Source organism: Arthrobacter flavus (assembly GCF_039526005.1).
Taxonomy (GTDB): Bacteria; Actinomycetota; Actinomycetes; order Actinomycetales; family Micrococcaceae; genus Arthrobacter_D; species Arthrobacter_D flavus.
The window spans coordinates 1-56247 of sequence record NZ_BAAAIJ010000009.1 but is presented as its reverse complement, the minus strand read 5'-3'; the positions used below and the strand labels follow the sequence as shown (position 1 = coordinate 56247).

52 protein-coding genes and 1 pseudogene are annotated in these 56247 nt (G+C 63.5%); 30 read left to right on the top strand and 23 right to left on the bottom strand.

Going from position 1 to position 56247, the window contains the following annotated elements:
- Positions 1–127 precede the first annotated feature (127 nt).
- The 5 genes and pseudogenes from ABD059_RS04160 to ABD059_RS04140 all read left to right on the top strand — a co-directional run bounded on the left by ABD059_RS04160 (position 128) and on the right by ABD059_RS04140 (position 6055).
- Positions 128–1543, top strand: a complete 1416-nt coding sequence (locus ABD059_RS04160; protein ID WP_377959530.1) for a Gfo/Idh/MocA family oxidoreductase — start codon at positions 128–130, stop codon at positions 1541–1543.
- Positions 1540–2571, top strand: coding sequence for an NAD-dependent epimerase/dehydratase family protein (locus tag ABD059_RS04155; protein ID WP_343877997.1), 1032 nt, complete (start codon positions 1540–1542; stop codon positions 2569–2571). The genes ABD059_RS04160 and ABD059_RS04155 overlap by 4 nt, the downstream gene beginning before the upstream one ends.
- Complete coding sequence (locus tag ABD059_RS04150; RefSeq protein WP_343877996.1) at positions 2568–3479, top strand: 5-dehydro-4-deoxyglucarate dehydratase; 912 nt, start codon at positions 2568–2570, stop codon at positions 3477–3479. The genes ABD059_RS04155 and ABD059_RS04150 overlap by 4 nt, the downstream gene beginning before the upstream one ends.
- Positions 3476–4544, top strand: a pseudogene (locus tag ABD059_RS04145) (mandelate racemase/muconate lactonizing enzyme family protein). The gene ABD059_RS04150 and the pseudogene ABD059_RS04145 overlap by 4 nt, the downstream one beginning before the upstream one ends.
- 56 nt (positions 4545–4600) lie before the next feature.
- Positions 4601–6055, top strand: coding sequence for an aldehyde dehydrogenase (NADP(+)) (locus tag ABD059_RS04140; protein WP_343878150.1), 1455 nt, complete (start codon positions 4601–4603; stop codon positions 6053–6055).
- 24 nt (positions 6056–6079) lie between these two features.
- On the opposite strand, the gene ABD059_RS04135 is transcribed toward ABD059_RS04140, so the two are convergent.
- The 7 genes from ABD059_RS04135 to ABD059_RS04105 all read right to left on the bottom strand — a co-directional run bounded on the left by ABD059_RS04135 (position 6080) and on the right by ABD059_RS04105 (position 15280).
- The gene (locus ABD059_RS04135) at positions 6080–7213 is read right to left on the bottom strand and encodes a M24 family metallopeptidase (protein WP_377959529.1); all 1134 of its coding nucleotides are present in this window, start codon (positions 7211–7213) and stop codon (positions 6080–6082) included.
- Positions 7210–9231, bottom strand: a complete 2022-nt coding sequence (locus ABD059_RS04130; protein ID WP_343877995.1) for a DUF6807 family protein — start codon at positions 9229–9231, stop codon at positions 7210–7212. The genes ABD059_RS04135 and ABD059_RS04130 overlap by 4 nt, the downstream gene beginning before the upstream one ends.
- 82 nt (positions 9232–9313) lie before the next feature.
- The gene (locus tag ABD059_RS04125; RefSeq protein ID WP_343877993.1) at positions 9314–10627 is read right to left on the bottom strand and encodes an ABC transporter substrate-binding protein; all 1314 of its coding nucleotides are present in this window, start codon (positions 10625–10627) and stop codon (positions 9314–9316) included.
- Between the two features lie 56 nt (positions 10628–10683).
- A complete protein-coding gene (locus tag ABD059_RS04120) occupies positions 10684–11982 on the bottom strand; it encodes an ABC transporter substrate-binding protein (protein ID WP_343877991.1) in 1299 nt (432 codons plus the stop codon).
- 41 nt (positions 11983–12023) lie between these two features.
- Positions 12024–12959 (bottom strand): carbohydrate ABC transporter permease, encoded by a 936-nt coding sequence (locus tag ABD059_RS04115; RefSeq protein WP_343877990.1) that lies wholly within the window; start codon positions 12957–12959, stop codon positions 12024–12026.
- On the bottom strand, positions 12949–13893 hold the full coding sequence (locus ABD059_RS04110; protein WP_343877989.1) for a carbohydrate ABC transporter permease: 945 nt from the start codon (positions 13891–13893) through the stop codon (positions 12949–12951). Before ABD059_RS04110 ends, ABD059_RS04115 begins: the two co-directional genes overlap by 11 nt.
- A gap of 220 nt (positions 13894–14113) precedes the next feature.
- The gene (locus ABD059_RS04105; protein ID WP_343877988.1) at positions 14114–15280 is read right to left on the bottom strand and encodes a mandelate racemase/muconate lactonizing enzyme family protein; all 1167 of its coding nucleotides are present in this window, start codon (positions 15278–15280) and stop codon (positions 14114–14116) included.
- 96 nt (positions 15281–15376) lie between these two features.
- On the opposite strand from ABD059_RS04105, the gene ABD059_RS04100 reads away from it, so the two are divergent.
- From ABD059_RS04100 to ABD059_RS04085, 4 genes are all read left to right on the top strand, one after another.
- Positions 15377–16045, top strand: coding sequence for a GntR family transcriptional regulator (locus tag ABD059_RS04100; RefSeq protein ID WP_343877986.1), 669 nt, complete (start codon positions 15377–15379; stop codon positions 16043–16045).
- Positions 16046–16135: 90 nt separating this feature from the next.
- A complete protein-coding gene (locus tag ABD059_RS04095) occupies positions 16136–17317 on the top strand; it encodes an L-talarate/galactarate dehydratase (protein ID WP_343877985.1) in 1182 nt (393 codons plus the stop codon).
- Positions 17314–18009 carry a FadR/GntR family transcriptional regulator gene (locus tag ABD059_RS04090; protein WP_343877983.1) on the top strand — a complete coding sequence of 232 codons (696 nt, stop codon included), beginning with the start codon at positions 17314–17316 and terminating at the stop codon, positions 18007–18009. Before ABD059_RS04095 ends, ABD059_RS04090 begins: the two co-directional genes overlap by 4 nt.
- A gap of 2 nt (positions 18010–18011) precedes the next feature.
- Complete coding sequence (locus ABD059_RS04085) at positions 18012–19133, top strand: acetylesterase (protein ID WP_343877982.1); 1122 nt, start codon at positions 18012–18014, stop codon at positions 19131–19133.
- A gap of 33 nt (positions 19134–19166) precedes the next feature.
- On the opposite strand, the gene ABD059_RS04080 is transcribed toward ABD059_RS04085, so the two are convergent.
- Positions 19167–19763, bottom strand: coding sequence for a hypothetical protein (locus ABD059_RS04080; protein WP_343877981.1), 597 nt, complete (start codon positions 19761–19763; stop codon positions 19167–19169).
- Positions 19764–20026: 263 nt separating this feature from the next.
- Between ABD059_RS04080 and ABD059_RS04075 the strand changes: the two genes are divergently transcribed.
- Complete coding sequence (locus ABD059_RS04075; RefSeq protein WP_343877980.1) at positions 20027–21085, top strand: LacI family DNA-binding transcriptional regulator; 1059 nt, start codon at positions 20027–20029, stop codon at positions 21083–21085.
- 90 nt (positions 21086–21175) lie between these two features.
- On the opposite strand, the gene ABD059_RS04070 is transcribed toward ABD059_RS04075, so the two are convergent.
- The 7 genes from ABD059_RS04070 to ABD059_RS04040 form a co-directional block, all read right to left on the bottom strand.
- Entirely contained in the window at positions 21176–21508 is a 333-nt protein-coding gene (locus tag ABD059_RS04070) for an L-rhamnose mutarotase (protein WP_343877978.1), read from the bottom strand.
- A 56-nt stretch (positions 21509–21564) separates the two neighbouring features.
- The gene (locus ABD059_RS04065; RefSeq protein ID WP_343877976.1) at positions 21565–23040 is read right to left on the bottom strand and encodes an L-fucose/L-arabinose isomerase family protein; all 1476 of its coding nucleotides are present in this window, start codon (positions 23038–23040) and stop codon (positions 21565–21567) included.
- Positions 23041–23142: 102 nt separating this feature from the next.
- Positions 23143–24207, bottom strand: coding sequence for a rhamnose ABC transporter substrate-binding protein (gene rhaS / locus ABD059_RS04060; protein WP_343877974.1), 1065 nt, complete (start codon positions 24205–24207; stop codon positions 23143–23145).
- A gap of 63 nt (positions 24208–24270) precedes the next feature.
- The gene (locus ABD059_RS04055; RefSeq protein WP_343877972.1) at positions 24271–25332 is read right to left on the bottom strand and encodes an ABC transporter permease; all 1062 of its coding nucleotides are present in this window, start codon (positions 25330–25332) and stop codon (positions 24271–24273) included.
- Entirely contained in the window at positions 25325–26374 is a 1050-nt protein-coding gene (locus ABD059_RS04050) for an ABC transporter permease (RefSeq protein ID WP_343877970.1), read from the bottom strand. Before ABD059_RS04050 ends, ABD059_RS04055 begins: the two co-directional genes overlap by 8 nt.
- Positions 26371–27930, bottom strand: coding sequence for a sugar ABC transporter ATP-binding protein (locus tag ABD059_RS04045; protein ID WP_343877968.1), 1560 nt, complete (start codon positions 27928–27930; stop codon positions 26371–26373). The genes ABD059_RS04050 and ABD059_RS04045 overlap by 4 nt, the downstream gene beginning before the upstream one ends.
- Before the next feature lie 158 nt (positions 27931–28088).
- Positions 28089–29120 (bottom strand): LacI family DNA-binding transcriptional regulator, encoded by a 1032-nt coding sequence (locus ABD059_RS04040; RefSeq protein ID WP_343877966.1) that lies wholly within the window; start codon positions 29118–29120, stop codon positions 28089–28091.
- Positions 29121–29302: 182 nt separating this feature from the next.
- On the opposite strand from ABD059_RS04040, the gene rhaI reads away from it, so the two are divergent.
- From rhaI to ABD059_RS04015, 5 genes are all read left to right on the top strand, one after another.
- Complete coding sequence (gene rhaI, locus ABD059_RS04035; RefSeq protein ID WP_343877964.1) at positions 29303–30469, top strand: L-rhamnose isomerase; 1167 nt, start codon at positions 29303–29305, stop codon at positions 30467–30469.
- The gene (locus tag ABD059_RS04030) at positions 30469–32505 is read left to right on the top strand and encodes a bifunctional aldolase/short-chain dehydrogenase (RefSeq protein ID WP_343877963.1); all 2037 of its coding nucleotides are present in this window, start codon (positions 30469–30471) and stop codon (positions 32503–32505) included. The genes rhaI and ABD059_RS04030 overlap by 1 nt, the downstream gene beginning before the upstream one ends.
- Positions 32502–33986, top strand: a complete 1485-nt coding sequence (locus ABD059_RS04025) for a rhamnulokinase (RefSeq protein ID WP_343877962.1) — start codon at positions 32502–32504, stop codon at positions 33984–33986. The genes ABD059_RS04030 and ABD059_RS04025 overlap by 4 nt, the downstream gene beginning before the upstream one ends.
- Before the next feature lie 81 nt (positions 33987–34067).
- Positions 34068–35066: an acetamidase/formamidase family protein gene (locus ABD059_RS04020; RefSeq protein WP_343877961.1), complete on the top strand. Its 999-nt coding sequence runs from the start codon at positions 34068–34070 to the stop codon at positions 35064–35066.
- An 8-nt stretch (positions 35067–35074) separates the two neighbouring features.
- Positions 35075–35836, top strand: coding sequence for an SDR family NAD(P)-dependent oxidoreductase (locus tag ABD059_RS04015; protein ID WP_343877959.1), 762 nt, complete (start codon positions 35075–35077; stop codon positions 35834–35836).
- A gap of 15 nt (positions 35837–35851) precedes the next feature.
- Here ABD059_RS04015 and ABD059_RS04010 read toward each other — a convergent pair whose 3' ends face one another.
- Both ABD059_RS04010 and ABD059_RS04005 read right to left on the bottom strand, forming a co-directional pair.
- Positions 35852–36679, bottom strand: a complete 828-nt coding sequence (locus tag ABD059_RS04010) for a DUF1206 domain-containing protein (protein WP_343877958.1) — start codon at positions 36677–36679, stop codon at positions 35852–35854.
- Between the two features lie 102 nt (positions 36680–36781).
- Positions 36782–37537: a MerR family transcriptional regulator gene (locus tag ABD059_RS04005; RefSeq protein ID WP_343877957.1), complete on the bottom strand. Its 756-nt coding sequence runs from the start codon at positions 37535–37537 to the stop codon at positions 36782–36784.
- Positions 37538–37693: 156 nt separating this feature from the next.
- Between ABD059_RS04005 and ABD059_RS04000 the strand changes: the two genes are divergently transcribed.
- On the top strand, positions 37694–38185 hold the full coding sequence (locus tag ABD059_RS04000) for a nucleoside deaminase (protein ID WP_343877956.1): 492 nt from the start codon (positions 37694–37696) through the stop codon (positions 38183–38185).
- On the opposite strand, the gene ABD059_RS03995 is transcribed toward ABD059_RS04000, so the two are convergent.
- The 3 genes from ABD059_RS03995 to ABD059_RS03985 all read right to left on the bottom strand — a co-directional run bounded on the left by ABD059_RS03995 (position 38179) and on the right by ABD059_RS03985 (position 40110).
- Positions 38179–39366: a hypothetical protein gene (locus ABD059_RS03995; RefSeq protein WP_343877955.1), complete on the bottom strand. Its 1188-nt coding sequence runs from the start codon at positions 39364–39366 to the stop codon at positions 38179–38181. The two genes, ABD059_RS04000 and ABD059_RS03995, sit on opposite strands and share 7 nt — an antisense overlap.
- Positions 39367–39379: 13 nt before the next feature.
- On the bottom strand, positions 39380–39568 hold the full coding sequence (locus ABD059_RS03990; RefSeq protein ID WP_343877954.1) for an SHOCT domain-containing protein: 189 nt from the start codon (positions 39566–39568) through the stop codon (positions 39380–39382).
- A 113-nt stretch (positions 39569–39681) separates the two neighbouring features.
- Positions 39682–40110: a DUF6325 family protein gene (locus ABD059_RS03985; RefSeq protein WP_343877953.1), complete on the bottom strand. Its 429-nt coding sequence runs from the start codon at positions 40108–40110 to the stop codon at positions 39682–39684.
- Positions 40111–40562: 452 nt separating this feature from the next.
- Between ABD059_RS03985 and ABD059_RS03980 the strand changes: the two genes are divergently transcribed.
- The 4 genes from ABD059_RS03980 to ABD059_RS03965 all read left to right on the top strand — a co-directional run bounded on the left by ABD059_RS03980 (position 40563) and on the right by ABD059_RS03965 (position 45166).
- Positions 40563–43139 carry a LuxR C-terminal-related transcriptional regulator gene (locus tag ABD059_RS03980; RefSeq protein ID WP_343877952.1) on the top strand — a complete coding sequence of 859 codons (2577 nt, stop codon included), beginning with the start codon at positions 40563–40565 and terminating at the stop codon, positions 43137–43139.
- A gap of 28 nt (positions 43140–43167) precedes the next feature.
- Positions 43168–43596 carry an SHOCT domain-containing protein gene (locus tag ABD059_RS03975; RefSeq protein ID WP_343877951.1) on the top strand — a complete coding sequence of 143 codons (429 nt, stop codon included), beginning with the start codon at positions 43168–43170 and terminating at the stop codon, positions 43594–43596.
- Positions 43597–43682: 86 nt separating this feature from the next.
- Positions 43683–44162, top strand: a complete 480-nt coding sequence (locus ABD059_RS03970; protein WP_343877950.1) for an ion channel — start codon at positions 43683–43685, stop codon at positions 44160–44162.
- A gap of 125 nt (positions 44163–44287) precedes the next feature.
- Positions 44288–45166 (top strand): hypothetical protein, encoded by an 879-nt coding sequence (locus tag ABD059_RS03965; protein ID WP_343877949.1) that lies wholly within the window; start codon positions 44288–44290, stop codon positions 45164–45166.
- Here ABD059_RS03965 and ABD059_RS03960 read toward each other — a convergent pair.
- The gene (locus ABD059_RS03960) at positions 45163–45999 is read right to left on the bottom strand and encodes an MBL fold metallo-hydrolase (protein WP_343877948.1); all 837 of its coding nucleotides are present in this window, start codon (positions 45997–45999) and stop codon (positions 45163–45165) included. The two genes, ABD059_RS03965 and ABD059_RS03960, sit on opposite strands and share 4 nt — an antisense overlap.
- A 59-nt stretch (positions 46000–46058) precedes the next feature.
- Between ABD059_RS03960 and ABD059_RS03955 the strand changes: the two genes are divergently transcribed.
- The 3 genes from ABD059_RS03955 to ABD059_RS03945 all read left to right on the top strand — a co-directional run bounded on the left by ABD059_RS03955 (position 46059) and on the right by ABD059_RS03945 (position 47631).
- The gene (locus ABD059_RS03955) at positions 46059–46718 is read left to right on the top strand and encodes an NUDIX hydrolase (protein ID WP_343877947.1); all 660 of its coding nucleotides are present in this window, start codon (positions 46059–46061) and stop codon (positions 46716–46718) included.
- A gap of 107 nt (positions 46719–46825) precedes the next feature.
- Positions 46826–47092, top strand: a complete 267-nt coding sequence (locus ABD059_RS03950; protein WP_343877946.1) for a hypothetical protein — start codon at positions 46826–46828, stop codon at positions 47090–47092.
- Positions 47089–47631 carry a hypothetical protein gene (locus ABD059_RS03945; protein WP_343877945.1) on the top strand — a complete coding sequence of 181 codons (543 nt, stop codon included), beginning with the start codon at positions 47089–47091 and terminating at the stop codon, positions 47629–47631. The genes ABD059_RS03950 and ABD059_RS03945 overlap by 4 nt, the downstream gene beginning before the upstream one ends.
- Before the next feature lie 33 nt (positions 47632–47664).
- Here the strand turns inward: ABD059_RS03945 and ABD059_RS03940 are convergent, their stop codons facing one another.
- Positions 47665–48426 carry an anti-sigma factor gene (locus tag ABD059_RS03940; RefSeq protein ID WP_343877944.1) on the bottom strand — a complete coding sequence of 254 codons (762 nt, stop codon included), beginning with the start codon at positions 48424–48426 and terminating at the stop codon, positions 47665–47667.
- The gene (locus tag ABD059_RS03935; protein ID WP_343877942.1) at positions 48423–48947 is read right to left on the bottom strand and encodes a sigma-70 family RNA polymerase sigma factor; all 525 of its coding nucleotides are present in this window, start codon (positions 48945–48947) and stop codon (positions 48423–48425) included. Before ABD059_RS03935 ends, ABD059_RS03940 begins: the two co-directional genes overlap by 4 nt.
- Before the next feature lie 194 nt (positions 48948–49141).
- On the opposite strand from ABD059_RS03935, the gene ABD059_RS03930 reads away from it, so the two are divergent.
- From ABD059_RS03930 to ABD059_RS03900, 7 genes are all read left to right on the top strand, one after another.
- Complete coding sequence (locus ABD059_RS03930; RefSeq protein ID WP_343877941.1) at positions 49142–49852, top strand: CHRD domain-containing protein; 711 nt, start codon at positions 49142–49144, stop codon at positions 49850–49852.
- 206 nt (positions 49853–50058) lie between these two features.
- Positions 50059–51198, top strand: coding sequence for a LolA family protein (locus tag ABD059_RS03925; RefSeq protein WP_343877940.1), 1140 nt, complete (start codon positions 50059–50061; stop codon positions 51196–51198).
- A 17-nt stretch (positions 51199–51215) separates the two neighbouring features.
- Complete coding sequence (locus ABD059_RS03920) at positions 51216–52175, top strand: ABC transporter ATP-binding protein (RefSeq protein WP_343878147.1); 960 nt, start codon at positions 51216–51218, stop codon at positions 52173–52175.
- A gap of 49 nt (positions 52176–52224) precedes the next feature.
- Positions 52225–53022 carry an ABC transporter permease gene (locus ABD059_RS03915; protein WP_343878146.1) on the top strand — a complete coding sequence of 266 codons (798 nt, stop codon included), beginning with the start codon at positions 52225–52227 and terminating at the stop codon, positions 53020–53022.
- 120 nt (positions 53023–53142) lie between these two features.
- A complete protein-coding gene (locus tag ABD059_RS03910; protein WP_343877938.1) occupies positions 53143–53904 on the top strand; it encodes an IclR family transcriptional regulator in 762 nt (253 codons plus the stop codon).
- A 46-nt stretch (positions 53905–53950) separates the two neighbouring features.
- Positions 53951–54967 carry a PHP domain-containing protein gene (locus ABD059_RS03905; protein WP_343877937.1) on the top strand — a complete coding sequence of 339 codons (1017 nt, stop codon included), beginning with the start codon at positions 53951–53953 and terminating at the stop codon, positions 54965–54967.
- Positions 54968–55027: 60 nt separating this feature from the next.
- A complete protein-coding gene (locus tag ABD059_RS03900; RefSeq protein ID WP_343877936.1) occupies positions 55028–55786 on the top strand; it encodes an SDR family oxidoreductase in 759 nt (252 codons plus the stop codon).
- Positions 55787–56247 lie beyond the last annotated feature (461 nt).

The window sequence follows — 56247 nt, the reverse complement described above, 5'->3', positions numbered from 1 at the left end:
ACGCCCTGTTGACGGATGCACCCTTACTTGATACAAACTATATAACGCTTTCAGAAAACGTTTTCTCGCAAAGTAGTTCGTGGGATCCAGTGGGATCCCAAACCCCGTTCTTCGAAAGGGATATCCTGTGACCAACGTTGACACAGTGGAATTTTCACCCGACTATGCCTCGGCGAACGCCGACTCATCCTCCGAGACCCGGACCCGCTTCGCACTGATTGGCACCGGCGGCCGTTCCGAAATGTACATTGACGCCATCTTCGGGCCCCACGCAGATGTGGCGGCCCTCGTTGGCCTCAGCGACACCAACCCGGGTCGGGTGGAGCACTATCAGGCCCGGATTCGGCAGCTGACCAAGTCGCCCAACTCGTCGGTTCCCACCTTCCAGCCGGCGGACCTCACCGGCTTCATCCGTGACCACGGCGTCCAGCGGCTCATCGTCACCACACCTGATTACACCCACGCCGACTACATCGTGGAGGCCCTCGAAGCCGGCGCCGACGTCGTCGTCGAAAAGCCACTGACCATTGACGCCGAAGGCTGCCAACGGATTACGGCCGCGGTCGAGCAGACCGGGCGCAACGTTGTCGTCACCTTCAACTACCGGTACTCGCCCCGCAACAGCGCGCTCAAGGAAGTCATCCAAAGCGGCACCCTCGGGACAATCACGTCGGTGGACTTCAGCTGGATGCTCGACACCGTCCACGGTGCCGACTACTTCCGTCGCTGGCACCGGGAAAAGGATAAATCGGGCGGCCTGCTCATCCACAAGGCGTCCCACCACTTCGACCTCGTCAACTGGTGGATCGACGACGTCCCCGAGCGCGTCTACGCCTCTGGCGCCCTCCGCTTCTACGGTGCCGAAAACGCTGCAACCCGCGGTCTCGGCGAGCGGAACGAACGCGGAACCCACGATGGAGCGGACGCGGATCCTTTCGCCCTTGACCTCAGGGAAGACGCCCGTCTGGAGGCGCTCTACCTCAAGAACGAGCACCACGACGGCTACCGCCGCGACCAGGACGTCTTCGCCGAAGGCATCACCATCGAGGACAATCTCGCCCTCGTCGTCGACTACCAGCGGGGCTCCACCCTCGCCTACTCGCTCAACGCCCACAGCCCGTGGGAGGGCTACCGGGTTTCGGTCAACGGCACCGAAGGCCGGGCCGAACTCGAGGTGGTTGAGCGCGCCGCAGTATCTGGCAGCGCCGATAAGAAGAACGTTGTAGACCCCAGTGCCACCCCCATCAGCGAAGACGACCAGGTCCGCCGTAACGGCGAACGCCTCATCGTCCAGCGCCACTGGGAAACCGCAACAGAGGTCACCATCCATAACGGCGAGGGAGCTCATGGTGGCGGCGACCGGCTGCTCCTCTCCGACCTATTCAACGGCCCCGGTGCCGACCCCTTGGGGCGCCCCTCCGGCTACAGTGACGGGCTGAGCGCCGTCGCCGTCGGGATTGCGGGTAACGAATCCCTGGTCAACGGCATGCCCGTCCGGATCCCCGAGCTGGACCTCGGCATGGCCCTGCGGCGGACGCCATGACCGGCGCGACGTCGCTAGACCACACCCCCGCCGCTCGGGGAACCGTCCTCGTGACGGGCGGCGGAGGACGGCTGGGTCGCAGCGTCGTGACAGGTCTCGCGGAGGCCGGCTACGAGGTCGTCTCCGTGGACCGTGACCGGGCGCCCGAGGGCGTTTTCCCCGCCGACGTGATCCAGGAAGCCGCCGATCTGCTCACCGACGGGGAGCCTTTCCGAATCATTCAGGCCCACAGACCGGACGCGGTGATTCACCTGGCGGCCATTGCCGTGCCCTTCAGCGCACCCGAAGAGGTCATCTTCAACACCAATAGCCGCCTGGCGTTCACTGTGCTCCAGGCTGCCACCGAGTTGGGCGTCGGCAAGATCATCACGGCCAGCAGCCCCACGGTGCTCGGCTACGGCGCCCCATCCGGGTGGCTTCCCCCAGCTTTTCCCCTGACCGAGACCACGCCGCCGCGGCCATGGAACGCCTACGCCCTGTCCAAGTACCTGGCTGAACAGATCATGGAAATGTTCACCATCTCGCATGGGGAGCGCAGCCGCTACGCGGCGTTCCGCCCATGCTTTGTGATCTCTCCGGAAGAGTGGCTTGGGGCGCCGACGCAGCAGGGTCACACGGTCGAAGAGCGGCTCGCCGATCCGTCGCTCGCCGCGCCAGCACTGTTCAACTACGTTGACGCCCGTGACGTGTCCGACTTCCTTGACGTCCTGCTCCAGAAAATGGGCTCGATCCCCAATGGTCAGACCTTCTTCGTTGGCGCTGGTGACTCGCTGGCCACCGAACCGCTGGCGGACCTGCTGCCCAGGTTCATCGCCAATAGCGGCCCCCTCACCGAATCGTTGACCGGCACCCGCCCGGCCTTCTCCGTCGACAAGGCCCACCGCCTCCTCGGCTGGGCACCCCGCCGCAGCTGGCGTTCAGAGTTGCAACCCTCCGGGCCCGATTCCCTCTCCTTCGCAACACCGTCCACCCTCGATATTGCAGCCGAGCTGGCAACAGCCTCGCGCGGAAACCAGGTAAACCCATGAAATTCGACGGCGTCCTCTTCTTCCCCGTAACCCCGTTCTCCCCGGATAACACAGTGGACCTCGACGCGCTGAAGGAACACGTGGGCGCGCGGATGGAGCACCAGCCCGGCGGGGTCTTCCCGGCCTGCGGCACCGGTGAATTCCATGCGCTCAGCATCGAGGAGGTCAGCGACGTGGTGCGCGCAACGGTCGAGGTAGTAGCGGGGGCCGTGCCGGTAGTCGCGGGCACCGGCGGCCCGCTCGGTCATGCCCTCGCCACCGCGCGGGCCGCTGAGCAGGCTGGCGCCGATGCGCTGCTGGTCCTGCCGCCGTACCTGGTCAACGGCCCCATCGGCGGGCTGATCGCCTACATCGAAACAATCGCGGCGGCCACCAGCCTCCCGGTCATCGTCTACCACCGGGGCAGCGCGCGTTTCACTGCCGCAGCGATGACCCACCTTGCGGCCAATCCCCAGGTCATTGGTTTCAAGGACGGCGTCGGCGACGTCGGCCTCGCCCAGGAAATTGTGTCGGCCATCAAAGCCTCGGGACGCAGCGACTTCCTGTTCTTCAACGGGCTGCTCACCGCGGAGCTCACTCAGGGCGCCTACCGCGGGCTGGGGATCCCGCTGTATTCCTCGGCGGCCTTCGCGATGGCACCGGACATTGCGAAGGCCTATTACCGTGCCTATATCGACCAGGACGAGGACCGCCGTCAAGCACTGTTGACCGGCTTCTACGAGCCGCTGGTGCGCCTGCGTGACCAGACCCCCGGCTTTGGCGTGTCGCTGATCAAGGCGGGGCTCAGCCTGGAGGGACACTCGTACGGATCTGTGCGCCCCCCACTGGTCGACCCCACCGAGGACCAGCTGCTGGAGCTCAAGCGCATCCTTGAAGCCGGCCACACCCTGGCATCCGCCCACGCATGAGCGCCTGCATCACCGGGCTGACCACCCGGTTGCAGACCATCACGCTGTCACGGCCGTGGGGTCCTGACGTTCCGGAAATTCATGTGGTCGGCACCGAGGTGACCACTGACGACGGCCGCACCGGCCTGGGCTTCTCCTGGACGCCGACCATCGGCGCCCAGGCGGTCCAGGCACTGTTGGAGCACGACATTGCGCCGTTCATTGTCGGCCTTGACGCCAACCCGGAGACTGTCTGGGATCAGCTGTGGAAGTGGCTGCACGAGGCTGGCGGTGGGGGGCTCACCACCATCGCGATGGCCGGCGTGGACCTTGCCCTGTGGGATCTGGCCGCGAAGGACCGCAACACGTCGCTGGTCGGTCTGCTGGGGCAGCGTCAGGACACCGTGAACGTCTACGGGTCTGGCGTGAACCTGCACTACACCCAGGACGAGCTGGTCGCACAGGTGGGCCGGTGGGTCTCGGAAGGTAAATCGGCCGTCAAGATCAAGGTGGGCAAGCCAGACATCCGGGAGGATGTGGAACGCGTCGCCGCCGTCCGTACCACCCTTGGACCGCACCGGAAACTCATGATTGACGCCAATCAGCGATGGGACCTGCCAACCGCGTTGCGTGCCATTGATGCCCTGGAGGAGTTCGATCTGGAGTGGCTGGAGGAACCATTGCGCGCCGATGACCTCTGGGCCTACACCCGGTTGCGGAAGCACTCCCGGGTGCCGATCGCCCTCGGCGAGAACGTCCACACCGTCTACCGGTTCCGGGATTTCATCGCCGCCGAGGCCGTGGACATCATCCAGCCCAACATTGTCCGGGTGGGGGGGCATTACCCCCTTCCGTCGAATCGTCGAACTGGCCCGCGCCCACAGCATCAAGATCACCCCGCATCTGTTGCCCGAACTCTCAGGGCAGTTGGCGCTGACCCTCGCCGAACCGACCTGGGTGGAGGATGTCGAGGACGCCTCGTTCGAAGGTCTGGGAGTACTGGCCGGCCCCAGCCCAATCTCCATTATGAACGGGCAACTCACCAGCACCGGGCAGACTGGTCTCGGCCTCCGCTTCGCCCCCTAAATCCACCCGGCCAGCATCAGCACCGACCGTTGGCCCACCTATTGGAAGAGGAACACATCGTGACCACCACGTCAGAGCTCAATGAGCTCACCAAAGCCGCTACTGCCGCGGCGGCCATCGCCGCCGCGGCCACCGACGCTGAGCGTGCCACCTGGCTGATCGCCGCCGCCGACGCACTTGATGCGAATGTCGAGGAACTGGTAGCCCTTGCCGATAATGAAACGCGGTTGGGGCCGGTCCGTCTGAAGGGCGAGGTCGCCCGAACCAGCGGCCAGCTGCGCCTTTTCGCCCAGGTCATCACTGAGGGCTCCTATCTGGAAGCGATCATCGATCACGCCGATTCGTCGTCGACCCCACCAAAACCGGATCTGCGGAGAGTCCTCCGCCCGCTGGGACCGGTCGGTGTCTTCTCCGCGTCGAACTTCCCGTTCGCCTTTTCCGTCGCGGGCGGCGATACCGCCTCAGCCCTCGCCGTCGGCTGCTCAGTCATTGTGAAGGCTCACTCGGGGCACTTGAAACTGTCTGAGCGCACCGCTGAAATCGTGACCGACGCTCTGGACGCGGCTGGCGCCCCCCGCGGTATTTTCGCCCTGATCAGCGGGCGCAGCGCGGGCACCGAGCTGGTGCAGCATCCGGCCATCAAGGCAGTCGGTTTCACCGGCTCCATCCCTGGCGGACGTGCCCTGTTCGATCTGGCCGTGTCACGGCCTGACCCCATTCCGTTCTATGGCGAACTGGGTAGCCTGAACCCGGTCGTCGTGACCGCAGCGGCCGTTACAGCGCGCAGCAGTGAACTTGCCGAAGGACTGGCGGGTTCGTTCACCATGGGCACAGGACAGTTCTGCACCAAGCCTGGGCTGGTGTTCATCCCGGCGGGGACCGGCTTCCCGGAGCAGGTTGCAGCGGCCGCTGGGGCCAGGGGGGAAGCGCCAATGCTCACCACCCGCATTGCCGAGGCGTATCCAGACGGCCTCCGCCACCTGGCCGATCAGCCCGGCGTCGAGGTCATCAGCGGCGACGTTGCGCAGCAGTCGAGCAACGGTGAGGCGGCCCCCGTGGTCTTCGCCACCAGCGCGTCAGCTGTCCTGGCCAACGCCGAAGCCATCCTGGAGGAGTGCTTCGGCCCGACCACGGTTCTTATTGAATACGCCGATCAGGATGAACTCGCCGCCGTGCTGGACAAGGTGCCCGGCAGCCTGACGGGAACAATTCACGCTGAGGCGGGCGAGGATGTCACAGCACTGGTGACGCAGTTGTCCGGTCTCGCTGGCAGGGTGCTGTTCAACGGCTGGCCCACTGGTGTCGCGGTGAACTGGGCCCAGCAGCACGGCGGCCCATGGCCCGCCACGACTTCCCTCTTCACCTCGGTCGGAGCGACGGCCGTCCGCCGGTTCCTGCGTCCAGTCGCCTATCAGGACGCACCAGAAACAGCACTTCACCCGGCACTGCAGGAAGCCAATCCGCTCGGCATCCCCCGTCGGGTAGACGGTCAGCTCATCGTTTCCAGCTAGTCACCGCGAACTACCGAAACCGCCCTACAACTGAAGAGTTGCGGGGCGGTTTCGGTTGCCTACCTTGCTGGTGGGCCAGCGTGGGTCAACGCTCAACACGTCAATTCCGGTGTCGTCGACCAGGACCGTGTCCTCGATTTTCACGCCCGGCGCCGAGGGATTCCAGGTGAACGCCTGGTTCGACAGCACCTCGTCGTCGGTGACGGGCGTAGCCCGCGGGTCCCTCCCCGCATAGCCGGCCGGACCACCCTGATGGTGGAGCCGCCACTGGTCGGCGCCAAACCCGTGCTGCTCGTACGATGCCTGGAGCCTGGCAAAGATTTCATTCAGCCGCGCACCGGGCACCGTTGCGTCGAAGACGTCCTGCTCCACCAACGCGATCCGCCGTTCAGCGTCGAGCGCCGATTCACTTGCGGTATCAAACCGGACCCATCGGGTGACGTTGGCGACCATGCCAAAGCGCCGGGCACAGACCACCACCATGGCCCCCGTGCCCAGCGGTGAACTGGTGGGCAGCGGATGCCGGAACGCCGAACGGCTGCTGCCGTTGCACAGCAAAACGAGGGGCTCAGCGCCAGCGGCAGTCACCCGTTCAGCCAGTGCGGCCGCTACCTCCCGTTCGGTGCTCTGTGGTGTCAGCGTTGCCAACACCTCGGTCATGATTGCCGCGACCTCACGGTTCAGCGACCGGTACTTGCCCAGTTCGACGGGCAGAAGACTGCGGCGGGCGTCCCGCAGTTCACGGCTCAGCTCCGCCTCGGCAGCCGCGGACACACCGGTTCCGAACCAGCCAGCGACGTCGTGCAACGGCTGATGCCACGGTACCTGGTGGAGCACCACCTCGGGCGGAAGCTCCTCGGCCGTGAGCCGATCGATCTCATTGTTGAAGGTCACCAGGTGATCGCCGTCGCGGGTCACCAACACGGCAGCCACGGGGTCGCCAGCGAGGCTGATATGCACACGACTGCCGCCCAGATACCAGGTCAGGACCGTGTTGGTAGTCAACAGGACGGCTTCGTCGCCCCTCCGATCAAGCGCCGCCAGAACCCGGCCCCGTTTGATCCGCCGTTCAGCTGCCTGTTCCGCAGCGGTAGGCTGATCGCCCGGATCTCCGGGGGTGGGGAGCGCAGGGTCTCCGACCAGCAGGCCGCCGCTCACTGCTGGCTCCCGGCCTGTGCGACGAGGGCTTCAATGCTCGGAGGATCGAGTCTGCCGTCAGCGACCAGCACCCTGACGGTTCTGGTCAGGGAGGATCCCGGTCGGAGGACCACCGGGTGTTCCCACGCCAGCGACAGACCGACCCCGGGGTATCCCGCCAGCCTGACGAACCAGGGGTCGGGTGCTTCCGGGGCGGCCAGGAACACCAGGGTGGCGTCGCTCCCGCCGAACTGTGCGTCTACGGCCAGCCACGGTGACGTGGTTCCATGCACGCCCTCTTCGCCAACGGCGTCGGCCGTGTGGAGGTTCGCCCCGCTGACCGGGGGGAGCCGCCAGAAGAACCCGCCATAGCCGCCTTCCGCCCGCCCGTTGGACCCGGGGCTGCCGAGCTCGACCACGGTCTCGCGTGCGGTGAGGGTGAAGCTCAGGGTGAGCAGCCAGGTGGAGGGGATCATTGCTGCCCAGGACCAGCGTCGTGTTTCGTCCAGCAAAACTGATGTGTCGGGCCCGGCCCAGGCCAGCGTTTCGGTGAGCGTTGCGCCAGTCCGCTCCGACCCGGTGACGTCGATCCGCCCGTGGTCGTCCCGCCAGACGTAGCCGGCTGCCTCTCTGCGGTAGGTGCGCCCGCCCCAGCAATTCACCCCGTTGACGTCCTGGATGGCGAGTCCCGCTCCCAGGTGCCAGACATGGTCCAGAGGCAGGTGGTCGGTGACCACAGTGCCACCGAGGGTGCGCACCGGATGCAGGTACGGCCGGGGTGCCAGCGGCGGGGCGATGGTGCTGCCGTCGCGGTAGTCGGCGACGGTTTTGCCGTCCAGGGTGAAGCTCTTGACCGAAGGGACCGCACCGGTCCACTCGGGGACCAGCTCGCTGAAGAGGGCCTGCGCCCGTTGTGCGCGACGGACCAGGGATTCGACGTCGTGCACCACCGGATGGGCGTCATCCCCCTCGCCCTGCCAGGTCACGAATCTGGCCGGAATCGCCCGGGGGGGCTCCGCGGTCCGGATGGCCTCCATGACCATCATGAACGCGCCCGCGGATTTGAGCGGGCTGAGGAGGGGGACACCTTCGGAGCGATGGGCCAGCAGGTTCTCAAGCAAATCGGTCCGGCCGAAGTGTTCAGTTGCGTCGCCGTCGGCGGTGGTAACAGCGAGTTCGTCTTCGGTGTAGTAGAAGACGATCCGCCCGGTGGTGCCTTCCACGGTGACGCTGGGGCGGTCCTGGATCGACGCGGCCAGGGTCAGCGCGCAGAGCACGGTCTGTCCGGAAGCGGTCCGGATGCGCAGCGCAGTGGTGTCATCGCTTTCGATCTCGTGTGCGCGGAACAGGTCGGTTTCGACCGACAGGATGTCGGCGCAGGTGCGGGCGCCGGCGACCCGGAGCGCAGTGGCCACGGCGTGGGCCAGGGGGTTGGTGGCGACGCCGTCCACCACATCGACGCCGTCAAGGGTTCGTTTGCCGGCCCAGCGGGACCGTTTGAAGTAGCCGCGGCTCCGGACCCAGCGCCCCTCGGCGCTGATCCCGCGCACCGCGCCAATCTTTCCGGTGGCAACCAGTTCATCGATGCGGTCCAGGGCCAGGGAGCCAAGGCTCTGAAACCCGGTTTGGACGACGACGTCCGCGTCAGCCGCGGCGGCGAGGAGGTCCTCGAACTGCGCCATTGACGCGACGGGAGGCTTTTCCAGGTAAACGTCGCTCCCGAGGGTGAAGGCGGTCTGGGCGAGCGGGGCATGCGACTGGATGGGAGTCGCAATGATGACGATGTCCGGCGTAGCCCCTGAAGCGGCGAGCGCGCCGAGATCGTGGTGCACCTCCACTGAGGTGTCCAGGGTGCCGGGCTGCGGTGGCGTGGGATCCGCGACGGCGACCAGGCGAGTGCGTCCCTCGGCCTCTAGCCGGGTCAGGTTGGCCAGGTGGCGTGCTCCATACCCGTGAACCCCAACCAGGGCTACGGTTGGCGTGGAGTTGGGGCTGCCCGCAGGCCGGGAAGCTGCTGCGTGAACATCGGAGAGGGCCATCGGTCGATCCTTTGTGTTGGGGTGGTGGCCTGAACAGGTGGGAGGGGGCAGCACGACGCCGCCCCCTCCCACCAGCGATTGCCTAGCCTGCGCTGATCAAGCCTTCGATCTCGCTGGTCATCTGCTCGGTTGCCTGCTCGGGTGTGAGTGTCTCAAAGAGCACCTCGGACACGTAGCGGCCCACCACATCCTGGACGCCACCGGTGCCTACGGGCGACGGCAACGGGGCTTCGGCCATGTCCGGACGGATGTCATCCAGGAAGGACACAACAGACTGGTCTGCCTCGCCCAGCTCAGGGGTGATTGCTTCAGCCATGTCGGGGTTCACCGGAACGCCGCGGTCAACCAGCATGACCTTCGCTGCTTCCGCGTCGTTGGCCAGGAAGTTCACAAACTCAGCTGCCGCCTCCTTATTCTCTGACTGCTCCGAGATGGACCAGTACATCGACGCCTTGTAGTACATGCCGTTGTCGGCCGCTTCACCCGACGCCGATGGCACGCGGAGCATCGAAATGTTGCTGTCCGATGCTGTGCGCAGGGCCGCTAACTGGTTGGACCAGTACCAGCCCATCCCTGCACGGTTGGTGGGAAACTCTCCGGCCTCAAAGGTTCCCGAGGAATTCTCGGTGAACTCCGACGCGGTGGGCCCGCCGCCGTCGTCGCGCACGGTCAGGAGGTGCTCAAACCAGGAGGTGACGTTCTCGGGGCTATAACCGACTCCACCATCTTCCTCGTTGTAGAGGGACTCACCCTGCTGGCGTAGCCAGATCCGCAGGTCAACGTCCTGCGCGCCAAACTCGCTACCGCGGCTATCCCCGCCGAGCTTCTCTTCCAGTTCAGCCGAGATATCGTAATAGTCATCCCAGGTCCAGGTGGAATCATCCGGCAACTCCACGCCGGCTTCCTCGAACAGGTCCTCATTCACCATCACCACGTAGGCGTTCTGACCGGTGCTCAGCCCGTAGAGCCCGTCCTGGTATTCGCCCAGGCTCAGGGATGACTCATCGAACTTCTCGAGGTCGAGTCCCGGGAGTTCGCTCAGGTTGGCGAGAGCCCCTCGACCGGCGTACTCCTGCAGGTACTTCTCATCCATGGTGATGACATCCGGGGCGTCGCCACCGGCGGTTGTGGTGGCCAGGCGATCCCAGTAGCCGCCGAAGTCGCCATATTCACCCGAGATGGAGATGCCCTCGTTGCCCTCCTCGAACATGGTGATCATCTGCTCGTTGGCTTCGTGCCGGGGGTCGGATCCCCACCAGGAGAAGCGCAGGTTACCGTCGCCGGCAGCCTCGCTGCCGCTGTCGCTGCCCCCGCCACAGGCGGTCAGTCCCAGCCCTAGCGCCATGGCCATGGCCACTGCGCTACGGGTCTTAGTGGTGCGCGAGAATTTCGTCATTGATTTCCTCTTCTGTGATTGTTCGACTGCAGTTGGAGTGTGGTGGCCTAAGTGGGCTAGCTCTGGATGAGGCTTTCAATCTCGGCGGTCATCTGTTCGGCCGCCTCGGCCGGGGTGAGGTTGCCGAACAGGACTTCCGAGTCGTAGCGAAGGATGACGTCCTGGACGCCGCCAGCACCCACCGGTGACGGTGCTGGGCTGGTGGCGACGCTGGATTCGATTTCCTCAAGGAAGTCGACTACTGCCTGGTCTGCCTCGCCGAGTTCCGGACGAACGGCCGCGGCCATATCTGGGTTGACCGGCACGCCGCGGTCGACCAGCATCTTCTTGGCTGGCTCTTCGTTGTTCGCGAGGTAGTTGACGAAGTCCGCTGCGGCTTCCTGGTTCTCCGACTGGCTGGAGACCGACCAGTACATGGAGGCCTTGTAGTACATACCGTTATCGGCTTCGTTTCCTGTTGCTGAGGGTGCCCGCAGCATCTGGATGTCGCTGCCCGACGCGGTCCGGAGGACACCCAACTGGTTGGACCAGTACCAGCTCATCGCTGTTTTGTTGGTCGGGAAGCTTTGGCCTTCAAAGGTTCCAGCCTGGGCTTCAGTCCATTCGGAGGGAGACGTTCCGCCGGCTTCGTCGCGAACCTTCAGCAGGTGCTCGAACCAGGACTCTGCTCCCTCAGCGGTGTAGCCCACCCCATCATTGGTGTCGTTGTAAAGGGACTCGCCTTGTTGACGCAGCCAGACCCGCAGACTGCCGTCCGGTGAGTTTCCGTAGTCGGAGCCACTTACCCCGTCGAGGTTCTCGGAGAGCTCTTTGGAGATCTGGTAATAGTCATCCCAGGTCCAGCTGGTGTCGTCAGGGATTTCCATCCCCGCTTCCTCGAAGAGGTCGGCGTTGACTACAACGGTGAGCGCGTTGCGTCCGGTGCTCAGACCGTACAACCCGTCCTCGAACCGGCCCAGGTCCAGTGTTGCTTCATCGAACTTGGACAGATCGAGGTTCGGCAGTTCGGAGAGGTCGGCCAGGGCCCCGCGGCCGGCGTATTCCTGCAGGTACTTCTCGTCCATCGTGATGACATCCGGCGCGTCACGGCCCGCTGTGGTGGTGGCGAGACGGTCCCAGTAGCCGGAGAAATCAGAGAACTCCCCCTCAATGGTCACACCCTCGTTGGCGGCCACGTAGTCCTCAATGATTGCCTCGTTGACTGCGTGGCGCGGGTCGGACCCCCACCAAGAGAACCTGAGACTGCCGTCGCCCTCGGCGGCGGCCCCGCCACCGCAGGCGGCGAGTGAGAGGCTGAGCCCAGCAACCATTGTGACTGCGGTGGCCGCCTTGAGGCGGGTGGAGAGATTCTTCATTGAACGCTTCTTTCATTGCGTGCCGGGTGATGCCGTAGTACTTACTTACCGCCGGTGGTGGCGATGCCCTTGACGAGATACTTCTGGCCGAACAGGAAGACCAGGAAGATCGGAAGGAGGGAGACGATCGACATGGCGAACAAGGAACCCCATGAGGAGGTGGCAGTCGAATCGACGAAGGAACGCAGGGCGACAGGCACCGTGTACATCTCGGGGTCCGTCAGGTAGATGAGCTGGCTAAAGAAGTCATTCCAGGTCCAGATGAACGTGAAGATCGTTGTGGTGGCCAGGGCTGGGAGCATCAGCGGGAGGATGATCTTGCTGAAGATCTTGAAGTGACCGCAACCGTCAATGCGTGCGGCCTCGTCCAGTTCCCGCGGCAGACCGCGAATGAACTGGATCATCAGGAAGACGAAGAAGGCATCAGTGGCCAACAGCTTCGGAAGAATCAGCGGGACGAACGTGTTCACCAACCCGAGTTCCGAGAAGATGATGTACTGCGGCACGATCACCACGTGAATGGGGAGCATGATCGTCATCAGCATGATCGCGAACAGGACGCTGCGCTTCCGGAACCGCAGTCGGGCGAAGGCGTACGCCGCGAGGGAACAGGACACCAGGTTGCCGACAATGGACCCCAGGACGACGATCATCGAGTTGATCATGTAGTGACCAAACGGTGAGCGAAGGGCGTTCCAGCCTTCAACGTAGTTGCTGACCTCGAAGGTGGTGAGGAACAGGCCCGTCAGGCGGAAAATTTCATCGTTGGGACGAAGCGAGCTGACGAGCATCCACAACAGCGGGTACAGCATGATCACGCCGAAGACGATCAGGATGGCGTGTTTGATCAACCTGTTCCTGCGGCCCTTGTCCTTGGGCTTGAAGGTGGTATCCGTGGTTGGTGGAGGATCTGACTTTTCTGGTCGTTCGGGGACTGGCGGAAGCTGTCCAGCGTTGGCCTGCATGTTAGTCGTCATAGAACACCCAATATTTCGATGCGATGAAGTTCAGGAAAGTAAAGATGGCGATGATGATCAGGAGCAGCCAGGCCATGGCTGAGGCGTAGCCCATGTTGAAGTTGCCGAAGCCCTGTTGGTACAGATACAGGGTGAAGAACATGGTTGAGTCACTCGGACCGCCGGTGCCGCCGGAGACCACGAAGGCCTGCGTGAACGATTGGAAGGCGCCGATGATCTGCAGCACCAGGTTGAAGAAGATAATCGGGGTTAGCAGCGGGATGGTGATGGTGGCGAACTGCCGTACCTTCGAGGCGCCGTCCACGGACGCCGCCTCGTAGTACATGGTGGGAATCTGCCGGAGGCCGGCGAGGAAGATGATCATCGGCGCACCGAAGGTCCAGACGTTGAGGATCATCAGCGTGCCCAGAGCCGTGGACGGGTCGGAGATCCACCCTTTGCCCTCAATCCCCACCAGGGCGAGAACCTGGTTGATCAGGCCGGCGTTGCCGAAGATCTGGCGCCACAGGACCGCGATCGCTACCGAACCGCCCAGCAGGGACGGGAGGTAATAGATGGAGCGATAAAATCCGAGGCCCTTCATCCCACGGTCCAGCACCAGTGCCAGCGCTAGGGCCGCGACGAGCTGGAGTGGTACCGAGATGAAGACGTAAAGGAAGGTGACCTTCAGCGAGTTCAGGAGCCGGGAATCCTGCATCATCCTGATGTAGTTGTCCAGGCTGATCCATTCGGGGGCCTGCAGGAGGTTGTAATTCGTAAACGAAAGATACAACGACGCCGCCATCGGGCCGATCGTGATCAGTGCGAGCCCGAGAATCCACGGCGCCAGGAAGAGGTAGGAAGCGCGTTCTTCCTTTTTCTCAGCGTCAGTAAGTTTGCGCTTAGGACCCTTCGGGCCCCGCTTCATCTGGGAAAGTTCACCTAAGGCTGACATAACCCGTCCTTACCGGCCGCTGGGGAAAGTGCGCGGGCGTATCAGTTGGGAAGTTATCTGGCACCGTACCCATTCCGCCTCCTATCGAATCGTCATTGGTCCTGGTAGTTCTTTAGCGAACTGAGAAAACGGTTTCTCAGGCGGCCTTAGTAGACAATAACGTGTGACGTGGCGCACGTCAAGGAAAGCGGTTTCCGAGATTGCTGACGCGTCACAAACTTCAGATGTGGAGTGCGCGCAGATGCTTGTAGAAGGCCGCCTTGGGTTCAAATCCGATACCGGGCGCGTTCGTCGGGCTGGTCCGGCCCCCCTGCACCACAGCCCCGTCGGCAAATCCGCCGGTCGGGAAGAACTCACCAGGATACGACTCGTTGCCTCCCAATTTGAGAGCCGCAGCGATATGCAGCGCAAACTGATGCCCCCCATGTGGAATGCAGGACCGGGGAGACCAGCCGTAGTCCGGCAGGATCTCCTGAATCCGCAGGTACTCGACCAGTCCGTAACCCAGCACCGGATCAAACTGAAGAATGTCCAGTTCGGGCCTCATGCCGCCGTACCGCAGGAGGTTGCGGGCGTCAGGCAGCGAAAAGAGGTTCTCCCCGGTCGCCATGCGATGGGGGTAGCGTTCGCCGAGGCTGGCTTGCAGCTGATAGTCGAGGGGATCCCCCACCTCTTCGTACCAGAAGAGGTCGTAGGGCGAGATCGCCTCGGCGTAGGCCAGGGCAGTGTCCAGGTCGAACCGCCCATTGACGTCGACAGCGAGATTCTGTCCGCCACCAACAACCTCCATGGCGGCTTCGATTCGCCGCAGATCCTCCGCGAGACTGGCTCCACCAATCTTCATTTTGGCGACCGTATAGCCCAGATCCAGGAACTTTTTCATCTCGTCCTGGAGTTCAACCAAACCTTTGCCGGGTGCGTAGTACCCACCGGCAGCGTACACAAAGACGTCCTCGTCGGGGGATCCGTCCCCGTAGCGGTCCGAGAGGTAGCGGTAGAGCGGTTTGTCCTCGATCTTGGCGACCAGATCGAAGAGCGCCATGTCGAGGACGCCGACGGCGACCGATCGCTCTCCGTGACCGCCCGGCTTTTCGTTCTGCATTACGACGTCCCAGATTTGCTCCGGGGAGAAGTTGCTGCCGTCCTCGCGCAGAATGTCCGCCGGGTCGGCCGCCATGAGCCGAGGAATGACCCGGCGTCGCAGGATGTCTCCGGCGCTGTACCGGCCGTTGGAGTTGAAGCCGTAACCCACCAGGGGTTTTCCATCGCGAATCACATCACTGACCACGGCGATGATCGAGACGTCCATCATGCTGAAATCGACCCAGGCGTTGCGCATAGTGGAGCTGATAGGCAGCGTGTCTTCGTGGATGGAAACAATCTTCACTGATTTACCTCCGGTGTTATAACTTATAACCAAGGCCGGACGATACCAAGATTCGTGGCAACCTGTCAACGAACGGTCGGGAGGAGCGAGTCCTGCGTGGACAATGAAACTGTGATCTACAAAACCAAAAGCGACCTTGCCTACGCTGAGGTGCGGAGCCGGATCCTTTCGGGCGCATTGCCCCCCGGATCACCCCTCCCCCAGCGACAATTGGCGGCGTCACTCGACATGAGCCTGACCCCGCTTCGCGAGGCGCTCAAACGCCTCATGACTGAGGGGCTGGTCGATCTTGAGAGTCACCGGGACGCTCGGGTGTCGACCATCAACGCCCAGGAAATCCGGGACTTCATGGATGTCAGACTCGCGCTTGATCCGTTTGCCGCTCAGCTGGCGGCCGAACGCTACACCGAGGCCGACGTCGTCGTGATGGAAGAGGCCTTTGCCAATCTTCTTCCCGTGACCCGCACGCAGGGTGCTGCTGCACTCAGCGCTCACCGGGACTTTCATGCAGCGATCTACCACGCCACGCACAACCCCCGCTTGATTCAGCTGCTCGATGAAACCTGGGATCAATCCGACCGGTACCGCAGGCTCGGACTCGCCCAGCCGGAGGGCGAATCGTTGCGCGCCCAGGACCATGCCGAGCACGCCGAACTATTGCGACTCGTCCTCGCTGGCCAGTCTGAAGCTGCCAGGCATCTCATGGAGGGTCACGTCCGCCGCAGCGTGATCTCACTCGCGGCAGAGAGTCTCACCGGAGAGTGATCAGTAAGTTCAGGTCGCTGCCCGATCTACTTGTATAACAAGAGGGTGGCTTGTACTATCGGACATAATTCCAACGACGGGACACTTTTCATGGGCACTCTCCTCACCTCTTCCGATCCTCTCGCCGCCGTCTCGGGCGGCGAAGCGACCACGGACCGGATCCGTCACGTCAAACTCTCCACCCTCACCCTCCCGCTGAGCACCCCGATCAGTGACGCCAAGGTGCTCACCGGACGCCAGAAACCCATGACGGAGATTGTCTTCCTCTTCGCCGACATCTCCTCGGAACAGGGCCACCACGGCACCGGCTTCAGCTACTCCAAACGGGCTGGCGGGCCAGCCCAGTACGCCCACGCCAAAGAGGTGGCCCAGAGCCTTCTAGGCCAGGATCCGAACGATATTGGCAGGGTTTATCAGCTGCTGCTGTGGGCCGGGGCATCGGTAGGCCGCAGTGGGGTTGCCACGCAGGCAATCGCCGCGTTGGATATTGCTCTTTACGATCTCAAAGCGAAGCGGGCGGGTCTTCCGCTGGCCAAACTTCTGGGCGCCTACCGTGACTCGGTAAAGGCCTACAACACCTCGGGCGGCTTCCTGCAAGCGTCCATCGAAGAAGTGAAAGAGCGTGCCACGGCGTCGTTGGCCGACGGCATCGGCGGGATCAAGATCAAGGTGGGACACCCTGACTCGGCGGTTGACCTCGCCCGTGTCGCGGCGCTCCGCGAACACCTGGGGCCGACCGTCCCGTTGATGGTCGATGCCAACCAGCAGTGGGACCGGCCGACGGCGATGCGAATGGGACGCACGCTGGAGCAATTCAACCTCACCTGGATTGAGGAACCACTCGACGCTTACGACGCCGAGGGACACGCCCAGCTGGCCCTAGCCCTGGATACACCCATTGCCACGGGTGAGATGCTCTCCAGCGTCAACGAGCACATCGACCTCATCTCCCACCGATCGGTGGACATCATTCAGCCTGACGCACCACGCATCGGGGGCATTACCCCCTTCCTGCGCCTCGCAGCCCTGGCCGACCAGGCGGGCCTGCAACTGGCGCCCCACTTCGCGATGGAAATCCACCTGCACCTCGCAGCGGCCTACCCCCGGGAACCGTGGGTGGAACACTTCGAGTGGCTCAACCCGCTCTTCAACGAACGGCTCGAAACCGTTGACGGCCGGATGATTGTGCCCAATCGGCCAGGGCTGGGATTCACCCTCAGCGAGCAGGCAGCAGCGTGGACCACCGACACGGTGGAGTTCGGCACCCGATGACCACCCTCGCCAGTCGGGTGGTCGAGGATTTGAGGCAGAGCCTGGTTGACGGCCGACTGGTTCCCGGCGACAAACTTCCGTCCGAGTCCGCGCTGGAGAGGCAGTACTCGGTGAGCCGAACGGTGGTGAGGGAGGCCCTCTCCCGCCTGCAGACGGCTGGTCTGGTGGAAACCTACCGCGGTAAGGGCACCTTTGTGCTGACCAGGCCGAGTGGGCAGCCGTTCGCCGTCGAACCAGGAGAAATCCGCAGTCATCAGGACCGACTGGACCTCGTGGACTTCAGGGTGGGCGTGGAGACTGAGATAGCAGCCCTCGCGGCGCGGCGTCACACGACGGTGGAACTGGGGGCCATCCAGCGTGCACAGGCCGCCTTCGGTGCTGCCGGACAGTCCCCTCGCGCCGCCATCGAAGCCGACTTCGCCTTCCATCGCAGCATCGCCGTCGCGTCCCATAATCGTTTTTACCTGGATCTCGTCGTGTCGCTGGGGGCGTCGATGATCACCATGCCGCAGACGAGGCTGGTTCCGGACAACCCGGAATCCGCGGCCACCCATTTTAATGTGGTGGACCACGAGCATCTTGCCGTTTTCAACGCTGTCAGGGCCGGGGACTCGCAGGCCGCGTCTGCGGCGATGCGTACCCACCTTGCCAACTCGCGGCTTCGGCTGACCTTCACCCCGGGCCAGGCGTAGGTTTGTTGACTCAGCCGAGCGCCATTGGCGGGTATGAGGATTGGCCGGCGTTCATGGCCAGCCATGACCGTTTCATCCCCGCCGACGGCGCAGCGGGCCGGGTTGCGGCAGCGCTCGGCGTGCCGGCGCCCACCCCCGTCGACCCTGATCGGGGTCTTTCCTGGCACGACGAGGTCGTCGTCGACGGGGTGCGGATCCGCCACCTGGGGTGGCAGTTACCCTTCGGCCCTCCCACCAAAGCCACCCTGCTGACCCCCGTGCACCACGACGGGCTGCTGCCGGGTCTGTTGTGGCTGAACTGTCACGGCGGCAATAAGTGGCTCGGGGCTGAACGCCTGGTCGACCTCGGTCCGGAGACCTCCCCCGACGTCGTCGCACTCCAACGCAAGCTCTACGCCGGACGGGCAGTCGCCAACGACTTTGCCAGGGCGGGCTTCGCGGTCCTGGTGCACGACGCGTTCAGCTGGGGCAGCCGGCGGTTCAACCTCACACCTGCACCGGGCCGGGCGGCCGACGCCCTCCGCGCAGCCACCGCTCTGTGGGCCAGCGAAGGGGTGCAGGCCAGCCCGGAGCTAAAATACAACACCTTGGCGGCCCAACATGAAAACACAGTGGCGAAGGCCGCTGCGCTTCTGGGCACCAGCTATGCAGGGATGGTCGCCTCCGAGGATCTGACGGCCCTCGGCGTCCTGCGCGGACTTCCGGACGTTGATGCGCACCGGATTGGGGCCGGCGGGTTCTCGGGTGGGGGCGGGCGCGCGTTGGTGCTGGCCGCGATGACCGGGGACCTGGGCGCCTGTGTGATCGCCTGCATGATGACCACCCATGCGTCGCTGTTCCCGGCCTACCTGGAGAGTCATTCTTGGCTCCTGAGTACCCCTGGGCTGGCTACCGTGTCCGAGTGGCCCGACCTGACGGCGCTGGCCCCAAATACCCGCTTCCTGGCGCAGTACGCACTCGGTGACGAACTCTTCCCGGTCGAGGGCATGCGGGCCGCCGACCACCGCCTGCAGGAGTTGCACGACGACGACCGGTACAAAGGTGATTGGCATGCCGGCGGGCACGTCTTCGCGGCCGACTTCTTCACGCAGGCCCGTGATCACTTCTGCGAGGTTTTGCAGTAATCCTCGGGCCGTCACCGGCAGTGCGACGCTGCCTTAGATTCGACGCTGCCTTACATTCACCGTGAGAACGGTGAACAGGAGACAGCCGACCGCTGCCACGATCAGCGGTGGCAGCAACCAGATCACCACCCCGGAAACAGCCAGGACCGCCACGATCATGACGCCGCCTATCGGGTCGTCGCGCAGCTTCCGTGCTCCCTCAGCGATCGCACCCTTCCAGCCGCGGTCGGGTGTCCAGTGGTAGCCCGCCTGCAACAGGATCAGCACGGTGAGGGCGAGGCCCAGAACTCCGAGAACAAGGATCACTGGCCACGCGAACAACACCTGGGCCAGAGAGAGGAAGATGTTCAACCCGAGGAGCCCGGCGACCAGCACCGCCATCACGCCAACCACCAGGCCGCCGGGCAACGCCCGCACGAAATCGGCACCGTAGTTCCTCACTGAACTCCGTTCGGCCCGGAGATACCGCTGCAGGTGTCGGGTGCCAGCGGCGATCGCTGCGGGCAGGGTAATAATGGGGAACCCGGCGAGGGCGGTGAGCACTCCCGCCCAGATCACCTGAGCAAACAGTTCAACCCCGTTGGCGGCACCGGGCCACTTCGATTCGGTGCCGTCCGGCTCCGGAGGCATAGTCTCCCGACGGCGCCAACGCATCATCTCAATTCACCCGGCGGCTGAGGTTCGATCGACACGCGGCCCGGGGCACAGCTAAGTGAAACCATAGCTACAGCATGACAGGCACTGGCGCCGATGAAGAAGTGGGACCAGACTAACTGGGAAGCGCTTACCACCAGTTGCCACTTACTGCCCCGCTTCACAGCGCGTGCAACAATGCTAAAGGTACCTGCTGGGGATGAGCGTCCGGCGGGCCAGCGGAAGGATGCAGTTCAGCCATGGAATCAGGCGCAAACAAGCCGGCAGTGACTCTCAACGACGTGGCGCTGGCCGCTGGCGTTTCACTGGCGACCGCCTCCCGGTCACTGAACGGCAGCGCTCGGAAGGTCAATGACACTTACCGGTTACGCGTTGTCGACGCCGCCCAGCGCCTCGGGTATATCCCTAACCTGTTCGCCCAAGCGGTTGCCAAGGGCGCCACCACCACGGTTGCGCTGCTGGTCGCTGACATTTCCGACCCCTATTTCTCCACTATTGCGTCGGGCGTGATCCAGGCCGCTGAATCTGCGGGTCTAGTAGTCACCATCGCCGTTACCGGTCGTAATCCGGAGCGCGAGCTGGCCACGGTTCGGGCCCTCCGCGGACAGCGGCCACGGGTCATGATCCTGGCCGGATCCCGGATGGCGGGTTCACCGCAGGAGGCTGATCTCCGCAAGGAGCTGTCGGCGTTTGAGGAGAATGGTGGCCGGGTCGCCTTCATCAGCCAGAACGCTGCCCCGTTCGCTACCGTCCTGTTGGATAACCGTGGCGGTGCGCGCGCCCTGGCGGAGTCCCTGGTCGAGTTGGGCTACCGCTGCTTCGCCGTCGTCGCCGGCCCACCCACGATCGTCACGTCCCAGGACCGCCTGCAGGGCTTCCGTGACGGGCTTGCCGCACACGGACTCGACCTGGCTGAGCATCACATTGCCCACACCGACTTCACCCGCGATGGCGGGTATCAGGCCGCCACCGATCTGCTCCAGGCGGGCCTCGACGACGTCGACCTACTCTTCGCGGTCAGCGACGTGATGGCGATGGGCGCGATGTCGGCGCTCCGCGATGCGGGTCTGGAACCGGGACGTGATCTGGGCGTCGCAGGCTACGACGATATCCCCACAGTCCGTGACATCACCCCGTCGCTCACCACTGTGCGAATCCCGCTCGAGGAGGTAGGTCGGCGCGCGCTGGAACTGGCTTTCGGAGTCGCTCAGGGGCAGGACGGCGCCGGACAGGGCGGGTCGTCGACCATTCCGGTGGTCACCGAGGTGGTCCGGAGGGACAGCACACCCCGCCGCTAGGGCGTCCAGTCATCAACCCCGGTGTCGAGTCAACAGATATCACGTGTTTGCGGTCGAGACCCTGCTATTTGTGTTGACCCGATCCTAGGGCTACAGCGCCAGCTGGTCCTCTAGATGAAAGACCTCGGTCAGTCGTAGGAAGCCCTCATCCGGTCTCCCGTCCAGCTCCACAAAGAACTTGCCCATCTCCGCCTGCCAACGGGCGTTGACATCGGTCGCGGCCATGGCCCGTTGCGCAGCGGTGAAGTCCTCGGATTCCAGATAGCCAATGAGCAACCCATCCTCCCGGAGAAACAGGGAATAGTTGTGCCAACCGCTGGCCTTGAGAGCCGCCACCATCTCTGGCCAGACCGCCGCGTGACGTTCACGGTACTCGGGGATGCAATCGGGCTTAATCTGCAGCTGAAAACAGATCCGTTCCATCAGGTCCTTTCGTTTTCGGAGCCCTAGGGAGCCGGGCAGTGGTGCTTGCAGTCGCTCTAGAGGGCTACATGCCGGTGTTCAAGGCCGAGAAGGTTCGCGGCTGCCTTGAAGTCGGCGGCGCGGTGGCCTACGCACAGGGCCCAGTGGTGGCCGATGCCGGTCTGGGACCATTCATCGACCCACAGCCCGGGATCACCGCCGAAATCCACCCGGGATGTGGTGTTGCCAATGGCCAGCAGCGGCCCGGGAACCACCTCACCCTCGGACGTGATGAAGACGAAACTGCCGTCAGGGTCCTGGCCCAACCCGAAGGTGGTGACCGGGCCGTGCCGGACGTCAAACTCCACTGACACCCCCCAGCCCCGCTTACCGTGATACACCCCCAGCCCCCGCAGCAGCGGGTCCCCGGCGCTGACTGCAAGATGCGCCGGCCCGTCGTGGCCCATTTCCACGACGTTGTCGGTGAAGTTCAGCGCCTGGATCTCGGTGAAGGATCCACCGGCGTTCATGGCCTGGGCGGCGAGCATGGCGATCGAGGTGCGCAGCTCGTACTCGCCGGCCATCGGTATGCCCCGGGCCGTGAGGATCGATGCACCGAGGATCATGCCAGCCCCGAGGCGTTCGTGCTGTTCACCCGCGAGGCCGCGGTGATAGTAGGCCAGGGAATCGAGATCGAATTCGTCAACCAGGCGGTCAAGACCCACCGACACCCGGGCACCCCAGGCGAAGTCGCCGTCGTCGACCGATGGATCCACCGTGAACAACCCGCGAGCCAGTTCGATCCGCTCCTTGACCTCCTCTTCCGAGACGGAATTGACCAGTTCCCGAAGGTCGTCGAACTCGAGGACCTCAACATGGGAACCGAAGGTCGTGGACACTGCTGTCAGGTCGGTTGAGACGTCCAGCATGCCGGGGTACAGGTGCCCCATCAGCCCGTGCCTCGCGTATCGCAGCCGTCCCCGGACCCCCGCCGCATGGACCCACTGGTTTATCCGTTGCCAAGCTGATTCCTGGGTCAGATACCCAGAGACCGATCGGAACGGGATGCCTGCACGGCGAAAGACGTTGGCCACCTCCGGCACCGGGCATTGCCCGCAATACGCGAGCCATTTCCCGGTATCAAAGGAGCTGTGGTCCATCGCTTCGCTCGGCTGCAGATCAATCACAAGAACCGGGGTTTGGGACCGTTGCGCGATCGGCAACACCATCGAGGACGTGAGGTAGGTGGCCAAGAAAATGACAATGAGGTCGCAGTCCGCGACCCGCAGCTTCTCTGCGGCGGCGCCGGCTTCCTGCGGGTCGGATACGAAGCCCACGTCGATCACCTCCGCCTCCAATGCCGTGAAGCGTTCCGTCACGTACCGGCTGGATTCCCGTAGCTGCGGCAGCAGGTCCGGGAACTGGGGCCAATAGGCTCCCAACCCACCGGATACCAGGCCGATCCGGGTAGCCCGACGGCGGTGCGGGGTCAGGTTCTGGAGGGCGGACGACTCGTTCGCCACGGGGGAAGGCACGGGATAGTCACCGGTCATGAGTTAACTCCTTTGCTGCAACGGATGGCTCACTACGACGGCCGCGAGATGAGCGCGGTCGACAGCGCGGAGAGCAGCCCGGCTCCCCGCGCTTACGATCGGTTAGAAGTCGTAGTCGTCGATGTTCTCTGCATTGAAGACCGTCGGTGGCCCAACAATCACGATGCCCCCCTCTTCGACCTCACGTTCGCCCAACTCGCCAGCCTCAAACGTGTCGCCAACGGCGCCGGTGATGTCGCCGTCGGCCAGTGCCTTGCCGGCAAACGCCGCAACATAGCCCAGCTGGGCCGGATCCCAGAGCGCAAATTCGGACACCGTTTCGTCCTCGACGAAGGGCCGCATTTCATTGGGCAGCCCCAGACCGGTCAAGGCAACCTCGCCCTTGTACTCGGAGGTGGAGAGGTACCGCGCGGTAGCGGCGATGCCCACGGTAGTCGGCGAGATGATGCCCTTCAGATCCGGGTAGGCCTGCAGCAGACCCTGCGCCTCCTGGAAGGACTTGGTGTCGTCGTCGTCGCCATACACCTTGGCAACGAGGTTGATGTCCGCGTAGTCCGGGTTGGATGCCAGTTCCTCCTCCATGAACTTGATCCATTCGTTCTGGTTGGTGGCGTTGGCCGTGGCCGACAGGATGGCGATGTCGCCCTCGCCGCCGATTTGCTCGGCAATCAGTTCAAGCTGGATCAGCCCCACATCCTGTGCATTGACCTGGCTGACAAACAGGTCGCGGAAGTCGGGGTTGGTATCGGAATCGAACGCCACAATCTTCGCACCTGCGTCCCGCGCCTCCTGCAGGGCAGGCCCGACGGCGTCCGGATCGTTCGCGGCGATCGTGATCACGTTGGTCCCGGCCTGGGTTTCCGCGTTGATGAAGGAAACCTGACTGGACGCGCTGGCGTCGAGCGGACCGACCACCTCCGAGGAGGCGAATCCTGCCTCCTCCGCACCAGTCTCTCCGCCGCTGAGAACCACGTCAGTGTAGGGGTTGTTCAACTGCTTGGGGATGAAGGTGATGGTCTGTTCGCCGTCGGCGCCGCTGCCGCCTTCAGCACCTGACTCAGCTGTTTCTCCCCCGCCGCAGGCGCTGAGCATTAGCGCGGCGCTGGCGGTGAGCGCGATGAGAGCCGTGCCCCGACCTCGCCGGGACGTATTGTGAGTAAACTTCATTGTTCTTCCTCTCATTGTGCGCTGGTGGACCAGACGCTGGTTTTAGCCCCGGTGGGGACGGTCTTAGGGATGAAGCTGTTGCCGCACACGTCGGTCATGTCGACGTTTCTTGAGCGCGGTGCTCACGCTGGGTGTTACAACCGACAGAATCAGCAGGGACCCGGTCACAATGATCAGGACCACCTCGGAAACCCGGTCAAGCCGCAAGGCGTACGTGATGGTGCCGATCAGCAGTACCCCCGCCAGTACGCCGGGGATCGAACCCTTACCCCCAAAAATCGACACTCCGCCGAGCAACACCGCGGCGATGACCGCCAGTTCAATGCCGCTGGCGTTGTCGCTTCGGGCACTGGAGTAGCGGAGCGTCCAATAGATTCCGGCCATGGCTGACACCACGCCCGTACCGATGTACAGCCAGAACTTGGAGCGCGCCACATTGATCCCGACGAAACTCGCCGCTTCCTTGCTGTAGCCCAACGCAAAAAGCCCGCGGCCAAACGGTGTGAAATGGAGCAGCACCCCAAAGAAGGCGATGATCAGCACCACGCCGATCATCACCGTGGGAATACCAGTAGCTCCCAGCTTGGACGTGAAGAAGGCCGTCAGTGCGGGCGGGAAGTCGGCCACCGCGTTGTCACCAATGACCACCAGGGCCAACCCTCGAAAGAGCGCGAGGGTACCGATGGTCACGGCAAGGGAAGGCAAGCCGAGATAGGCGATCAGCAGTCCGTTGAAAGCCCCGGCAACCAGTCCCACGACGAGACACACGACGAGTGCAAGCCAGATCTCTGTTCCCGCCGCCCAGAGGACGCCCAACACGGCGCTGCTGAGTCCGGCGATGCTGGCCACTGACAGGTCAATTTCTCCGGAGATGATGACCAGGGTCATCGGCATGGCAATGATCAGGATCGGGATCACGTCGAGCAGCAGGAAACCGACCGTAACTGGCGAGGCAAAACGGGGGATGGCGAGGCAGGCGAACAGCACCACGACCACCAGGGTGTAAATCATGATGGCGTCGCGGCCCAACAGCAGCCGTTGCGCACCGGTGCGGCCCTTGGGCTCGGATTCGAGTACGGCCCCGGTGCCCTTATCGCTCACAGTCGTCGTCGCAGTCTTAGACATTACGGGCCTCGCTGATCCGTAGCTTCCGGGCGGTGCGAAGTGCAGCCAGCCGGTCAATAATGATGGCTGCAAGGATCAGGATTCCCACGATCGCCTGCTGCCAGAATTTGTCCACCCGGAGGGCTGCCAAGGCACTGGTGATGGTAGTCAGCAGTAGCGCGCCAATCGCTGCTCCTACCACTGTCCCGCTCCCGCCGAAGATGGCGACACCTCCGACGACGGCGGCCGCGACCACGTCCAGTTCGAGGCCCGTGCCGGTGGTGGCCCCCACGGAGTTGAAGCGGCTGGCGTAGAGCACGCCGGCCAACCCGACGAGCACCCCATTCGCGATGAAGGCGAGCAGCACCCGGCGGGTGACTGGAATGCCGAAGAGTTTGGCGGCATCGGGGTCGGAACCGATGGCGTAGAGATCACGTCCGGGTCGGGTACCCGCCATAAAGACGGCAACCACGATGACCACGATGACGGCAATCAGGGTAATGAGCGGAAATCCCAGAACGGTGTTCACCGACAGGGCGCCGAATTCCTGGGGTCGATCCCCGGCGAAATACTGTGTTCCGCCAGCCCAGGCATTGTTGATGCCCCTGAAGATATAAAGGGTGCCGAGAGTGATCACGAGCGCTGGCACCTTCGCCACGGTCACCAGAATGCCGTTTACGGCGCCGAGGACGCCCCCGAGGATCATCCCCAGGATGAACACCACTATGACGGGGACATCTGGCATGGCGAAGAAAAGGGAACCGGTCGAGAAGGCCACCAATCCCAGCGCCGACCCGACTGAAAGGTCCACGTTCCGGGTGATGATCACCAGTGCCTGGCCTACCGCCAGCAGCATGACGATGGTTGCGTTCAGGAGTAGGTCCTTGACTCCTTGCTCGCTGAGGAACAGGGGGTTCACCAGCCAGGTGAAGAACACCAGTCCCACCAGCGCGATCATTACGGGCAATTCGCGGAGGCGAAGCACCGCTGCGATTCCGGAGGCCCGGCGATGCCGTTCCTCGGGTGCCTTGGCGGTGGCGGGGCGGTTCAGGTCGGTGCTCATGTGGCGCTCTCCGGTGTTGCAGTGGCAGCGTGCATGACAGTTTCAGGGGTGGCTGAAGCCCGGTCCAGTTCCGCGGAAATCCGGCCCTCGTGCATGACCAGGACCCGATCCGCCATTCCCAGGACCTCGGGAAGTTCGGAGGAGATCATGAGGATTGCGATTCCACGGCCGGCGAGTTCAGACACGAGGCGGTGTACTTCGCTTTTGGTGCCGACGTCGATGCCGCGGGTCGGTTCGTCGATGATGAGTAGCTTCGGTTCGGTGGCCAGCCATTTGGCCAGCACCACTTTTTGCTGGTTGCCGCCCGAGAGCGTTGACACGGGGTGCTCCGGGGAGCCGGCCTTCACCTGAAGTCGCTTAGTCCACAGGGCTGCGGCCGCACGTTCATCCTTGCCCCGGATGATGCCGCGTTTGGCGAGACTATTGCGCAGGGTCAGCACGGCATTTCGTTCCACCGACAGTTCCATCACCAATCCCTGGTTGCGCCGGTCTTCGGGGACAAACCCGATTCCCGCGTCAATCGCTGCTCGGGGGTCACGAGACTTTAGGGCGTGGCCGTTCATTTGGACCGATCCGGCGTCGTACCCATCGATACCGAAGATGGCCCGCGCCACCTCAGTCCGCCCGGCACCCACCAGTCCTGCCAGCGCCACGATCTCACCGGCTTTGACCTCGAAGCTGATGTCGGAGAACACTCCCGCACGGGAAAGGTGGTCGACCTGCAGGACGGTGTCCCCGATTGCCGCCTCCTCTTTGGGGTAGAGAGCAGCAATGTCGCGGCCGACCATTTCACGCACCACGGCTTCCACAGTGATGTCGGCCGTGTTGTGGGTGTTGATGTATTGGCCGTCCCGCATGACGGTGATGCGGTCGCAGAGGCCAAAAACCTCGTCAAACCGGTGGGAGATGAACAGGATGCCACTGCCGGCGTCGCGAAGGTTGCGGGCCACTGTGAAAAGCCGGTCCACCTCGACACCGCTCAGCGCGGCGGTGGGTTCATCCATCACCAGGATCTTCGCGTTCAGTGAGATGGCCTTGGCGATCTCAATGATTTGTTGGTCCGCGATGGACAGCCCCTCGGCGGGACGATCCGGGTCAATCGGGACACCTAGTTCCGAGAAAAGGTCGGCTGCTGCGCGGCGCATCGCGCTCCTGCTGATCAGCCCGAGGGCACCTTTTGGCTGGCGTCCAATGAAGATGTTTTCTGCAACGGTGAGGTCCGGGAAAAGGGTGGGCTCCTGGTAGATCACCGAAATCCCTGCGGCTTTGCTATCACCCACGTTGCGGAAGGACACCTCGGCTCCCGAAACCGTGAACCTGCCACCGTCGGGAGTGTGGACCCCTGCGAGGATCTTTACCAGTGTGGATTTGCCAGCACCGTTCTCGCCCACCAGCCCATGGATTTCACCTGGTCGAATCTCCACCGTTCCATCAGCCAGTGCCACGACCGGCCCGAAGGTTTTCGCAGCACCGACAAGTGAGAGCAGTGCCACCTCCGGCACCGGGGATGTGCTGGGCTCCGGGACAACCATCCCGGCATCCTGATCTTGCGGCATTGCAAGCCCTCTCAAAAATGAATCGTTTCATAGATGTAGTTCAGGAATGATCGTAGGCGTGAGGGAGATCACCGTCAACAGATGATTCCAATCCGTGACCTTCGACGGGCATACCGGCAACCACAGGAGGAGCGCGTGGCCGGAACGGGCGGAGGAACCTATATTTGGGCAGTTATCCGGCTACCCGTGCTCCCCCGCACAACAAGCTCGGGCTGGAACACCACCTGGCGCCGCTCGCTCTGCGTGTCGTCGATTTCTCCGAGCAGCAGCTCGACGGCGGTGCGGCCCATGAGCTCGGTAGGCCTGCGGATTGTCGACAGGGGCACCACCGCGGATTCAGCAAAGTCAATGTCGTCGTACCCGATCAGGGCCAGATCTTCCGGCACCTTCAGCCCGCCGATGAGCAGCACCGCCTGCATCACACCGATCGCGAGCAGATCGTTGGCGCAGAAGATCCCGTCCGGCATCCGCGCCGGACCTGCCTGGACCACCCGCTCACCCGCCGCCCGACCCGCCAGGACTGTCATGGCTTCCGCGAGCACGAACTCCAGCGTCGCATCGGGGCATTCCCCGACAGCCCTCCTGGCTCCGGCCATTCGGTCGGCCACCTGCTGGATCGAAGCGCCTGCCCCTACAAACGCGATGCGTCGTCGACCGCCGTCCAGGAGGTGCCTGACAGCGAGGTAGCCGCCGGCCTCGTCATCGACCGACACCGAACTGAAGAGTTTCAGATCGTCCTTCCGGTCGACCAGGACCACTGGGACTGCCCGTGAATGGAGCGCCTCCAGCCGGGCCGTGAGGTCACCCACAGGTGAGATCAGCAGTCCCTGTACCCGCTGCTGCTCGAACACATCGATGTAGCGGGCTTCACGGCCGGCGTCATGGCCGCTGTCACCGAGCACCACAGTGCTCCCCCGTTCGGCCGCGTAGTCCTCGGCTGCCCGTGCCAGTGAGGAGAAGAACGGATTGCCAATGTCGAGAACAATCAGCCCAATGGTCCGGCTCTGTCCCGCCCGCAGTTGTCGCGCCGCATCATTGCGCACGAATCCGAGTTCCGCGATGGCTGCGGTCACCCGCGCGCGGGTGCGCTCCGCCACCCGGCTTGGGTGGTTTAAAACGTTGGAGACGGTTCCCACCGCAACCTGTGCGTGATCGGCCACATCCTTGATACTCACCGGGCGGCTATTCATGGCTGATCCTCGCTGACTGGGGGCCACCACCAAGCCGGACTGGCACCCGGCGTGGTGATCCTTGACACTCTCTCGTATGCAAGGATAGCTTTGACACGACAAAGTGAAACGATTCAAGCCAGCTTTCGACGCCGACACTTCACCGCAGACTGGCCCGCACCTTGAATAACCTGGAGACAAGAATGAGTGTTCTGGATAGCGTCACGCCCCAGCTGGAGCAGCTGGCCATTGAGGTCCCATCCTGGGCGTATGGAAACTCCGGGACCCGGTTCCGGGTCTTTCAAACCCCCGGCACCCCACGCTCAGTGCGGGAGAAGATCAGCGACGCGGCAAAGGTAAACGAGCTCACCGGGCTGGCACCCTCGATCGCACTTCACATTCCGTGGGACAAGGTCGATGACTACGGTCAGCTGTCCGACTACGCCCAGCAACAGGGCATCCGACTCGGCACCATCAACAGCAACACCTTCCAGGATGAGGACTACAAATTCGGCAGCCTCACCCACAGCGATGCCGCGATCCGCAACAAAGCCATCGACCACATGTATGAATGCATCGACGTCATGAACGTGACCGGCTCTCGCGATCTGAAGATTTGGTTGGCAGATGGGACCAACTATCCGGGCCAGGGTGACATGCGCTCCCGTCAGGATTGGCTGCAGGAATCGCTGCGCAAGGTCTATGACCGCCTCGGCGACGACCAGCGGCTGGTCCTGGAGTACAAGTTCTTCGAACCAGCGTTTTACCATACCGATGTTCCGGATTGGGGAACCTCCTACGCTCAGTGCCTCGAACTCGGCGAGAAGGCTCTGGTCTGCCTCGATACCGGCCATCACGCCCCCGGAACCAATATCGAGTTCATCGTCGCTCAACTGATCCGGCTGGGAAAGCTTGGTTCCTTCGATTTCAATTCCCGTTTCTATGCCGACGACGACCTCATCGTCGGCTCCGCCGACCCCTTCCAACTGTTCAGGATCATGGTCGAGGTGATCCGCGGTGGCGGGCTGGACCCGGCATCCAACATCGCCCTCATGCTGGACCAGTGCCACAACCTGGAGGAGAAGATCCCCGGACAGATCCGCTCGGTACAAAACGTCCAGGAAATGACGGCTCGTGCTCTGCTCGTCGACCGTCAGGCCCTGACCAGGGCGCAGGAAGCCGGTGATGTGCTGGGCGCCAATGCCGTGTTCATGGACGCCTTCTACACCGATGTCCGGCCCGGCCTCGCTGCATGGCGTGAGTCACGTGGACTTCCGGGCGACCCGATGGCTGCCTACCAGGCCAGCGGCTACCAACAGCAAATTAACGAGGCACGCCGAGGCGGCCAGCAGGCAGGATGGGGCGCATAATGACCAACCCAGCAGTCGAATCTTTACTCAAACGGTCAAACCGCTTGGGCGCTGATCACCGCAACACCAACTATGCGGGCGGCAACACCTCAGCCAAAGGCACAGCGACCGACCCGGTGACCGGCGACGACGTCGACCTCCTCTGGGTTAAGGGCTCGGGCGGCGATCTCGGCACCTTGAAAGAGCAGGGCCTTGCAGTCCTCCGCCTGGACCGTCTCCGCGCGCTGACCACCGTCTATCCCGGCGTCGACCGTGAGGACGAAATGGTCTCGGCCTTCGATTTCACGCTGCATGGGAAGGGCGGTGCTGCACCTTCCATCGACACGGCGATGCACGGGCTGCTTGACGCCAACCATGTGGACCACCTCCACCCCGACTCCGGTATCGCCATCGCCACAGCTCAGGACGGCGAGGCCCTGACCGCGACCATCTTTGGCAACAAGGTCCTCTGGGTACCCTGGCGCCGCCCCGGTTTCCAGCTTGGGTTGGACATCGCCGCCATCAAAACCGAGAACCCGCAGGCCATCGGCGTGATCCTCGGCGGACACGGAATTACCGCGTGGGGAGACACCTCAGATGAGGCCGAGACAAACTCGCTGTGGATCATCACTACCGCTGAAAAGTACATTGAAGAGCATGGCCGGCCGGAACCGTTCGGTGCCCCCCTGCCGGGGTACGGGGCTCTTGCCCCTGCCGAGCGACGCGCCAAGGCGGCGGCGCTTGGGCCGTCGATCCGCGGTCTTGCGTCCACCGACAAGGCACAGGTGGGTCACTTCACTGACGACGCCGCCGTCCTGCACTTTCTTGAAGCCTCTGGGCACCGCAGGCTAGCCGACCTCGGCACCAGCTGTCCCGATCACTTCCTCCGCACCAAGGTCAGGCCGCTGGTGCTTGACCTCCCCGCAGATTCTTCGGTGGAAGACTCGCTAACTCGGCTGCGGGAACTTCATGAGGCTTACCGCACCGAGTATCAGGCCTACTACGATCGGCATGCGGCGCCGGACTCGCCTGCCATCCGTGGCGCCGACCCGGCGGTGATTCTGGTGCCCGGCGTCGGTATGTTCACCTTTGGCGCCACGAAGCAGACCGCCCGCGTGGCCAGTGAGTTCTACCTGAACGCGATTAACGTGATGCGTGGAGCCGAAGCGATTTCCACCTACTCGCCAATCGACGAGAACGAGAAATTCCGCATCGAGTATTGGCCCCTCGAGGAAGCCAAGCTGGCCCGACTTCCCCAGCCCAAATCCCACGCTGGACGGATCGCCCTGGTGACCGGTGCGGCGTCGGGCATCGGCAAGGCGATCGCCACCCGGCTCGCCGCCGAGGGTGCGTGCGTCGTCATCGCCGACCTGAACCTGGAGAATGCCCGGACGGTTGCCGCGGAGTTGGGCAGCACCGATACAGCGATCGGGGTGCAGGCCGACGTCACCGACCCAGCTCAGGTGCAGCGTGCCATCGACGCCGCGGTGCTCGCCTTCGGGGGACTGGATCTGGTGGTCAACAATGCCGGACTGTCGATCTCCAAGCCCCTGCTTGAAACAACTGAGCAGGACTGGGATCTGCAGCACAACGTGATGGCCAAGGGGTCCTTTCTGGTGTCGCAGGCCGCCGCGAAAGTGCTGATTGAGCAGGAGATGGGCGGCGACATCATCTACATCTCCTCGAAAAACTCGGTTTTCGCCGGGCCAAACAACATCGCCTACTCGGCAACTAAAGCGGACCAGGCGCACCAGGTGCGGCTGCTGGCCGCCGAGCTTGGTGGGCACGGGATTCGAGTCAACGGGATCAACCCGGACGGGGTGGTGCGCGGGTCGGGGATCTTCGCTGGCGGCTGGGGTGCCAAGCGTGCGGCAGTGTACGGGGTCGAGGAGGACAAGCTCGGCGAGTACTACGCCCAGCGCACCCTGCTCAAACGTGAGGTGCTGCCCGAAAATGTGGCCAGCGCCGTCGCCGTTCTGACCTCCGACGCCCTGTCCCACACCACCGGGCTGCATATTCCTGTGGATGCGGGTGTGGCGGCGGCGTTCCTGCGATGACCGCCCGCGCGGGCGGGGTGTTCGTCGCCGTCGATATCGGCGCCTCGTCGGGGCGGGTGATTCTCGGTCGAGTGGGATCGGACGGGCCATCGCTCCAAATCGTGCACCGGTTTCCCAATGGGGCGGTGGAGGTTGACGGCACTCTGCGCTGGGACGTCCGCGAGCTGTTCACCCAGGTGCTGGCGGGACTGAGGCTTGCGTCGGATTCGCTTGAACCTGGGGAACGGATTGCGAGCGTCGGTGTGGACACCTGGGCGGTGGACTACGGTCTGCTCGACAACGACGGCGTCCTTACCTCCCTGCCCTTCAGCCACCGGGACATTCGAAGCGGGTCAACCGTGGACGGCGTGCATTCGCTGATGCCGTTCGAGCGGCTTTACGAAATCACCGGATTGCAGTTTTTGCCGTTTAACACGGTCTATCAGCTGGCGGCCGAAACGTCACTGGACCATCACCGGGCGCTGCTGGTCCCGGATCTGCTCTGCTTCTGGTTGACCGGACGGCGGGCCAGTGAGGCAACCAACGCGTCAACCACCGGACTCGTCGATGCGCGGACCGGCGACTGGGCGCCCGAAATACTCACCCGGCTGGGGCTCCCCGCCGACCTCTTTCCCCCGCTGATTCAGCCGGGGCAAAGGCTTGGTCTGCTCCTGCCCGAGGTGGCGCGGAGCACCGGGCTGCCAACGGGTACCTCCATCGTGGCGGTGGGATCACATGACACCGCATCAGCTGTCGTCGCGGTTCCGGCCACCGTCGAGAAGTTTGCCTATATTTCTTCGGGCACCTGGTCACTGGTCGGGGTGGAGCTGGACTACCCCGTACTCACTCCGGCCAGCCGTTCAGCCAACTTCACCAATGAGCGCGGTATTGATGGCGCCATCCGGTATCTGCGGAACGTCGGTGGTCTCTGGCTCCTGCAGGAATGTCTGCGCAGCTGGACCGCTGACGGTCTGGCCCCTCAGCTGGAGTCTTTGCTGACCGAGGCCGCGGCCCGGCCTGCCGATGGTCCTCGAATTGATGCTGACTCGTCCACGTTCATCCCGCCAGGGAATATGCCCGACCGGATCCGTGACGCCATCAAGGCGACCGGGGCGGCGGCGCCCACCGAACCCGCCGGCGTCGTGCGCTGCATTCTGGATAGCCTCGCCGACGCCTACGCTCGGACGGTGCGCCAAGCCGTCGAACTCTCCGGCGCTGAGGTTGACGTAGTGCACATTGTAGGTGGCGGGTCCCAGAACACGTTGCTATGCCAGCTGACCGCTGACGCCACTGGCCTGCCGGTGGTGGCCGGACCAGTCGAGGCCACCGCATTGGGCAACATCATGGTGCAGGCCCGTGCGGCGGGACTCCTCGGTGACTCAGCATCGCTGACGGACATCAGGGCGGCGGTCGCCCGGACGGCAGACACCACCCGATACACGCCTCACGGACCCGGAACTGCCCCAAAAACCAGCCCGATCGCGAGGAACCGGCGTGTCTGAGCCGGATACCGGCGGCGCTGCTGCGCACCCGTGACAGCGTCAACCCTTGTCAGTGCCCCACCACCGACATAGCATCCAGTCATGGATGCCGTTGAATACACTCCAACCCTAGATCAGCTCGTCTACACCTTCGGCGGCGCAGCACCGGTCATGACGGTCCAGCCCGGAACCGTATTGAAGCTGTGGTCTGAAGACGCCTTCAACCACGCCCTGACCAGCGTCGATGATCTGTCCAGCGAGAAGGTGGACCTCCGCTTTGTCAACCCTCAGACCGGACCATTCTACGTAGCGGGCGCGGAGCCCGGAGATACTTTAGCCATTCATATTGTGGACCTGACGCCCGCCCGTTCCTGGGGTGCGTCGGCTACCATTCCCTTCTTCGGCGGGCTCACCAGCACCGATCGGACTGCTCTCCTGCAGGAGCCGCTCCCGGATACCACCTGGATCTACCACGTCGACACTGCACGGCAGACCGTCGGATTCCAGGCCCGGCATACCGACTTCGAGATCGCACTGCCTCTTGAGCCAATGCTTGGCACCATTGGGGTCGCTCCGCCCGGCGGAGAAGTGCGATCGTCGCTGGTCCCGGAACGTTTCGGCGGCAACATGGATTCTCCCGAAGTCAAAGCTGGCACCACGGTCTATTTGGGGGTGAATGTCGAGGGAGCTCTCTTCTCCATTGGAGACGGACATTACCGGCAGGGCGAGGGGGAAGCATGCGGTACGGCCGTGGAAGGAGCGATGAATTCAACGATCATCGTCGAGCTCATTAAGGGTGGCGCTCCGGCCTGGCCCCGACTCGAGAGCGACAGCCACTGGATGGCTGTTGGTTCCTCACGACCCATGGAAGACTCCTGGCGAATCGGCCAGGTGGAAATGGTGAGGTGGTTCGAAGAGCTCTTCGGACTGCATCAGATGGACGCCTACCAGTTGCTCACCCAGACGGCTCTGGCGCCCATTGCCAACGCAGTGGATGCCAACTACAGCGTGGTGGTGAAGGCCGCCAAGAAGCTATTCCCCCGAGTGCATGCTTTTGACGGATTACACGATGAGCTGCGTCGCCGCAGCACGAACCTTTAGGAGAACCCATGGACCTACATCTGGCTGGACTGACCGCCCTGGTAACCGGAGGTACCAAAGGTATTGGCCGGGCAATCGTCGATTCCTTTGCGGCGGAGGGTGCCAACGTGGGGTTCTGCGCCCGGAACCCCGCCGACATCGAAGCTACTGAAGCCGCTCTGGTTGGCAGCGGCGGTCGCGTCTCAGGGACGGCGATGGACATGGGCGATGCCGCCGCGGTGGCACGATGGGTGGGTGATTCAGCGTCGATGTTCGGAGGGATCGACATAGTGGTCAGCAACGTGAGCGCCCTCGCCATCCCAGACACCGACGAAAGCTGGGAAGCAACCCTCAGGGTGGACCTCATGGGTACGGTCAGGCTGGTCAAGGCGGCGCTGCCCCACCTGCAGCAGAGCAGCGCTGCGTCGATCATTGCCATCTCCAGCGTCTCCGGGCGGGAGGTGGACTTCGCCTCCGGGCCCTACGGGACCGTCAAATCGGCTCTCATCGCCTACATGGCAGGGCTGGCTTTCCAGCTCGCCGGGCAAGGCATCCGCGCCAACACGGTCTCCCCCGGCAATACCTTTCATGAAGGCGGCGTATGGCAGAACATCGAACAGGGCGACCCCGAGCTGTTCAACACGGTGATGGGGCTGAACCCAACGCACCGGATGGGCACGCCGCAGGAGGTTGCCGATACCGTGGTATTCGTCGCCAGTCCGCGGTCCAGCCGAACCACTGGAGCCAACATCCTGGTCGACGGCGGGCTGTCCCGGGGTATCCAGTTCTGACCCGGGCGAACGTGGCTACATCCGACCGAACCTGGCGCGGATGATGGCGAAAACGCCGTAAAAGATCAGCCCCACGGCGATGGCGATCAGTATCCCGTTCCCAAACGGGTGATCCTGAAGTGCCTTGAGGCTCCCATCCAGACCCGTTGATCGGGACGGCTGGTTGGTGATGGCGGCAACAACAAAGAGCAACCCCATGAGGATAAGCGCTACCCCTTTCGCGACGTGGCCCAGCACCCCCAGTGCGTCGATCACGGCACCCCGCCGCAAATCAACAAAATGCTCCAGCTCTGGCCTGAACGTTCGCCGCAGGCCTTTGACGATGAAGTAGACGCCGATTCCCAGCACCGTTCCGCCGACCACCAGCACAATGAAGGATCCCAGCGGGTAGGCCATCATCGTCCTGGTGAACTCCCTGGTGAACTCACTCGAATCCGGGGCATCACCCAGGGCGAATCGTGCCATGGTCACAGCCATGATCCCGTAGGTCACGGCCAGGGAGCCCGACGAGACGGCCTTCTCAAGCCTTTTTCCCACTGGCTTCCGCCGATACCGGAGTGTGGACTCGCTGAGCTGCCACAGGGCAAGTCCCCAACAACCAATCGCACACGCCCACATGGTCCACGGTCCAGCAGACCCCGAGGCCAACTGCTCCAGCGCCCCCGTGGGCTCGGCCTGCCCGTCCCCGCCAGCCGCGACCTGCAATGCGATGACCCCGATCAGGATGTGCACCACCCCGAGCACGGCGAACCCGAAACGTGCGGCGATGTCCAATGCCAACCCGTCCGAGATGCTTTCAGCTGTATCGGCAATTCCGGGCCTGTTGCTTTCCCCCGCGGACATCCACGCTCCCCCATTAGCCAGAGCTTCCACCCTATCCGGGCAGGGGGAGAGACCCGGAATCCTTCAGGAGCTGCACGTCGTCAGCTCCTGAAGGATCCTCATCTACAGAAAGAGGTCCGCGTAAACCCGCAGCGAATCCCTGACGAACTCTGCGCCGTCCTGGCCGCCATAGTTCTTTCCGAAGCGAGGGTCAGCAACATACATGTCGCCAAGCCCCAGCACGTACTCTTTTGACGGCTTGCCGCCGGACTGGGGAACGCCCGGCGCCGGGGCCAGCCACGCCACGTGCCGCGCTGCCAACGCCTGGGCAGCAGGACTGTCGGGCGTCACCGCTCCAGTTGCCGCACTGGTCCAGGCAGCTCCCAGCTCTGCGGTCTGTTGGGTCCACGCCGCCTGCTCGGCGTCGGTCTTTGTCCGCCACCAAGCGTCACCCTGCGCATAGGTGGCTTTCCCCCAGCGCTCTTCAACCTCATCCTTGTACTGGGTGTGGTCAAACCCGTCGAACATCTTCTCTGCCATGAGTTCTTCACCTCCCTCCAATCGGTTCACCGTCTCTTGGACCGACGCGATCTGCCGCGTCAGCCGGACTTGCTCCTGCCGCAACCACCTGAGGTGACCGTGCAGTGCTGTCACAGGTTCAGGGTCACCCGCTAGCACCCCGGCAATGGTCGGCAGGCCAAGACCGAGGTCCCGGAGCATCAGAATGCGCTGCAGACGCACGAGGGCGACGTCGTCGTAGTGGCGCTGCCCGTTACCCCCAGTCCGCGACGGCTCCAGCAGCCCGATCTCGTCGTAGTGCCGAAGCGTCCGGCTGGTGGTGCCGGTCAGCCGCGCAATTTCCTGGATTGACCAGTCCATGGCTTCTCCTCTCAACCGTTGGCATCCACGCTAGTGGTTGACGCAACGTCAATGTCAAGGGTGTTCTCGCTAGTGCTACCGGCCGGCCATTTCAGCCACGGAAAGAGCGGGTGCTACTGTTCGAACAAAACCAACGGCGAGCGTCCCGGGAGACCTGTGAACACTCAAGACGAAGCGCGGTTCCTTGATCAAACGGTCGCGTTGGCGGTCGCAAATGTCCAGAACGACGGCGGCCCGTTCGGTGCGCTGATCGTCACCAGCGATGGACGTAGCTTCTCCGGCGTCAACCGTGTCACTGCGTCCAAGGACCCGACCGCACATGCTGAAGTAATGGCTATCCGCAACGCCTGCACCGCACTGCAAACCTTTGAACTCTCCGGGAGCACTCTCTACACGAGTTGCGAACCCTGCCCACTCTGCGTCTCCGCAGCGCTCTGGGCGCGAGTCGAATCGGTGGTTTACGCGGCCGACCGATTCGACGCTGAGGAGGCTGGGTTTGATGACGCAGTCTTCTACAACTACTTCAACACCCCGGTTGACCAACGGTCGATGCCGGTGCGACAAGTGGTCCCACCCGTCGAAGCCGCACTTCCAGCCTCGGCCCCGTTTAACGCCTGGCGCACTCTGGCCGCGAGGGTCGACTACTGAGCAGTCATTGACCGCGACAACAGTTCGACGGCCACTAGCGCGAGTCCGGCACCGACCGTTGTCCACAGCGCAACGGACGCCGTCGGCTGCTGCCACAGCACCAATACGACCATAGCGACGACGACGACGGCGGCTTGGGCCGCACGTTTGTTCCACCACAAGCGGTGCTGCCAGGGCTGGAGGTCTCTGTCGCCGCGTGTGTGGCCACCCACCGGCGGATTGCCGCGCCGTTGCCCCAACACCACACTGGATCGTCTCAGGAGGAACGCAACCAGCATGGTCAGCAACGCAACCACGAAGACGATCCTCATGCTGACCTGCAGCGGGGCAAGGAGGTAATCGATGAGGCTCTGCGCTGCCGCTGGACTAATCCGGTCGGGCGGGATCGCGTTAAGGTAATACTCCCGCCCCAGTCCCACTGTGACCGCCAGCACTGCCATGGCAAGCGCAACCCCAAAGCCCAGCACCCCAATCACCCGCAGCCTCAGGCCAGCGGGTGCCACTGCGATCGCAGCGACTGCCCCGAGCGCAGCGAGCCACGTCAGGATCACTGCACCACGGTCAAGGACATTGATTGCTTGCCCAGCCCGGACCAACTCTGGCGACTGGAAAAGGGTGAGCTCGGCGTCGATCTCTGGAATTCTTGTTCCGATCGTCGCATCTTCTCCGATCAGACGCTCCTTGACCTGCGCGATGATCTCACCGGTGGAAAGGGTGACAGCACCGTTCTCGTCGAGGCTGGCCACGCCGGTAGGTTCGCCCGTGACCAGGCCGAGGAGCCGCTGGTGTGCCTCGCGGTTCGCCTCGACCCACAAGATCTGGAATTGCGGGGCCGTGACCACCCGGGAAGCGGCAGCCTCAATTCTGGCGTGGGTCTGTTCAACGATCACCGGCACCAGGTCCGCGATCAGGGGCTCTGCCAACGGTGCCGACCGGGTCAGCTCGGTCAACGCATGCCGGGCACGTCCTTCAACGTCAATTGAGGCAACAATTCGCTCGGTCAGGTGCTCGGTCACCGCGGCCTGAATCGCTGGATCCGCCGCCAGCGGAGCGATTGTTTCCACATATCGATCGGTGGCAAGAACTTGGGTGCGCAAGTACAGGGCCGGAACCGTGGCGAAGACCAGCCCGGCGGCGAGAACCGCCAAGACCACTGATGTGACCCAACGTTGCCTGGGCATGACCGCGCTCCCGCTAGGAAAGCAGTCTGGCTTTCGCGGCCGCGAATTCCGCGGCGGTCAACACCCCGGTCGAGTGAAGGTTGGCGAGCCGGGCCAGCTGGTCAGCCAGCTGATCCCCGCCTGCCATTGGCGGCGGACTCGATGCCGGATGGGGGTGCGCGTGTCGTTCCCGCATCTGATGGTTGATAGCAGCGGTGGTCATCTGTGCTGTACCTGAGATGACTGCTGTTCGGGCCACAGATCCCAGGAGGCCTGGTCTGCCCTGTCTGCCGAATGGCATTTCGTGTCCTTCAATCTGTTCTTGGAGTGAATCGATTAACTTGCAGCGACACCGTCGGCCTGGAAAGCGTCGAGCACCGTGTCGTGCGGAATGTGGACATGCAGCGCGGTGGTGCCTCCCGCGGCCCGCACATCTTCAGACAGGCGCCGGGCCCACCGATGCTCCACCGTGACGATCACCGAGGACTCGTTGTCCCCGACTGATCCCGCCACTACCTCAATGTCGGTTTCGCTGAGCAAAGTGAGCGGTCGCGGATCGACAATCAATCGGGACCAGGCCGCTGGCAGATCGTCGCCCAGATCCTTGACGCTGAGCGTACCCAGCCCGTCCCTGGCAATGACCACTACGTCGAGTAGGGCGACCACCCCCGACTCAACCGCCTCACTGAGTGAGACAGCAACACTCTGGTCTATCTCCGGGCTGGGAAACGTGCAGATGATCACTTCGACTGGGCCGACTCGCATGTGGCTCCTCTTCAACACCTACGATCAGGTTCAGACCCAATTTTCCACAATCGACACGAACTGAAATCACCCGGTCCGGGTGATCTGCCAACAGCGCCCCCAACGACACAGTTGGATCATGTCCGGAGTGCCCGGGCCGGTGGAGAAAGGCATCCGGGAGAAGGTCACCCCTGGCGCCTCGGCCCTCTTCCTCCTGACAAGCGGGGTCACCGACCGGTTGACTGACCAGACCTCCAGAAAAAACGCTCTTGTGCTTAAAGCCAGCAACTCCCACGATTGGTACCAACTGACGGGTTCTGGTGCCAGGAACGCGTCAGGCCGCTCGATAGTCCATCGTAAGGACGTGTTGATCCATGGTCACCTATGGAGCAGTTGCAGTGACAAAGGTGAGTCCGCCACAGCCTGACCAATCCGCATTGCTGCGTCCCCGCCTCCTACAAACAGTGGACACAGTGCTTCAATCCGGCTCCAGGCTCGTCTCCATCGTCGCTGGGATGGGTTATGGCAAGACGACGCTCGCCGCTCAGTGGGTCGCCAGGCGCAAATCTCACAGCCAACCCGTCGCCTGGCTCACGATCGACCCTTCCGACGACCAACCCGCACGATTCTGGTCCCTGATGGTGGGTGCCATCGAGCTGGGCGTTCCGACACTAGGGGATGGACGCCTGCGCAGAAACCCAGCGCCCACGTCCTGTGGGGACAACGCGTTCATCGACAGCATCATCACGATCATCGCTGAGGTGAAGGAACAGGTTGTTTTCGTTCTGGATGACTGCCACGCGTTGAAGAATCGTGGGATCCTCCAGGACCTCGACTATTTTGTCCTGCGCTCGGCACCCAAGGTGCGGTTCATCCTGATCGGTCGATCCCCCCCGAGACTCAGCGCGTTATCCAAGTTCACTCTTCACGACGGTCTCATCGAGATAGACGCCGTTTCGCTGGCTTTCACCCGGCGTGAGTTGGTTCGGCTGGCCAACGGGTCCCCCCTGGACGCGGACCGCCTTCTTGAGCTGACTGAGGGGTGGCCGGCGGCAGCCAGACTGGCTCACCGCCACCTCGAGACAGCCAGTTCCCAGAATCCACCAGATGGGACCTCCGCCCCTTTTGATCACCAGCTCTTGAGGCCTCTCTTCGACTCCTACGGAGCCGACCTGCAGCAACTGCTGCTCTCCGTGTCGACACTTGCCACCTGGAAGGTTGAGGATCTCAACCATGTTCTGGGACGCACCGATGGCGCACAGGTCTTTGAACGCCTCCGCGCAGAAACGGGTCTGATCATGGGCGTGAGCATCGGGCCAGGGGCGGGCAGACACTTTCGTCTCCATCGGCTGCTGCAGGGTTTCCTTGACGCCCACGCTGCGGCGGACCCCACAGCTTCGCTGGCAGCCACCCACGCCCGGATGGCGGCCTGGTTGCCGGAGCACGGACGACACGCGGAGGCTCTGGTACACGCGGTCCGGTCCGGGGACCTCGATGAATTGCGAACCACCGTGGCCACCTCTGGTCTTGAACTGCTGTGGAGCGGCGAGAGCAACCTCATTCACGAGATGTCCGTCAGCCAGAGAGGTCACCCCCTCGAGGAGCTAGCGCTCCTTGAGGGGGTGATCGCGTTGCGGGCGGGCGACCCGACGGTAGCCTCCGAATGCCTCGAACGCCTCAAACGCAGCGGCACTGGACATCACCTACCGGCGGCATTTGTGGTGCTGGCAACAGCACTCCAGGCTCAGCTGCACCTGTCGCAGGGCTCCTTCACGGACGCTGTGGGCTTGCTGGAAAAGGTCGTTGAACAACCTCCCCTTGACGACCTTGACGTGTATTTGACGAACGTCCTGGCCGCAGCGCTGGTCGGGGTGGGGCGGTTTGAAGACGCACTGGCCCTATCACTGCAGGCATCCCGGCTGGCGAGTGACCGCGGGAATCTGACCGCTCTCGTCGATGCCCGATCGGTTGCCGCCGCCGCCCACGTCTCGCGTGAAGAATTCGGGTTGGCCCGGGCGGAAGCCACCTGGGCTATTCAGCGAGCCGGAGAAACCGAGTTGCGCTACGGCCCCAGCCTGAGGCCAGCGCATCTGGTCGCAGCGTGGTGTGCGTATCACGCGCTGGACGATTCGTCGGCTCGATTCCACAACACCTACGTCAGACGGGCCGATTCGGCCGCCCCAGTAATCGCCCATTCCAACTCAAAGCTATCCCTGATCCTGGACTTCCAGAATGGGAGCCACCGGCATGAGGCAGCCGCCGGCCTGTTGGACCGGGTGCGATACGACCTTATCCACGGCGTGTTTCCACCCGACCTCGCTATTTGTTCCCTCCAAACGGCATCGATGCTGCTCCAGTTGAGACACGGCGACGCCTTGGAGACGCTCAAGTCGGAGCTCAGGCAGCATCAAGGGGTAAGCGGAGAATTGCACACCATCTCCGCGTGGGAGCTGCTTGCCGCCGGGCATTTCAGCGCCGCACGGAAGCTCCTGTCGGCAGTCACCGCTGGCTACGTCGAGAGCCAAAGCCGGTGCACCCTTCTGACAGCGTGGGCCCTTGCCTGCCGGGTAGCCCTCGAGGAGGGACGGGCCTATGAGGCGCGAATCGCGTTGGGAGAGGCTCTGCAATTGGGGGCCAGAAGCGGCTCATTGCGCGCATTCGCGTTTGCGGGAGCCGAAGTCCGGGCGGCCGTGGTTCATGAACAACTCTACTTTCCCGCTTTCGGCCACATCATCGCCCGTATCACCCGTTTTCGGGGTGGCGGGCAAAGCTCGTTCTGTCCACCCCTCACCCATCGGGAACTGGACCTGCTCACCCTGCTGCCCACCTTCGCGACCGTCGACGAGATTGCGGAGCGACTGCTGATCTCAACAAATACCGTCAAGACACATGTCCGGGGCATTTACCGGAAACTGGGGGCGACTTCCCGCCGGGAAGCGATCGCCATCGCCCAGGACCTTGGGCTGCTGCCGGCAACCGCCAGCACACCAGCCAGTTCCGCCGTCCCCGACGGCGCGCTTCGATCCCTTACCCCCCGCTACGGCAACTAGTCGTAGCACCCGACCATGGAGGTGCTTTATGAGCATCAACTTCTGGGACTTCTTCTGGGCAACGCTGGTCTTCTTCCTGCTCGTGTCCTATTTGTCGCTCCTCTTCTTTGTCTTGGCCGACATCCTCCGCAGCCCGGAAATGGGCAGATGGGTCAAGTTCGTCTGGATTCTCCTGCTCATCTTCCTTCCCTTCTTCACAGCGTTGGCTTACCTCATAGCGCATGGGCAGGCCATGGCGCTGCGTAGCTACGGACTGCATGAGATTCCTGACTCCGCAGCGGCCAGCCTCGTGAGCAACGAAGAAGCTACGGCCGTGAACCAGATCAAGACCGCGAAGGCTCTACTGGATGACAAAGCGATCTCTCAGGCCGAGTTCCAGCGGCTCAAGGAGAGCATCCTCGTCGATCTACCCTTCAGCACAGGTCATTCAGCCGAGGCGGGCAGCAAACCTCGGTGATACCCGGCAGGCGGAACAGCAAAAGTCCACCGGCGGCCTTTCTTGAGCTCGATCAACGACGACGACGCCGGGTCCTTTTCGGTGCCGTGCTTCGTTCGACCGTGACTCTCGCAGCGATACTTGTCGTCTACTTCCTGGTCCCCGTTTCCGGATTCGCACCAGGTGCTGCGGGTGCCGCCTGGATCAGGCTCATCGCCCTGTTGCTCATTTTCCTGGTCGCTGTAGCCTTTCAGATCCAGCTGGTCCTCACCTCTGGGGTCCCACAGGTCCGTGCGGCTGAGGCGGTCGCGCAGAGCGTCGCGCTCTTCCTCTGTCTGTTCGCCCTGCTCTATGCATCCATTTCGGCGACCGATCCACAGTCATTCAGTGAGCCGCTGAACAGGGTGGACGCGCTGTACCTGACCACAGCGACCTTCGCGACGGTCGGTTTCGGCGACGTCGTGCCCATCAGCACTCTCGCTCGGGTCGCAGTGACGATCCAGATGATCACCGGTTTGGGGTTGCTGGTCCTGATCGTGAAAGTGGTGTTCTTCGCGGCGCGTCAGGGACTCCTTCGGCGAGGTTAGCGCCCCCGATGTGACGCATGCCATATCGTGGACGACATGTTCACAGGTTTCTCATGTCTGTCTCATTCAGGTTTCCTACGCTGGCGGTGGCGCAGCACGTCGCCGTTCACCAGCGGAGGAAAGCGATGAGTAGTTCCTTGGACAAGGTCGATCCTGGCTCCGGGGCGGATCGAGGCGATTTTGCTGAAGCCGACGGCTCCGATTATCCCGACGGTTCACCTCAAACTGACGACGCGACGGCCGACGGCTGGGTGCGCATCCGGTTTATCAAATCAACTCTGATCCTTGCTATCCCCGTCACCCTGTTGAGCTTTCTCAGCGGGGCCCTGTGGCTGGCGATTCATTTTTCGACACCCGAGAACTTTGAGCGAATTCATTTTTGGTTCTACTTCTTCGACGTGGGCCGTGAGATCAATGTCCCCACCTGGTTCAGCGCAGGCCTGTGGATCCTGACCGGGGTTGTGGCGGGCTACATGGCCCGCAAGGCCGGCAGGTTCAGAAAATCCTGGTGGCTTTTCGCCAGTGTCTGCATCTTCTTCTCCCTCGACGAAACCCTCGAACTTCATGAACGTCTGGACCTGATTGGTGGACGAATCGCACAGCTTTTGCCGTTTGAAGTCGGCTTCACCTGGATCATCCCGGGAATCGTCATCGCCTCAGTACTGGTCCTTCTTCTGCTTAGGCTGGTGCTGTCCTTGCCCTCTGCCGTGCGCAACGGGATCATCGGCGCCGGGGCAACATTCGTTTCCGGCGCGGTTGTCGTCGAAACGATCAGCGGAAACTGGATCCAGACCAACGGCATGACCTGGCATTTTTTTGCAATGGTGTTGGTTGAAGAGACCCTGGAAATGGCGGGGGTTGCCCTCTGCCTCGTCTCCCTGTTGCACCTGTTGGAGTACAAGCGTGTGGGCGGCGGCACCGCCTATCGGGTAGCGGAACGGCCCCCAGGACAGGTCCGGCGCCAGCGTTTGGCCAAGGGTGCCGTTCCCGGCTCCGTGGTCTAGCTGGGAACGCCCAGGTAATCCAGTTGGGCTGCCACCGACGCCTCGGCTGCCCGCCGGACTGACGCGTCGACGTCGGCATAGACCACGTCGGTAATCTGCTGCACTGTTGCACCCGGACCAATGTCCGCGAGCGCGGCGCGGACCTGATCCAACCGTTCGCCCCGGTGCCGTGAATAGTAGCGAGAGACGAGTGCCAGGTCCGGGAGGATCGGACCGTGCGCAGGAAGGACCTTGGCCGGTCCAAGCGCGCTGAGCCTCGCCAGCGAGTCCAGGTAGGGACCCAGCCGGCCATCGGGGTAGTCGATGATGGTGGTGCCGCGGCCCAGGATTGTGTCCCCCGTCAGGATTGAACCGTTAGCGCCATCGTCGGGCAGGAGGAAACAGACCGAGTCAGAGGTGTGCCCGGGGGTAGCGATGACACGGATGGTCACCCCCGCCGCGAAAATCTCTTCACCGTCGACCAGCTGGGCTCCCCCGTGGCAGTGGTCAGGGTCCATTGCCCGCACCGGCGCGCCGGTCAGCTGATGGAGGCGTCCGCTGGCTTCGGTGTGGTCGCGGTGCCGATGGGTAATCAAAACCAGTTCAACGCGCCCCGCGCCAGCGAGCGCCGCCAGGTGTCCCTCATCCAACGGACCGGGATCCACGACGACAACCGGGCGTTCCCCCGGCACCCCCGCTGCTCCACCGGGTACCTCACCCACCACGTCACCCGCCGGGGCTGCAATGAGATACGAGTTCGTGCCTTCCAGGCTCATCGGTCCCGGATTGGGGGCAAGCAGATACCGAGTGAGGTCGCTGCTGGAAACCGGGCCTGGCGTTGGGAAGTGAACCATGCATCCACCCTAGCGAGCCCGGTCCTGGTGCCGGCCCCCGGTCGGATAAAGTGCGCAGCATGAGAACATCCCACAATGGCGCATCGGCGGCGATTCCCCGCCTGGCCGTCAGCGTCCTGATGGTGCGTGGGGATGAGGTGTTCATCCAGAACCGTTCGCTCACGATGGACTTTGCCGCAGGGGTGGTCGTCTTTCCAGGAGGGCGCGTGGACGCCGTCGACCACCTCACCGCTGCCGCCAGTCCCGCCCCCGCACCTCTCCTGGCCGATCATGCGCAACGCTGGGCGGAGACCAGCGTCGCCTCCGGCAGGACGCCCGGATCGATTGAGGCGTCTCCGATCGAAGCATCCGGCGTACTCCTGGCCGCAGCGGTGCGCGAAGTGCAGGAAGAAACGGGGGCTGTGCTGGCTCCCGAGGATCTGACCCCGTGGGCCAACTGGATTACACCCGCCAGTTACGGCAAGCGCTTCGACACGTTCTTCTACCTGACGGTGCTTGCCCCGACCGTGGATCCGCGGCACCAGACCACCGAGGCTGAGTCGTCGCACTGGGCGACAGCGCGGAGGATTCTCGCGGGCGCCGCTGATGGGCAGCTGAACCTGATGCGCCCCACGGAGGCGCTCCTCACGGAACTTGCAGATCTCCCGGGACACCTGGCGGCAGCGCTGCAGCCGATCCTTCGGGCGCCTCGCCGCATATCGCCGGTGGGCCGACTGTAACCATTTCAGCCCCACCCAGAATCCCACCATCGGATCCCACCACGATTCCCCGAGGCACCGATGACGCAGTAGTCTCTGGAGCAGGTCGCCACTGCCGCGGCACGTCGATGGGGGAAGCATTGAACTGGATCCGCACACACCGGGCATTCGCGGGAGGACTGGGCGCCGCCGTCGTCGGACTAGCCGCGATCATGACAGCAGCGATGACCCGGCCGCCCCTGGAGTTTGGCTGGTTCGCCTACGCGCCACTGTCACCCTCGGTGCTCCTGCCCGGCCCGACCGCAGGCGAAATCTTCGGGCTGGGCCTCGCGGCACTCGGGCTGATAATTATCGCCGGGGCATTTGGGTACTTGCGGGGCCGGCGGGCGCCATGACCACTTTCACCCTCCGACCGGTGGCCTGCTGGCTCCTCGCGCTGTCATTTGTGGTGACGCTTGGTGGAGTCTCGCTCCTGTTCGGCGCCACCCCAGCCACGCTGTCGCTGCCCACCAGCGGAGACGAGCAGAGCATCGCCTATTCCTCCGGACTGGTCATCACGGTCGACGACCCGTTTTCCCTTGCTGACCTGCCCACCGTGGGCGGTCAGGTGCTCCTGGTTGGCGGGCTGATGGTCAGCGCCGCGGCCGCCGGTTTGCGGCTGGGGAAACATCAGCGGACCATGACTGAGAACCGGAGGATGCCCAGCTCACCGGTGGTGGTGCTCTGGGTGGGCGCCGGCCTCCTGGTGGTCGGGGTCCTCGTAGCGTTGGGATCAGGACTCGTGCCTGCCACCCTGCCCTCTCACCCGGGCGCCGTCCACACGCCCTTCGGAAGTGGGCTCCCGATCCGGCCGTTCGGCGTCGTTCTGTTGACCAGTGGGGTCGCCCTCGGCGCCGCAGTCGGTGGCTATCTTGTCGGGTCACGCCGCCGGTAGGTTCATCCTCCGTCTGCTGCCACCGCAGGCGGACTAGACGTCCGGGACGCTCGATGAGACGACGACGGCGCCCGCCACGTCTCGGATCTGCACTTGTGAAACATCCTCCCGCATGACGGCGGCGTTCATCCGGCAGATAACCGTCTCTTCCGCCCCGAAGAACGTGCCCGATATCAGCTCAGCACCGTCTTCGCTGACCAGAACCACTTCAAAGATGTCTCCTTCGGCCAAACCATCCACTTCCAGAACCGTCTCAGTGCCCCAGGTGTGAGCGACGAGCGCAGCCTCAAACGAAGTGCCGTCAGGGATGGCGGGGAAAGTGACCGCCTCGACCGCGCCCAGGGCTCCCGGAGGCCCATCAGGTGGGGTGTTCAGAACACCCGAAATCACTGACCCGCCCAAGCCCCCCACTAAAAGCAGGCCGGCAGCGGCAAGTCCAATCAGCACCGGCTGGAATCGGCGACGAGCTGCTGGTGCGTCTGAGGTCCGAGCTCGAAACGGTTGACGTTGTGCCTTCGACGCTGCGGAGGGGGTCGGCGCCTCTCCCTCGAGGGGCGCCTCGGACGTTGCTGCGAATACCCGATCGGCGAGACCGGGAGGTAGCTCCTGGTCGTCCCAGGTCAGATCAGTCTGCGCCAGCTGGTCGGTAATTTCCCGAAGCGACAGATACTCACCTAACAACACGGGATCTGCTGAGCAGGCCTGGTCGAAGTCTCTTTGCTCCTCGTCGGTGAGCTCACCGGCCAGGGCAGCGGCAATCAGGCGATCACGACTGCTGAGTGGTTCCTCAGTCATTGGTGCTCCTCCTCTCCCAAAATCTCGCGCAGCGCTTTCAATCCGTAGTACATCCGGGTGCGCAGCGTAGTCACCGGAACACCGCTATGTTCGCTTACCTGCTGGTAGGTTAACCCGTCGAGATGGATGGCGACGATGATTTCGCGATGCTCCGAACTCAGCCTCGCCAGACCGCCAGACAGCACAATTCTGTTGTGGACCGTTTCCACCCCTGGAGCCGCTGGCGCCTCAATTTCGATCAGTTCATCGATGACAGGAGTGGGCCGCCGGGCACGGGCTTTGAGTTCGTCGATCACCACGTTGCGGGCGATAGCGAAAAGCCAGGTACGTTCCGAACCGCGCTGCGACTGAAAGCGGTCCCTAGCCCGCCAAGCCCGGACAAACGTCTCCTGGACGCAATCCTCGGCGATGGTGGCGTCGCGAGTGCTGTTCAGCGCGAACCCGAAGATCGCCCGCGCATGGTCGGCGAACGCTTGGTGCACGTCGAAGGCACCCGCAGTTTGCCTGAACAGGCCGACCACCCTTTCCTCGTCAATTGCCCGAAGCATCAATTCACCCCGCCCGCCTGGTAGTCCGAAAGGGATACTGGCCCCAGGGGTGGTGCGTTCATTACCGGTCGAAGAAATATTGGTGGTGAACGTTTTACCGCCGTGGCGAGTATACCTTCGTACGGCAGCACCGATCAGCGGCGCTGCGCACCGAAAGGGACACCCTGATGACAACGAAGAAGGCACGGATCGCCGCAGTTGCGGGCGCAACCGGAGTAGCGGCAGTGTTGGCAGTTGCCGGAGCAGCACCAGCTGCGGCGGAGACGGCAGTTGAGCGCCCTGACAGCTTCACGAGCTCTCACACCGTTGCTGCGACACCGGATCAAGTCGTCGGACCGGACGGCGCGATGGCTCCCGGAGAGCCCGGCGCGATGGGCACTTTCAACTTCATGATCAATTCCGATTCGGAGATCATTTGCTACGACATCACTCTCAATGGTGTCACTCCGCCCTACGAAAGCGGCGCAAAGACTGCTACTCACATCCACGAAACAGCCGCTGGCGAGAGCGGCCCTCCGCGGCTGGCTTTCCCCAACCCTGAGGGCGACGGCGTGCTCAGCAGCTCCGGCTGTCTTCAGGGCCCATTCACCACTGGTCTTGAAGGCGACGACGGCGTCGACACCGGCGAAGGGTTCTCCCTGAAGGAGATTGAAGCCAACCCTGCCGGCTTTTCCGCCGACACCCACACTGCCAACTTCGTTCCAGGTGCGGTCCGCGGTCAGCTGACCATGCTCCCCGCAGGTGGAGCCGACACGGGTGTGGCGATGACCTCCCCGGTTGAAGAAGCAGGCTCCGTTCTGACTCTGACCCTGGGTGCCGCAGGCGCTGTAGCAGTCGGCGCGGTATTTGCCGTGCGTTCTCGCACCCGCACGGCCTGATCCCGGTGCTCCTAGACGACCGCGGGATGCTGGGGGCCTGCGGTCGTTCGGGAGTCGCTGGGCCCCAGTGTTCTGTGGACGCAGGGCATTCCAACGGCCGGCGGGCAGAGTAGAAGTGGAAACTCAGATCAAACTCTCAGGAAACCGGAGTAGCGTCCTGTCATAACCGTTGTGGTTGCGGAACTTGTAATCAAGGGAGATGGACCATGAACCGTAAGTGGCGAAACTGGGTGCCGGCCGTAGCAGTAACAGCCGTCATGGGTGCCGGGGTCATCCTGGTCCCCCTCACTGCCAACGCCGCGGTCGACCTGCCGGACCTGACTGCCGCCGAGGTACTCGAACTAGCTGCTGGTCACTCGGTGGCTGCGCTGTCGGGCACCGTGGAGCAGGCTTCCGACCTCGGCCTCCCCGACCTCGCCCTGATTAGCGGTGCGGGCGGAGGCGGTATGGGCGCCAGCGCGTCCCCGGGAGCTGATCCTGGCCCCGACGCGGGCTCGGTTCCAACAGCCGAGGGCACCATGCTTGAGATGCTCACCGCTCCACACACCGCGCGGGTCTTCCTCAACGGCCCAACGCAGGCTCGGATCCAGATCCTGGACGAGATGGCCGAACGAAATTTCATACTCAACGGCGATGAGCTCTGGTACTTCGACTCCGAAGAAAATTCCGCAGTACGTTCGATGATCGAGCCAGCTGACGGCGTGCCGACTGACCTCCCGGAGGTGCAGACCCCGGACCAGCTCGCCACGCTCTTCCTCGAAAAGGCCGACCCGACCACCGAAGTGTCAGTTGGAACCGACCGTATGGTCGCCGGCCGTGCCGCCTACCAGCTGATCCTGACACCCCGCAGCAACGAGACACTGGTGGGTTCGATCACGGTCGACGTCGACGCCGAGACGGGCCTTCCGCTCGCGGTCAGCGTCGCTGCCGTTGGCGGAACCACCCCGGCGTTCAGTGCCGCGTACACCGAGATCAGCCTCGAGGCGCCCGCTCCCGAGATATTCGACTTCACGCCACCAGCCGGTGCCACCGTCACTGAGGCCACGGGTCACGGGGAGCACGGGAACAAACGCGATCATAGCGATGCCAAGCCCGAAGCCGCCGATGAGTCGACCGAACCGACTGTCACCGGCACCGGATGGGCCACCGTGGTGGAGTTTCCCGCCGGGGGCTTCGCGGCTGAAGACCCCGAGCTGACCGGAATGATCGATCAGCTGAGCACACCGGTCGACGGCGGTCGCCTAATGCAGACCCGGCTGCTGAACGTCCTCCTCACCGATGATGGGCGGGTTCTGGTAGGTTCGGTCCCCGCAGATCGTCTCCAGGCAGTTGCCGACGACGAGTGAGCGACGAAACGTTGCCGATGGGCCCCGTCGTTCAGACCAGGGGACTCTCGAAGCGATTCGGTGGGCAAACAGTTCTGGACGGTATCGACCTTTCCGTGCCACGAGGGTCAGTCTTCGGCTTCCTCGGCCCCAACGGGTCAGGCAAGACCACAACGATCCGGATCCTGTTAGGTCTGGCGAGCGCAACGTCGGGCGACGTGGAGGTCCTCGGACGTAAGATCCCCAAGTTTCTCCCCGAGGTGCTGCCCAGGGTGGGAGCCCTCGTGGAGGGGCCCGGGTTTTACCCCTTCCTGTCAGGGCGGGCCAACCTGCACCGCCTCGACGCCGCAGATCGCTTTGTGGACCCGTCGACCCGCCGCGCGCGCACCGCACAGGCGCTGGAACGGGTAGGCCTTTCACAGGCGGCCAACAAAAAGGTGGGGGCCTACTCTCTGGGCATGAAGCAACGGCTGGGGATCGCCAACGCACTCCTGACACATCGGGACCTGATCGTCCTGGACGAGCCAACCAACGGCCTCGATCCCCAGGGCACCCGCGAGGTGCGTCACCTGGTACATTCCCTCACTGAAGAAGGCACCACCGTCTTTGTCTCCAGCCACCTGTTGGCCGAGGTGGAACAGATTTGCTCGCATGTGGCGGTCCTCCGAGCTGGCAAGCTGGTGGCCCAGGGCGAGCTGAGTGAGTTGCGCGCCGCCGGTCAGACCCGGGTGGAGGTCCTGACACCCGACGGTGAGGACTGCCGGCAGGTGTTGGTCCGGCTGGGATTGATCCCGCAAGAACCACCGACTACCCCCCACACTCCGAGTGGTTCCGATGTTGTGGTGGCCGCCCCGCTACCCAAGGATTTCCTACCGGAGACCATCGTCGCCGCCCTCGTCGCCGCCGGGGTACGGGTGAAAGGCTTTACCGTCGATCAGGTAGGGCTTGAGGAGCTTTTCGTGTCGCTCACCGGGGAGGGGTTTGACGTTGTCCAATAACGATCCGGCGCGCAGCATCGGACGTCGACCCGCGACGGGGCTGGTGTTTATGGCTTCGGAACTGTCGATCCTGTTCAGACGAGGGCGCACCTGGGCCCTGCTGCTCGCCCTGGCGGCAATCCCGGTCCTGATTGCGGTAGCTGTGCGGCTGACCTCCGGTCCGCCTACGGGTCGCGGTCCCGCCTTCCTCGACCAGATCACCCAGAATGGTTTGTTCGTGGCCGTCGCAGCGATCACTGTCGCCATTCCGTTGTTCCTACCGCTCACTGTTGGGGTAGTGGCCGGCGACACCGTCGCCGGCGAAGCCAGCACTGGAACGCTCCGCTACCTCCTGGTGGCTCCCGTAGGCCGGGGCCGGCTGCTCGCCGTGAAATTCGCTGGCGCTGTGGTGTTCTGCCTGGCTGCGACACTTGCTGTCGTGCTGGCGGGCACACTGATTGGCGCTGCCCTGTTCCCGGTGGGGCCGGTGACGCTCCTGTCCGGTGACACCGTAAGCATCGGCGAGTCCTTGCTGCGGTCGGCTTTGATCTGCGCCTACGTGACCGTATCCCTCACCGGGCTCTGCGCCGTCGGACTGTTCATCTCGACCCTCACGGATGTGCCGGTCGGCGCGATGGCCGCGACGGTGGTTGTTTCGGTCGTCTCCCAGGTGGTGGGTCAGCTTCCCCAGCTGGAATTCTTGCACCCCTGGCTCCTGAGCCACTACTGGTTCGGATTCGCGGATCTGCTCCGGCAGCCGATCGAGTGGTCCTCCTTCGCTGCGAATACCCTCCTGCAGTCCGGTTATGTGCTGGTCTTCGGCGCTCTCGCCTACGGCCGGTTCACCACGCGCGATGTCCTCGCCTAACGGCGACCCCCATCGTCTCGGATTCCTGATTCCACTGAGTGGAAAGTACGATAGCCTCTAGAAAAGTTTCCACATCGCGGATCAAATCTGTCAGTGGGAGCTCGAGAATTGGAGTGTCACATGGCTGAGAAAGCAGCAGGCGGCGGGGTGCAGTCCGTCGAGCGGGTTTTCGAACTGCTTGAGCTCATCACCGACGCTGGCGGGGAAGTCTCACTGAGTGAACTTTCCTCCTCGACCGATCTTCCCTTGCCGACCATCCACCGTCTGTTGCGCACCCTGGTCGCCAAGGGGTATGCCCGCCAGCTCCCAAACCGCCGTTACGCGCTGGGCCCGCGGCTCATCCGGCTGGGCGAAGGCGCCAACAAACAACTCGGAGCTCTTGCCCGGCCCCAATTGAAGAACCTGGTCGACAGTCTGGGCGAGACCTCCAATATGGCAGTCCTGGATTCGGACATGGTCATCTACATCGCCCAGGTGCCTTCCCCCCACTCGATGCGCATGTTCACGGAGGTGGGCCGCCGCGCCCACACCCACGACACCGGCGTGGGGAAAGCCATCCTGGCGCAGTTGAGCAACGATGCGGTGCGCAGCATCGTCGGTCGGGCGGGCATGCCCACTCCCACCGACAGGAGCCTGAAGAATATCGACGAGTTACTGGCCGAACTGGAGCTCATCCGCGAGCGCGGTTACTCAGTCGATGAGCAGGAGCAGGAACTCGGCGTCAGGTGTTTCGCTATGGCAGTCCCCGACGCGCCAACCCCCAGCGCCATTTCAGTATCCGGGCCAGTCTCCCGTGTCGATGAACGATTCGCTGAGAAGGCTGTTCCTCTGCTTCGCGAGGCGGTCCAGTCAATCGCCGCGGAGCTGAATCTGAAGGCCTGACCCGGTGTCTCGGCGACTTCATGCCAGATTATTTGTAGGGTGAACTATGAATGCCGTTGATGCGCTTAACGAAATTGCCTTCTGGCTCGAACGCAAGGCAGCGCCAAGCTTCAAAGTCAAGGCATTCCGGAACGCCGCCGAGCTTCTCGGTGACCTCTCTTTCGACGAGCTTCTGGCCAGGACCAAAGATGGTCGACTCAAAAGGGTGAAGGGCATCGGGGCGCGCACCTTCGAGGTGGTCTCCCAGGCAGTCGACGGAGAGATTCCCCATTACCTTGCTGAGCTCCGTGAACAGTCGGCCGCCCCCCTGGTGGCGGGCGGACACTCCCTCAGGGCCGCCCTGCGAGGCGACCTGCATAGTCACAGCAACTGGTCCGACGGCGGCAGCCCCATCGATCTGATGGTCCAGGCCGCGCAGACCCTGGGCCATCAGTATCTGGCCCTCACGGATCATTCGCCCAACCTCACTATTGCCAACGGCCTCAGCGCCGAACGACTCGCTGAGCAGCTCGATCTTGTGGAGCAGATCAACGCCAGCGCCGCCGGGTTCAGGCTGTTAGCCGGAATTGAGGTCGACATCCTGGAGGACGGCACCCTCGACCAGACCCCAGCACTGTTGAACCGGCTCGACGTCGTCGTCGCCAGCGTGCATTCCAAGCTTCGCTCTGACCGTTCCACTATGACCCGGCGGATGCTCGGCGGGATCAGGGCCCCACAGACCAACATCCTGGGACACTGCACCGGCCGCCTCGTGCAGGGGGCCAGGGGGACCCGCCCGCCGTCGGAATTCGACGCCGTCCAGGTCTTCGCCGCATGCGTCGAGAACAACGTTGCCGTGGAGATCAACTCCCGGCCGGAACGCCAGGATCCCCCCGATGAACTGATTCGTCTGGCACTCGAGGCTGGCTGTCTTTTCAGCGTCAACAGCGATGCGCATGCGCCTGGTCAGCTGGACTTTCTGCAATACGGGGCGGAACGGGCCGAGGCCAATGACGTTCCGGCTGACCGCATCATCACTACCTGGCCCGAGGAGAAACTGCTCACCTGGCTCAAGGGCAGCTAGGCGAACCAGCATCGCGTAATGAATCAATCGGCAGCACCGGAACTAGCCCAAGGGAAACAGATGGACGCAGCACCCAGTATGCGGACCGCAATCGTGACAGGTGCCGGCTCGGGCATTGGGCGTGCCGTGGCCCGGGAGTTTCTGACGGCCGGGTTCACCGTCGTCCTGGCGGGCCGGAGACAAGCTGCCCTTGAGGAGACCGCAGCCGGGCACCCCCTCGCCCATGTGGTGCCCACCGATGTCACCCGGCCCGACGACGTCAACCGGCTGTTCCGCTACGTTCAGCAGGAGTTCGGTGCCTTGTCGGTGCTTTTCAATAACGCCGGTGTGTTCGGCCCTACGGGCGCCGTTGACGAGATTCAACTGGCAGAGTGGGCCGATACCGTTGCAGTCAATATCACCGGCGCGTTCCTGTGTGCCGCAGCCGCTGTTCGTCTGATGAAGAGCCAGCAGCCACCGGGCGGACGAATCATCAACAACGGGTCCGTCTCGGCTCATGCGCCCCGCCCCTTGTCGGTCGCCTACACAACCACCAAGCATGCGATCACCGGCTTGACCAAGTCGATCGAGCTGGATGGACGCCCCTTCGGCATCACCTGCGGCCAGATCGACATCGGGAATGCCCGCACCGAACTCATGGACACCATCGGCGTCAACGGCGGCGCGCTCCAGGCGGACGGGTCCCGCCGGCCGGAGCCCACCTTCCCCGTGGCAGAAGCAGCCCGGGCAGTCCTTTTGATGGCTCAACTACCGGCCTCTGCATCGGTCGGGTCGTTGCTCATCACCGCGAGCGGGATGCCCTTCATCGGCCGTGGCTGACCCGGTTGAGGTGTAGCCAGCCGGCCGGTTGGCGTCCAGCAGGAGGTGCAGAGCAGTCAGGAGTACCAGAACCAGTTGGGTGGGTTCCAGGAGGCCGGCACCTCGTGCCCGTTGAACCTCCCGCAGACGGAGCAGGAATAATTGACGCACGCTGCAACAAGGTGACCACCCCCCGACGGGGGACGCGCCGGAACAAAATCTTCATACATCAGGAACTCGTCAGTATCACATTCGGAGCACCATGGCAGGCCCGGGTCGCGGTCCCTGACATCGCCTGCAGGCCCCCGGGTCCGCTCGGACCCGTATGGATTGAATATAGCCATGAGAATCATCACTCCAGCCAGTGAATAATCAGGCTCCGGCTAATTCCGTCCCCTAACCTCGATTTTTCATCGGAGGTCTTGGCCGGGTGTTTGAGGGCGGTGGGCAGGGGCCGCGGGTGCTGGTTTGGTTTTGGGGCG

What these genes read in the sequence shown, in the direction of transcription:
- ABD059_RS04155 (WP_343877997.1), top strand. Translation starts at nt 1,540, where the DNA reads ATGACCGGCGCGACGTCGCTAGACCACACCCCCGCCGCTCGGGGAACC.
- ABD059_RS04150 (WP_343877996.1), top strand. Translation starts at nt 2,568, where the DNA reads ATGAAATTCGACGGCGTCCTCTTCTTCCCCGTAACCCCGTTCTCCCCG.
- ABD059_RS04130 (WP_343877995.1), bottom strand. Translation starts at nt 9,231, where the DNA reads ATGGCCCTCTCCGATGTTCACGCAGCAGCTTCCCGGCCTGCGGGCAGC.
- ABD059_RS04125 (WP_343877993.1), bottom strand. Translation starts at nt 10,627, where the DNA reads ATGACGAAATTCTCGCGCACCACTAAGACCCGTAGCGCAGTGGCCATG.
- ABD059_RS04120 (WP_343877991.1), bottom strand. Translation starts at nt 11,982, where the DNA reads ATGAAGAATCTCTCCACCCGCCTCAAGGCGGCCACCGCAGTCACAATG.
- ABD059_RS04115 (WP_343877990.1), bottom strand. Translation starts at nt 12,959, where the DNA reads ATGACGACTAACATGCAGGCCAACGCTGGACAGCTTCCGCCAGTCCCC.
- ABD059_RS04110 (WP_343877989.1), bottom strand. Translation starts at nt 13,893, where the DNA reads ATGTCAGCCTTAGGTGAACTTTCCCAGATGAAGCGGGGCCCGAAGGGT.
- ABD059_RS04095 (WP_343877985.1), top strand. Translation starts at nt 16,136, where the DNA reads ATGGGCACTCTCCTCACCTCTTCCGATCCTCTCGCCGCCGTCTCGGGC.
- ABD059_RS04090 (WP_343877983.1), top strand. Translation starts at nt 17,314, where the DNA reads ATGACCACCCTCGCCAGTCGGGTGGTCGAGGATTTGAGGCAGAGCCTG.
- ABD059_RS04080 (WP_343877981.1), bottom strand. Translation starts at nt 19,763, where the DNA reads ATGCCTCCGGAGCCGGACGGCACCGAATCGAAGTGGCCCGGTGCCGCC.
- ABD059_RS04075 (WP_343877980.1), top strand. Translation starts at nt 20,027, where the DNA reads ATGGAATCAGGCGCAAACAAGCCGGCAGTGACTCTCAACGACGTGGCG.
- ABD059_RS04070 (WP_343877978.1), bottom strand. Translation starts at nt 21,508, where the DNA reads ATGGAACGGATCTGTTTTCAGCTGCAGATTAAGCCCGATTGCATCCCC.
- ABD059_RS04065 (WP_343877976.1), bottom strand. Translation starts at nt 23,040, where the DNA reads ATGACCGGTGACTATCCCGTGCCTTCCCCCGTGGCGAACGAGTCGTCC.
- rhaS (WP_343877974.1), bottom strand. Translation starts at nt 24,207, where the DNA reads ATGAAGTTTACTCACAATACGTCCCGGCGAGGTCGGGGCACGGCTCTC.
- ABD059_RS04055 (WP_343877972.1), bottom strand. Translation starts at nt 25,332, where the DNA reads ATGTCTAAGACTGCGACGACGACTGTGAGCGATAAGGGCACCGGGGCC.
- ABD059_RS04050 (WP_343877970.1), bottom strand. Translation starts at nt 26,374, where the DNA reads ATGAGCACCGACCTGAACCGCCCCGCCACCGCCAAGGCACCCGAGGAA.
- ABD059_RS04045 (WP_343877968.1), bottom strand. Translation starts at nt 27,930, where the DNA reads ATGCCGCAAGATCAGGATGCCGGGATGGTTGTCCCGGAGCCCAGCACA.
- ABD059_RS04040 (WP_343877966.1), bottom strand. Translation starts at nt 29,120, where the DNA reads ATGAATAGCCGCCCGGTGAGTATCAAGGATGTGGCCGATCACGCACAG.
- rhaI (WP_343877964.1), top strand. Translation starts at nt 29,303, where the DNA reads ATGAGTGTTCTGGATAGCGTCACGCCCCAGCTGGAGCAGCTGGCCATT.
- ABD059_RS04030 (WP_343877963.1), top strand. Translation starts at nt 30,469, where the DNA reads ATGACCAACCCAGCAGTCGAATCTTTACTCAAACGGTCAAACCGCTTG.
- ABD059_RS04025 (WP_343877962.1), top strand. Translation starts at nt 32,502, where the DNA reads ATGACCGCCCGCGCGGGCGGGGTGTTCGTCGCCGTCGATATCGGCGCC.
- ABD059_RS04020 (WP_343877961.1), top strand. Translation starts at nt 34,068, where the DNA reads ATGGATGCCGTTGAATACACTCCAACCCTAGATCAGCTCGTCTACACC.
- ABD059_RS04015 (WP_343877959.1), top strand. Translation starts at nt 35,075, where the DNA reads ATGGACCTACATCTGGCTGGACTGACCGCCCTGGTAACCGGAGGTACC.
- ABD059_RS04010 (WP_343877958.1), bottom strand. Translation starts at nt 36,679, where the DNA reads ATGTCCGCGGGGGAAAGCAACAGGCCCGGAATTGCCGATACAGCTGAA.
- ABD059_RS04005 (WP_343877957.1), bottom strand. Translation starts at nt 37,537, where the DNA reads ATGGACTGGTCAATCCAGGAAATTGCGCGGCTGACCGGCACCACCAGC.
- ABD059_RS03995 (WP_343877955.1), bottom strand. Translation starts at nt 39,366, where the DNA reads ATGCCCAGGCAACGTTGGGTCACATCAGTGGTCTTGGCGGTTCTCGCC.
- ABD059_RS03990 (WP_343877954.1), bottom strand. Translation starts at nt 39,568, where the DNA reads ATGACCACCGCTGCTATCAACCATCAGATGCGGGAACGACACGCGCAC.
- ABD059_RS03985 (WP_343877953.1), bottom strand. Translation starts at nt 40,110, where the DNA reads ATGCGAGTCGGCCCAGTCGAAGTGATCATCTGCACGTTTCCCAGCCCG.
- ABD059_RS03975 (WP_343877951.1), top strand. Translation starts at nt 43,168, where the DNA reads ATGAGCATCAACTTCTGGGACTTCTTCTGGGCAACGCTGGTCTTCTTC.
- ABD059_RS03965 (WP_343877949.1), top strand. Translation starts at nt 44,288, where the DNA reads ATGAGTAGTTCCTTGGACAAGGTCGATCCTGGCTCCGGGGCGGATCGA.
- ABD059_RS03960 (WP_343877948.1), bottom strand. Translation starts at nt 45,999, where the DNA reads ATGGTTCACTTCCCAACGCCAGGCCCGGTTTCCAGCAGCGACCTCACT.
- ABD059_RS03955 (WP_343877947.1), top strand. Translation starts at nt 46,059, where the DNA reads ATGAGAACATCCCACAATGGCGCATCGGCGGCGATTCCCCGCCTGGCC.
- ABD059_RS03950 (WP_343877946.1), top strand. Translation starts at nt 46,826, where the DNA reads ATGGGGGAAGCATTGAACTGGATCCGCACACACCGGGCATTCGCGGGA.
- ABD059_RS03945 (WP_343877945.1), top strand. Translation starts at nt 47,089, where the DNA reads ATGACCACTTTCACCCTCCGACCGGTGGCCTGCTGGCTCCTCGCGCTG.
- ABD059_RS03940 (WP_343877944.1), bottom strand. Translation starts at nt 48,426, where the DNA reads ATGACTGAGGAACCACTCAGCAGTCGTGATCGCCTGATTGCCGCTGCC.
- ABD059_RS03930 (WP_343877941.1), top strand. Translation starts at nt 49,142, where the DNA reads ATGACAACGAAGAAGGCACGGATCGCCGCAGTTGCGGGCGCAACCGGA.
- ABD059_RS03925 (WP_343877940.1), top strand. Translation starts at nt 50,059, where the DNA reads ATGAACCGTAAGTGGCGAAACTGGGTGCCGGCCGTAGCAGTAACAGCC.
- ABD059_RS03920 (WP_343878147.1), top strand. Translation starts at nt 51,216, where the DNA reads ATGGGCCCCGTCGTTCAGACCAGGGGACTCTCGAAGCGATTCGGTGGG.
- ABD059_RS03915 (WP_343878146.1), top strand. Translation starts at nt 52,225, where the DNA reads ATGGCTTCGGAACTGTCGATCCTGTTCAGACGAGGGCGCACCTGGGCC.
- ABD059_RS03910 (WP_343877938.1), top strand. Translation starts at nt 53,143, where the DNA reads ATGGCTGAGAAAGCAGCAGGCGGCGGGGTGCAGTCCGTCGAGCGGGTT.
- ABD059_RS03905 (WP_343877937.1), top strand. Translation starts at nt 53,951, where the DNA reads ATGAATGCCGTTGATGCGCTTAACGAAATTGCCTTCTGGCTCGAACGC.
- ABD059_RS03900 (WP_343877936.1), top strand. Translation starts at nt 55,028, where the DNA reads ATGGACGCAGCACCCAGTATGCGGACCGCAATCGTGACAGGTGCCGGC.